The organism is Streptomyces sp. NPDC031265, assembly GCF_055570295.1.
This window is the reverse complement of sequence record NZ_JBVIHM010000015.1, coordinates 114,603-172,273: the sequence shown is the minus strand read 5'-3', so window position 1 is coordinate 172,273 and position 57,671 is coordinate 114,603. Positions and strand designations below refer to the sequence as shown.

46 protein-coding genes and 1 pseudogene are annotated in these 57,671 nt (G+C 71.4%); 25 read left to right on the top strand and 22 right to left on the bottom strand.

All coding sequences use genetic code 11. From position 1 onward, the window contains the following. Nucleotides 1-257: 257 nt before the first annotated feature. On the bottom strand, nucleotides 258-596 hold the full coding sequence (locus tag ACZ499_RS23405; protein ID WP_468677598.1) for a metal-sensitive transcriptional regulator: 339 nt from the start codon (nucleotides 594-596) through the stop codon (nucleotides 258-260). Between the two features lie 206 nt (nucleotides 597-802). Between ACZ499_RS23405 and ACZ499_RS23400 the strand changes: the two genes are divergently transcribed. Both ACZ499_RS23400 and ACZ499_RS23395 read left to right on the top strand, forming a co-directional pair. Further along, complete coding sequence (locus ACZ499_RS23400; RefSeq protein WP_468677596.1) at nucleotides 803-1,423, top strand: DUF47 domain-containing protein; 621 nt, start codon at nucleotides 803-805, stop codon at nucleotides 1,421-1,423. Between the two features lie 5 nt (nucleotides 1,424-1,428). Beyond that, nucleotides 1,429-2,427, top strand: a complete 999-nt coding sequence (locus tag ACZ499_RS23395) for an inorganic phosphate transporter (protein ID WP_385538407.1) — start codon at nucleotides 1,429-1,431, stop codon at nucleotides 2,425-2,427. 359 nt (nucleotides 2,428-2,786) lie between these two features. Here the strand turns inward: ACZ499_RS23395 and pstB are convergent, their stop codons facing one another. The 8 genes from pstB to mshD form a co-directional block, all read right to left on the bottom strand. Next, nucleotides 2,787-3,563: a phosphate ABC transporter ATP-binding protein PstB gene (pstB, locus tag ACZ499_RS23390; RefSeq protein WP_371653888.1), complete on the bottom strand. Its 777-nt coding sequence runs from the start codon at nucleotides 3,561-3,563 to the stop codon at nucleotides 2,787-2,789. Between the two features lie 52 nt (nucleotides 3,564-3,615). Further along, nucleotides 3,616-4,692, bottom strand: coding sequence for a phosphate ABC transporter permease PstA (gene pstA / locus ACZ499_RS23385; protein WP_468677595.1), 1,077 nt, complete (start codon nucleotides 4,690-4,692; stop codon nucleotides 3,616-3,618). Further along, nucleotides 4,692-5,687, bottom strand: a complete 996-nt coding sequence (gene pstC, locus ACZ499_RS23380) for a phosphate ABC transporter permease subunit PstC (RefSeq protein ID WP_468677593.1) — start codon at nucleotides 5,685-5,687, stop codon at nucleotides 4,692-4,694. The genes pstA and pstC overlap by 1 nt, the downstream gene beginning before the upstream one ends. 144 nt (nucleotides 5,688-5,831) lie before the next feature. Further along, nucleotides 5,832-6,974, bottom strand: coding sequence for a phosphate ABC transporter substrate-binding protein PstS (pstS, locus tag ACZ499_RS23375; protein WP_468677590.1), 1,143 nt, complete (start codon nucleotides 6,972-6,974; stop codon nucleotides 5,832-5,834). A gap of 270 nt (nucleotides 6,975-7,244) precedes the next feature. Next, nucleotides 7,245-7,667, bottom strand: a complete 423-nt coding sequence (locus ACZ499_RS23370; protein WP_468677589.1) for an NUDIX hydrolase — start codon at nucleotides 7,665-7,667, stop codon at nucleotides 7,245-7,247. Next, on the bottom strand, nucleotides 7,664-8,683 hold the full coding sequence (locus ACZ499_RS23365) for a CHAD domain-containing protein (protein ID WP_468677587.1): 1,020 nt from the start codon (nucleotides 8,681-8,683) through the stop codon (nucleotides 7,664-7,666). Before ACZ499_RS23365 ends, ACZ499_RS23370 begins: the two co-directional genes overlap by 4 nt. Beyond that, nucleotides 8,670-10,919 carry an RNA degradosome polyphosphate kinase gene (locus ACZ499_RS23360; protein ID WP_468677584.1) on the bottom strand — a complete coding sequence of 750 codons (2,250 nt, stop codon included), beginning with the start codon at nucleotides 10,917-10,919 and terminating at the stop codon, nucleotides 8,670-8,672. Before ACZ499_RS23360 ends, ACZ499_RS23365 begins: the two co-directional genes overlap by 14 nt. A 358-nt stretch (nucleotides 10,920-11,277) precedes the next feature. Further along, the gene (gene mshD, locus ACZ499_RS23355) at nucleotides 11,278-12,216 is read right to left on the bottom strand and encodes a mycothiol synthase (protein ID WP_468677582.1); all 939 of its coding nucleotides are present in this window, start codon (nucleotides 12,214-12,216) and stop codon (nucleotides 11,278-11,280) included. Between the two features lie 196 nt (nucleotides 12,217-12,412). Between mshD and ACZ499_RS23350 the strand changes: the two genes are divergently transcribed. Further along, nucleotides 12,413-14,254, top strand: coding sequence for a bifunctional metallophosphatase/5'-nucleotidase (locus ACZ499_RS23350; RefSeq protein WP_468677580.1), 1,842 nt, complete (start codon nucleotides 12,413-12,415; stop codon nucleotides 14,252-14,254). Between the two features lie 186 nt (nucleotides 14,255-14,440). On the opposite strand, the gene ACZ499_RS23345 is transcribed toward ACZ499_RS23350, so the two are convergent. The 3 genes from ACZ499_RS23345 to ACZ499_RS23335 form a co-directional block, all read right to left on the bottom strand. Further along, entirely contained in the window at nucleotides 14,441-15,877 is a 1,437-nt protein-coding gene (locus ACZ499_RS23345) for a sensor histidine kinase (protein WP_468413095.1), read from the bottom strand. Further along, nucleotides 15,874-16,608 (bottom strand): response regulator transcription factor, encoded by a 735-nt coding sequence (locus tag ACZ499_RS23340; RefSeq protein WP_385538437.1) that lies wholly within the window; start codon nucleotides 16,606-16,608, stop codon nucleotides 15,874-15,876. Before ACZ499_RS23340 ends, ACZ499_RS23345 begins: the two co-directional genes overlap by 4 nt. Before the next feature lie 102 nt (nucleotides 16,609-16,710). After that, nucleotides 16,711-17,859: a S1C family serine protease gene (locus tag ACZ499_RS23335; RefSeq protein WP_468677578.1), complete on the bottom strand. Its 1,149-nt coding sequence runs from the start codon at nucleotides 17,857-17,859 to the stop codon at nucleotides 16,711-16,713. 907 nt (nucleotides 17,860-18,766) lie between these two features. Here ACZ499_RS23335 and ACZ499_RS23330 point away from each other — a divergent pair. Continuing rightward, entirely contained in the window at nucleotides 18,767-19,645 is an 879-nt protein-coding gene (locus ACZ499_RS23330; RefSeq protein WP_468677576.1) for an NUDIX hydrolase, read from the top strand. An 82-nt stretch (nucleotides 19,646-19,727) separates the two neighbouring features. Beyond that, nucleotides 19,728-20,558, top strand: a complete 831-nt coding sequence (locus ACZ499_RS23325) for an MBL fold metallo-hydrolase (protein ID WP_468413101.1) — start codon at nucleotides 19,728-19,730, stop codon at nucleotides 20,556-20,558. Between the two features lie 191 nt (nucleotides 20,559-20,749). Here the strand turns inward: ACZ499_RS23325 and ACZ499_RS23320 are convergent, their stop codons facing one another. Beyond that, nucleotides 20,750-21,424 carry a Crp/Fnr family transcriptional regulator gene (locus tag ACZ499_RS23320; protein WP_017947815.1) on the bottom strand — a complete coding sequence of 225 codons (675 nt, stop codon included), beginning with the start codon at nucleotides 21,422-21,424 and terminating at the stop codon, nucleotides 20,750-20,752. 251 nt (nucleotides 21,425-21,675) lie between these two features. On the opposite strand from ACZ499_RS23320, the gene nth reads away from it, so the two are divergent. From nth to ACZ499_RS23300, 4 genes are all read left to right on the top strand, one after another. Continuing rightward, complete coding sequence (gene nth, locus ACZ499_RS23315; RefSeq protein WP_468677573.1) at nucleotides 21,676-22,776, top strand: endonuclease III; 1,101 nt, start codon at nucleotides 21,676-21,678, stop codon at nucleotides 22,774-22,776. Nucleotides 22,777-22,849: 73 nt separating this feature from the next. Then, nucleotides 22,850-23,647 carry an NUDIX hydrolase gene (locus ACZ499_RS23310; protein ID WP_468677570.1) on the top strand — a complete coding sequence of 266 codons (798 nt, stop codon included), beginning with the start codon at nucleotides 22,850-22,852 and terminating at the stop codon, nucleotides 23,645-23,647. Nucleotides 23,648-23,659: 12 nt separating this feature from the next. After that, nucleotides 23,660-24,883, top strand: a complete 1,224-nt coding sequence (locus ACZ499_RS23305; RefSeq protein WP_468677568.1) for a MarP family serine protease — start codon at nucleotides 23,660-23,662, stop codon at nucleotides 24,881-24,883. A 48-nt stretch (nucleotides 24,884-24,931) separates the two neighbouring features. Continuing rightward, nucleotides 24,932-26,272, top strand: a complete 1,341-nt coding sequence (locus ACZ499_RS23300; RefSeq protein ID WP_468677566.1) for a 6-phospho-beta-glucosidase — start codon at nucleotides 24,932-24,934, stop codon at nucleotides 26,270-26,272. Between the two features lie 33 nt (nucleotides 26,273-26,305). Here the strand turns inward: ACZ499_RS23300 and ACZ499_RS23295 are convergent, their stop codons facing one another. The 6 genes from ACZ499_RS23295 to ACZ499_RS23270 all read right to left on the bottom strand — a co-directional run bounded on the left by ACZ499_RS23295 (nucleotide 26,306) and on the right by ACZ499_RS23270 (nucleotide 34,735). After that, nucleotides 26,306-26,485 carry a hypothetical protein gene (locus ACZ499_RS23295; RefSeq protein ID WP_079126084.1) on the bottom strand — a complete coding sequence of 60 codons (180 nt, stop codon included), beginning with the start codon at nucleotides 26,483-26,485 and terminating at the stop codon, nucleotides 26,306-26,308. Nucleotides 26,486-26,624: 139 nt separating this feature from the next. Beyond that, nucleotides 26,625-27,581 carry an alpha/beta fold hydrolase gene (locus ACZ499_RS23290; protein ID WP_468677561.1) on the bottom strand — a complete coding sequence of 319 codons (957 nt, stop codon included), beginning with the start codon at nucleotides 27,579-27,581 and terminating at the stop codon, nucleotides 26,625-26,627. Further along, entirely contained in the window at nucleotides 27,578-28,036 is a 459-nt protein-coding gene (locus tag ACZ499_RS23285; RefSeq protein ID WP_385538466.1) for a phage holin family protein, read from the bottom strand. Before ACZ499_RS23285 ends, ACZ499_RS23290 begins: the two co-directional genes overlap by 4 nt. Before the next feature lie 75 nt (nucleotides 28,037-28,111). After that, entirely contained in the window at nucleotides 28,112-29,527 is a 1,416-nt protein-coding gene (gene nhaA, locus ACZ499_RS23280; protein WP_468677557.1) for a Na+/H+ antiporter NhaA, read from the bottom strand. Nucleotides 29,528-30,257: 730 nt separating this feature from the next. After that, on the bottom strand, nucleotides 30,258-32,213 hold the full coding sequence (gene acs, locus ACZ499_RS23275) for an acetate--CoA ligase (RefSeq protein ID WP_468677556.1): 1,956 nt from the start codon (nucleotides 32,211-32,213) through the stop codon (nucleotides 30,258-30,260). Nucleotides 32,214-32,416: 203 nt separating this feature from the next. After that, on the bottom strand, nucleotides 32,417-34,735 hold the full coding sequence (locus tag ACZ499_RS23270; RefSeq protein ID WP_468677554.1) for a bifunctional SulP family inorganic anion transporter/carbonic anhydrase: 2,319 nt from the start codon (nucleotides 34,733-34,735) through the stop codon (nucleotides 32,417-32,419). 298 nt (nucleotides 34,736-35,033) lie between these two features. Between ACZ499_RS23270 and ACZ499_RS23265 the strand changes: the two genes are divergently transcribed. Further along, nucleotides 35,034-36,317 (top strand): polysaccharide deacetylase family protein, encoded by a 1,284-nt coding sequence (locus ACZ499_RS23265; RefSeq protein ID WP_468677552.1) that lies wholly within the window; start codon nucleotides 35,034-35,036, stop codon nucleotides 36,315-36,317. A gap of 27 nt (nucleotides 36,318-36,344) precedes the next feature. Here the strand turns inward: ACZ499_RS23265 and ACZ499_RS23260 are convergent, their stop codons facing one another. Beyond that, nucleotides 36,345-37,331, bottom strand: a complete 987-nt coding sequence (locus ACZ499_RS23260) for an ATP-binding protein (RefSeq protein WP_468677551.1) — start codon at nucleotides 37,329-37,331, stop codon at nucleotides 36,345-36,347. A 102-nt stretch (nucleotides 37,332-37,433) separates the two neighbouring features. On the opposite strand from ACZ499_RS23260, the gene ACZ499_RS23255 reads away from it, so the two are divergent. After that, a complete protein-coding gene (locus ACZ499_RS23255; RefSeq protein WP_468677549.1) occupies nucleotides 37,434-38,261 on the top strand; it encodes a Fic family protein in 828 nt (275 codons plus the stop codon). 404 nt (nucleotides 38,262-38,665) lie between these two features. Here ACZ499_RS23255 and ACZ499_RS23250 read toward each other — a convergent pair whose 3' ends face one another. Then, entirely contained in the window at nucleotides 38,666-39,502 is an 837-nt protein-coding gene (locus ACZ499_RS23250) for an HAD family hydrolase (protein WP_385538486.1), read from the bottom strand. Nucleotides 39,503-39,960: 458 nt separating this feature from the next. On the opposite strand from ACZ499_RS23250, the gene ssd reads away from it, so the two are divergent. From ssd to ACZ499_RS23215, 7 genes and pseudogenes are all read left to right on the top strand, one after another. After that, nucleotides 39,961-41,052 (top strand): septum site-determining protein Ssd, encoded by a 1,092-nt coding sequence (gene ssd / locus ACZ499_RS23245; RefSeq protein WP_468677548.1) that lies wholly within the window; start codon nucleotides 39,961-39,963, stop codon nucleotides 41,050-41,052. Nucleotides 41,053-41,132: 80 nt separating this feature from the next. After that, complete coding sequence (locus tag ACZ499_RS23240) at nucleotides 41,133-42,326, top strand: TadA family conjugal transfer-associated ATPase (RefSeq protein WP_385538528.1); 1,194 nt, start codon at nucleotides 41,133-41,135, stop codon at nucleotides 42,324-42,326. Nucleotides 42,327-42,358: 32 nt separating this feature from the next. Beyond that, nucleotides 42,359-43,201 (top strand): type II secretion system F family protein, encoded by an 843-nt coding sequence (locus ACZ499_RS23235; RefSeq protein ID WP_468677633.1) that lies wholly within the window; start codon nucleotides 42,359-42,361, stop codon nucleotides 43,199-43,201. A 68-nt stretch (nucleotides 43,202-43,269) separates the two neighbouring features. After that, the gene (locus ACZ499_RS23230) at nucleotides 43,270-44,133 is read left to right on the top strand and encodes a type II secretion system F family protein (protein ID WP_468677546.1); all 864 of its coding nucleotides are present in this window, start codon (nucleotides 43,270-43,272) and stop codon (nucleotides 44,131-44,133) included. 155 nt (nucleotides 44,134-44,288) lie between these two features. Beyond that, nucleotides 44,289-44,426 carry a DUF4244 domain-containing protein gene (locus ACZ499_RS23225; RefSeq protein ID WP_385823540.1) on the top strand — a complete coding sequence of 46 codons (138 nt, stop codon included), beginning with the start codon at nucleotides 44,289-44,291 and terminating at the stop codon, nucleotides 44,424-44,426. Nucleotides 44,427-44,517: 91 nt separating this feature from the next. After that, nucleotides 44,518-44,895, top strand: coding sequence for a TadE family type IV pilus minor pilin (locus ACZ499_RS23220; protein WP_385823542.1), 378 nt, complete (start codon nucleotides 44,518-44,520; stop codon nucleotides 44,893-44,895). Continuing rightward, nucleotides 44,892-45,191, top strand: a pseudogene (locus ACZ499_RS23215) (Rv3654c family TadE-like protein); the annotation flags it as partial. The gene ACZ499_RS23220 and the pseudogene ACZ499_RS23215, both read left to right, overlap by 4 nt. Nucleotides 45,192-45,231: 40 nt before the next feature. Here the strand turns inward: ACZ499_RS23215 and ACZ499_RS23210 are convergent. Then, entirely contained in the window at nucleotides 45,232-47,817 is a 2,586-nt protein-coding gene (locus tag ACZ499_RS23210) for a DEAD/DEAH box helicase (RefSeq protein WP_468677544.1), read from the bottom strand. Nucleotides 47,818-47,896: 79 nt separating this feature from the next. Here ACZ499_RS23210 and ACZ499_RS23205 point away from each other — a divergent pair, with 79 nt between their 5' ends. The 7 genes from ACZ499_RS23205 (at nucleotide 47,897) to topA (ending at nucleotide 57,550) form a co-directional block, all read left to right on the top strand. Next, nucleotides 47,897-48,250 (top strand): STAS domain-containing protein, encoded by a 354-nt coding sequence (locus ACZ499_RS23205; RefSeq protein ID WP_053728100.1) that lies wholly within the window; start codon nucleotides 47,897-47,899, stop codon nucleotides 48,248-48,250. 85 nt (nucleotides 48,251-48,335) lie between these two features. Further along, nucleotides 48,336-48,779 carry an ATP-binding protein gene (locus tag ACZ499_RS23200; protein WP_385538507.1) on the top strand — a complete coding sequence of 148 codons (444 nt, stop codon included), beginning with the start codon at nucleotides 48,336-48,338 and terminating at the stop codon, nucleotides 48,777-48,779. Nucleotides 48,780-49,029: 250 nt separating this feature from the next. Continuing rightward, a complete protein-coding gene (locus tag ACZ499_RS23195) occupies nucleotides 49,030-51,423 on the top strand; it encodes a sodium-translocating pyrophosphatase (RefSeq protein WP_468677541.1) in 2,394 nt (797 codons plus the stop codon). A 189-nt stretch (nucleotides 51,424-51,612) separates the two neighbouring features. Further along, the gene (locus tag ACZ499_RS23190; RefSeq protein WP_468677539.1) at nucleotides 51,613-52,347 is read left to right on the top strand and encodes a small secreted protein; all 735 of its coding nucleotides are present in this window, start codon (nucleotides 51,613-51,615) and stop codon (nucleotides 52,345-52,347) included. A gap of 112 nt (nucleotides 52,348-52,459) precedes the next feature. Beyond that, a complete protein-coding gene (locus ACZ499_RS23185) occupies nucleotides 52,460-53,983 on the top strand; it encodes a DUF7059 domain-containing protein (RefSeq protein ID WP_468677537.1) in 1,524 nt (507 codons plus the stop codon). A 300-nt stretch (nucleotides 53,984-54,283) separates the two neighbouring features. After that, on the top strand, nucleotides 54,284-54,499 hold the full coding sequence (locus ACZ499_RS23180; RefSeq protein ID WP_468677536.1) for a hypothetical protein: 216 nt from the start codon (nucleotides 54,284-54,286) through the stop codon (nucleotides 54,497-54,499). A gap of 249 nt (nucleotides 54,500-54,748) precedes the next feature. Next, entirely contained in the window at nucleotides 54,749-57,550 is a 2,802-nt protein-coding gene (topA, locus tag ACZ499_RS23175; RefSeq protein WP_468677535.1) for a type I DNA topoisomerase, read from the top strand. Nucleotides 57,551-57,671: the final 121 nt, after the last annotated feature.

Below are 57,671 nucleotides of genomic sequence, written 5' to 3'. Positions count from 1 at the left end.
GGCGGGGCCGCGGTCAAAGCGGGGTGCGCAGCCCGGCGGGACGGGCGCGCCGCTCTGCCCACCCTCCCCCAAGCTCTTAAGGAGCAGGGGGACCCCCAGCCCCAGCGGCACGCATGCCCACAGCGGCGGCGGTGCATCAGCATCTGGTTGGCGTCGACATCGATCCAGCGGCACGCATGCCCACAGCGGCGGCGGAGGGGGAGCGTACAGCGGCGGCGAGGCGGCCGGCGGGCTGCGGGGCGCAGCCCCGCAGCCCCCTACGTGCGCAGCAAGCGTGCGATCGCCTTCGTCGCCTCTTCCACCTTCGCGTCGATCTCCCCGCCCCCCTTCACCGCCGCGTCCGCCACGCAGTGGCGCAGGTGTTCTTCCAGGAGCTGGAGGGCGAAGGACTGGAGGGCCTTGGTGGATGCGGAGACCTGGGTGAGTATGTCGATGCAGTAGACGTCCTCGTCCACCAGGCGCTGGAGCCCGCGGATCTGGCCCTCGATGCGGCGCAGCCGCTTGAGGTGCTCGGCCTTCTGCTTGTGGTAGCCGTGCACCGTGTGCGGCTGGTCCGTGAGGACGGTGTCCGGCTCGGCGGGCTCGGTGGTCGTCATCGCGTCCTCCCGTTGTGCGAAGAGGGGGTGGATACCCCTCGTGGGTATAGGGTAACGAGCCCTGCGAAAGCGGGCCCGGAAACGGGCCGGGGGCCCGTGCTGATCACTGTGCCTGATGGGCGACACTGAAGTACGCCGGTTAGCCGTGGCCGGATGATGCGCCTAGCATCAGCCTGACCGAATCCAGAGCACCCCGAGGACCCCACGTGCGCTTTCGTCTGACCCCCAGGGAGACGAGCTTCTACGACATGTTCTCCGCATCCGCGGACAACATCGTCACGGGCTCGAAGCTCCTCATGGAACTGCTCGGAGCGGACTCCGCGACCCGGGCCGAGATCGCGGAGCGCATGCGGGCAGCGGAGCACGCGGGGGACGATGCCACCCACGCGATCTTCCACCAGCTGAACTCCTCCTTCATCACGCCGTTCGACCGCGAGGACATCTACAACCTCGCCTCGTGCCTCGACGACATCATGGACTTCATGGAGGAGGCCGTCGACCTCGTCGTCCTCTACAACGTCGAGGAACTGCCCAAGGGTGTCGAGCAGCAGATCGAGGTGCTGGCCCGGGCAGCCGAGCTGACCGCGGAGGCCATGCCGAACCTGCGGACGATGTCCAACCTCACCGAGTACTGGATCGAGGTCAACCGTCTGGAGAACCAGGCCGACCAGATCCACCGCAAGCTGCTCGCCCATCTCTTCAACGGCAAGTACGACGCCATTGAGGTGCTCAAGCTCAAGCAGATCGTGGACGTACTCGAAGAGGCGGCCGACGCCTTCGAGCACGTGGCGAACACGGTGGAGACCATCGCCGTCAAGGAGTCCTGAGCTTCGTGGACACCTTTGCACTGGTCGTGACCATCGCGGTCGCGCTCGGATTCACATACACGAACGGGTTCCACGACTCGGCGAACGCCATCGCCACCTCCGTCTCGACGCGGGCGCTGACCCCGCGCGCGGCGCTGGCGATGGCCGCCGTGATGAACCTGGCCGGTGCCTTCCTCGGCAGTGGCGTCGCCAAGACCGTCAGTGAAGGCCTGATCGCCACCCCCGAGGGCAACAAGGGGATGGGGATCCTGTTCGCCGCGTTGGTCGGGGCGATCATCTGGAACCTGGTGACCTGGTACTTCGGGCTGCCGTCCTCGTCCTCGCACGCCCTGTTCGGCGGCATGGTCGGCGCGGCGCTCGCGGGCGGCACGACGGTCCACTGGAACGGTGTGCTCGACAAGGTCGTCATCCCGATGTTCATCTCGCCCGTGGTCGGCCTCGTCGTCGGCTATCTGGTGATGTGCGCGATCCTGTGGATGTTCCGCAAGGCCAACCCGCACAAGGCGAAGCGCGGCTTCCGTATCGCCCAGACCGTCTCGGCGGCCGGCATGGCGCTCGGCCACGGCCTCCAGGACGCGCAGAAGACGATGGGCATCGTGGTGATGGCCCTGGTCATCGCCGATGTGCAGTCCGCGGGCGACGAGATCCCGATCTGGGTGAAGATCGCGTGCGCGGCGATGCTGTCGCTCGGTACGTACGCGGGTGGGTGGCGCATCATGCGGACGCTCGGGCGCAAGATCATCGAGCTGGATCCGCCGCAGGGGTTCGCGGCGGAGACCACTGGTGCGTCGATCATGTTCGGCTCGGCGTTCCTGTTCCACGCGCCGATCTCCACGACGCATGTGATCACTTCGGCGATCATGGGTGTGGGGGCGACCAAGCGGGTCAACGCTGTGCGTTGGGGCGTCGCGAAGAACATCATCCTGGGGTGGTTCATCACGATGCCGGCGGCTGCGATCGTCGCGGCGGCGAGCTATTTCGTGGTGCGGGTCTTCTTCGGCTGAGCCGTTCTCGGGGGCTCGGGGCTTTGGCCCCGGGCCCCTTTTTTCGTCTGCCGCGGGCCGTCCGTGGTTGGTCGCGCAGTTCCCCGCGGGGCCCTCCGGGGTGGGTGTGGGATTCTTCCGCGGGCCGGTGGGGGCTGGTCGCGCAGTTCCCCGCGCCCTTGGGTACCCCGGGGGATCCGGGGCCCGAAAGTGCTGCGCAGGCCCCCGCGCCCCTGGGTGCCCCGGGCGGCCCGGGCCGAAAGCGCTGCGCGATTCGTCGGGCGCCCCTCACACGTAGAGCGGGCCCGCCCCCTGACACCAGGAGGCGGGCCCTTCGTCTTGCGGTGGCACCGCCATGCAGCACCGCAGACGCTGGGGGTCTATCCGAAGCGGCCCGAGATGTAGTCCTCGGTCGCCTGGACGGACGGGTTGGAGAAGATCCGCGCGGTCTCGTCGATCTCGACGAGGCGGCCGGGCTGGCCGACGGCCGCCAGGTTGAAGAAGGCCGTACGGTCCGAGACGCGCGCCGCCTGCTGCATGTTGTGCGTCACGATGACGATCGTGAAGCGCTCCTTCAGCTCGCCGATCAGGTCCTCGATGGCGAGGGTGGAGATCGGGTCGAGCGCGGAGCACGGCTCGTCCATCAGCAGGACGTCCGGCTCGACCGCGATCGCGCGGGCGATGCACAGACGCTGCTGCTGGCCGCCGGACAGGCCCGAGCCGGGCTTGTTCAGGCGGTCCTTGACCTCGTTCCAGAGGTTCGCGCCCTTGAGGGACTTCTCGACGACGTCCGCCAGCTGGTTCTTCTTGTACGAGCCGTTCAGCCGCAGCCCGGCCGCCACGTTGTCGAAGATCGACATGGTGGGGAACGGGTTCGGGCGCTGGAAGACCATGCCCACCGTACGGCGCACGGCGACCGGGTCGACGTCCTTGCCGTACAGGTTCTCGTCGTCCAGGAGCACCTTGCCCTCGACGCGGCCACCGGGGGTGACCTCGTGCATCCGGTTCAGGGTGCGCAGGAACGTGGACTTGCCGCAGCCGGACGGGCCGATGAAGGCGGTCACGGAGCGGGGCTCCACGGTCATCGAGATGTCCTCGATCGCTTTGTGGGAGCCGTAGTACGCGGTCAGGCCGCTGACGTCGATTCGCTTGGCCATGGGATCACTGCTTCTTTCGAGCGTGCGAGAAAGGGTCGCTGATGTGGCCGCGTCAGCGACCGGTCCTGGGGGCCTTCCAGCGGGCGATGCCGCGGGCCACCAGATTGAGGATCATGACGAAGGCGATCAGTACCAGGGCCGCGGCCCAGCCGCGGTCGTACGACGCGTCGCTGCCGACCCGGTACTGCTCCCAGATGTAGAAGGGGAGCGAGGACTGGGCCCCGTCGAAGGGGTTGGTGTTGATCAGCTGGCTGCCGAAGACGAGCAGCATGATCGGGGCGGTCTCACCGGCGATACGGGCGATGGCGAGCATGACGCCCGTGGTGATGCCGCCGATCGCGGTCGGCAGGACCACCTTCAGGATCGTGCGCCACTTCGGCACGCCGAGGGCGAGGGAGGCCTCGCGCAGCTCGTTCGGGACGAGCTTGAGCATCTCCTCGGTGGAGCGGACCACGACCGGCACCATCAGGATCGACAGCGCCAGCGAGCCCATGAAGCCGGACGGCTTGAGCTCGAACATCAGCATCAGGGTCAGGATGAACAGGCCCGCGACGATCGACGGGATGCCCGTCATGACGTCGACGAAGAAGGTCACGGCCTTTGCGAGCGCGCCCTTGCCGTACTCCACCAGGTAGACCGCGGTCAGCAGGCCGAGCGGGGCGGAGATCAGGGTGGCGATGCCGACCTGCTCCAGGGTGCCGATCAGCGCGTGGTAGACGCCGCCGCCGGGCTCGAAGCCGGTGACGCCGTTCATCGAGTGCGAGAGGAAGTCCCCGTTCAGGGCCTTGCTGCCGCGCTTGACCGTCGTCCACAGCAGGGAGACCAGCGGGACGAGGGCGAGGATGAAGCACACCCAGACGAGGCTGGTGGCGACGCGGTCCTTGGCCTGGCGCTTGTTCTCGACGACCGAGGTGACCACGTACGAGATGAGGACGAACAGGATCGCGGACAGCAGGCCCCACTGGACCTTGCTGTGGAGGTCCGCGACGAGTCCGATGCCGCAGCCGAGCGCGAGGCCGGCGGCGCCGAAGGCGGCCCCGGCCCAGCGGGGCAGGCCCCGGCGGCTCAGGCTGCCCTTGCGCGGCGCGGAGGGGGCGGGGCGGGTGTCCTGGACTGTTGCGTTCGACATCAGGCGTTCGCCCCCGAGTACTCCTTGCGGCGCGCGATGATCAGGCGGGCCGCGCCGTTGACCAGCAGGGTGAGGACGAAGAGCACCAGGCCGGAGGCGATCAGGGCGTCCCGGCCGAGCTGGTCGGCCTCGTCGAACTTCGCCGCGATGTTCTGGGCGAAGGTGCCGCCACCCGGGTTGAGGAGGTGGAGGGAGATCAGATAGCTGGGGGAGAGGACCGTGGCGACGGCCATCGTCTCGCCGAGCGCGCGCCCGAGGCCGAGCATCGAGGCGGAGATGATGCCGGAGCGGCCGAAGGGCAGCACCGACATCCGGATGACCTCCCAGCGGGTGGCGCCCAGCGCCAGCGCGGCTTCTTCGTTCATCCGCGGGACCTGGAGGAAGACTTCGCGGCTCACGCTGGTCACGATCGGCAGGATCATGATCGCGAGCAGGATGCCGACGGTGAAGAGCGAGCGGGCGACGCCGACCTCGGTCTTCTCGAAGACGTACGTCCAGCCCAGGTACTCGTCGAGCCAGGAGTTCAGGCCTTCGAGGTAGGGCACGAGGATGAGGGCGCCCCAGATGCCGTAGATGATCGACGGGACCGCGGCGAGCAGGTCGACGACGTAGGCGAGGGGTGCGGCCAGCTTGCGCGGCGCGTAGTGCGAGATGAACAGCGCGATGCCGACAGCGATCGGAACCGCGATGACCATCGCGATGATCGAGCTGACGACCGTGCCGAAGAGCAGGACGGCGATGCCGAAGACCGGCTTCTGCGCGGCGGGGTCCCAGTCGAAGGTGGTGAGGAAGTTGCCCTCGTCCTTCGAGATGGCCATCCCGGCGCGGACGCTCAGGAAGACGGCGATCGACGCCATCAGGACGAGCAGGAAGATGCCGGATCCCCGGGAGAGGCCGAGGAAGACCTTGTCGCCCGCGCGGCCGGTGGACTTCCGGCGCAGGGCGGGGGCCGGAGCCGCCGGTGGCGGCGGAGGGTTCGTGGTTATGGAAGCCATTGATCTTTCCGGTCTGTGGGCGGGGACGGCAGGTGTCCCCTGGCGGCGGTGCACCGGATGGTGGGGGCGGGGGCCGGATCGGGACCCCCGCCCCGGAGGCCTCCGGACGACCGCTTCAGCGGTCGTCCGTCGGCCCGACAGGTGTTACTGGAGGCCGGCGACGGTCTCGCGGACCTTGGCGTTGATCTCGGCCGGGATCGGCGCGTAGCCGGCGTCCGACAGGATCTTCTGGCCCTCGTCACCGGCGGTGTAGGTCAGGAAGGACTTGACCGTGCCGAGGGTGTCGGCCTTGTTGCCCTTGTCGCAGGCGATCTCGTACGTGACGAGGACGAGCGGGTAGGCGCCGTCGGCCTTGGTGGTGTAGTCGAGGCCCAGGGCCAGGTCCTTGCCGGTGCCCTTGATCTTGGCGGCGGCGATCGCCTTGGAGGCGTTCTCCGGGGTGGCCTTGACCGGGGCGGCGGCGCCCGTGTTGAGGTCCACGGTCTTGATGGACTGCGCGGTGGCGTACGAGAGCTCGAAGTAGCCGATCGCGCCGTCCGTCTGCTTGACCTGCGCGGCGACGTCGGAGGAGCCGGCCGCGGCCTGGCCGCCCGGGGCCGGCCACTTCTTCTCGGGCGCGTACGGCCAGTCGGCCTTGGCGGTGGCGCCGAGGTACTTGCCGAGGTTCTGGGTGGTGCCGGAGTCCTGCGAGCGGTGGAAGGCCTGGATCGCCTTGTCCGGGAGCTTGGCGGACGGGTTCAGCTTGGCGATCGCCTCGTCGTTCCAGTTCTTGATCTTGCTGTTGAAGATCTTGGCGACGGTCGGGGCGTCCAGGACCAGGCTGTCGACACCCTCCAGGTGGTAGCCGATCGCGATCGGGCCGCCGACCATCGGGAGGTTGATGCCCTGGCCGCCGCCGGTGCAGACGTTCTTGGAGTTGGCGACCTCCTCCGGCTTCAGCGCGGAGTCGGAGCCGGCGAAGCCGACCTGGGACTGGTTGAAGGCGATGATGCCCTCGCCGGACGAGGAGCCCTTGTAGTTGATCTCCACACCCTTGCAGGCCGCCATGTAGTTCTTGACCCAGAGGTCCATGGCGTTCTTCTGCGCGGAGGAGCCGGAGGCCAGGAGCTGGCCCTTGGCGCCGTCGCACTTGATGTTCGACGCGGCGCTCGTCTTGCCGGTGCCGCCGGTGGAGCTCGAACCCTTGTCGTTGTCGTCGCTGCCGCACGCCGTGAGGGCCAGGGCGCTGGACACGGCGATGACGCCGAGAGCGGTGGCGCGGAGCCGGTTCTTGCGCTGAAGCTTCACTTTCGGGTGTTCCTTCCAGAAGCCGCCGGTGTCCGTTCGTTGTACGGCGGCGTGCGAGGAGATGTCCGGTCGGGCGGGTCGCCCCGCACCGTGTAAGGCCGAAATTAGGCAGAACAGGTGAAGCCGCCGACGGAGGAGAGTGAACGGAAGGTGAACCGTGTCGGACAGTGCGGTGCCGACCGTTACCGGTTTGTGTTCAGCGGGCCGTGCGGGTGAACGGCACCCCGCCGGAGGGTGTACCCGGGGTGTCGCGCAGGGCCCGGCTTCCCGTCAGGTCCGGTGCCGTGCGTCCAGCAGTGCGTCGACCAGCTGCCGGTCGCGGGGCTGGGTGAGCCGGTGGCGGGCGGCCGCCGGGGCCAGCCACAGCACCCGGTCGACCTCGTCGCCGGGTACGAAACGCCCCTCGCCCGCCTCGGCGGCCCAGTAGTCGACCACCTTGGGGCGGCCCTGCGTGTCGACGTAGTACGCGGTGGGCAGCCGGGCACCTGGTACACAGGTGTGTCCAGTCTCCTCCAGGACCTCCCGGACCGCCCCCGCGAGCGGCTCCTCGTCCGGCTTGAGCTTGCCCTTCGGGTGCGACCAGTCGTCGTACTTCGGCCGATGGACCAGGCAGATCTCAAGGCCGCCGTCGCCCCAGGGGGAGCGCCGCCACAGGACGCAGCCCGCCGCCAGCACCCGCCCGTCCCGGTTCACGGCGCGGTCACCGTCGGCGCGCTCACCTGCGCCGTCACCGCCGCCATCGGCTGCCAGATCTGCTGGAAGGCGAACCGGGCCGCCTCCACCTCGTGGCGCTGATCGGCGTGGAGCACCCCGAGGGCGTACGCCGTCGCCGGGGCGATCCTCGGGGTGCGGGCTGCGGCCGCGGCGGCTGCGGCCGCCGCGGCGGCGTCCCGGTGCCGGTCGAGCGCCCGCCCGGCCCGCAGCAGCCGGTCGTCGTCCTCGTGCGGCAGGCCGGTGCGCAGCACCTCCTGGGCGTACCGGTGCAGCCGCAGCAGCAGCCGCACCTGGTGCCAGGGGGCGTCCTGCGCCTCGCCGGGCTGGGCCAGGGCCTCCGCGTTGTACGGATGGGCCGCGCGGGCCAGCGGCAGCGCCGCCACCGCCTCCGCGAGCCGCTGCTCGGCGGCCTGGGCGGCCGGCGGCAGCACCTCCACCGCGTACGCGGCCGCCGAGCTGGACAGCGGCACCTCGCTGGCGAGCAGCGCCACCGCGTCGGCCACCGCGTGGAACCGGGAGGAGCCCAGCGCCTGCAGGGCCGCCGAGTGCGCCCGGGTGCGGGCCAGCGTCAGCTGGCGGTCGAGGAGCGCCCCCGCCCGTGCCGCGCCCACCGCCAGCGCCCCGGCCGCCGACTCACCGCGCGGCGCGGGCACCTGCTGGCTGCCGGAGAGCCGCTGGAGGCCGTCGAGCAGCCGGGCGAGCCGGGCCGCGCAGGAGTGCTCCCCGGCCAGCGTGGCCGAGAGCCAGGCCAGTTCCGTACGCAGCGGTTCGGCCCAGGACGGGTCGAGCAGCGGGCGGAAGGTGTGCAGCGTGCCGCTGATGCGGCGGGCGGCGCGCCGCAGCGCCCGCGCGGCCTCCTCGGTGCCGTTGTTGTCGGGCCCCGCCTCTCGGTGGAGGCGGAGGCTGCGCAGGAATTCCCCCGCCTGCGCGTGGAGATACGGGGACAGGACGTCCCCCGCGGTCTCCGGTCCAGGGGATTTCTCATGGCGTAGCACGCCGGCGCCTCCGGGCGTCTATCAGCATCTCCTGTACGTGGCGCAGCGGCTGTCCGTCGGCGTCGGCGGCGTGCCGGGTCCACTCCCCGCCCGGGCCCAGGTGCCAGGAGGAGGTGGTGTCCGACATGCCGGTCTCCAGGAGCCGGGTGATAGCCGCGCGGTGGGCCGGGTCGATGACCCGGACCAGCGCCTCGATGCGGCGGTCGAGGTTGCGGTGCATCATGTCGGCGCTGCCCAGCCAGACCTCGGGCTCGCCGCCGTTGCCGAACGAGAAGACCCGGGAGTGCTCCAGGAAGCGCCCGAGTATCGACCGCACCCGGATGTTCTCGGACAGCCCGGCGACCCCGGGGCGCGCCGCGCAGATGCCGCGCACCCAGATGTCGACCGGCACCCCGGCCTGCGAGGCCCGGTAGCAGGCGTCGATCACGGCCTCGTCGACCATCGAGTTGACCTTGATGCGTACGTAGGCGGGGCGCCCGGCACGGTGGTGGGCCGTCTCCTTGTTGATGCGCGAGACCAGGCCGTCCCGCAGGGACTTGGGCGCGACGAGGAGACGGCGGTAGGTCTCGCGGCGCGAGTAGCCGGACAGCCGGTTGAAGAGGTCCGAGAGGTCGGCGCCGACCTGCGGGTCGGCGGTGAGCAGCCCCAGGTCCTCGTACAGCCGGGCCGTCTTGGGGTGGTAGTTGCCGGTGCCGACGTGCGAGTAGCGGCGCAGGGTCTCGCCCTCCTGGCGCACCACGAGCGACAGCTTGCAGTGCGTCTTCAGGCCGACCAGGCCGTACACCACGTGGCAGCCCGACTCCTCCAGCTTGCGGGCCCACTTGATGTTGGCCTGCTCGTCGAAGCGCGCCTTGATCTCGACCAGGACGAGGACCTGTTTGCCGGACTCGGCGGCGTCTATGAGCGCGTCCACGATCGGCGAGTCGCCCGACGTCCGGTAGAGCGTCTGCTTGATGGCGAGCACGTCCGGGTCGCCGGCCGCCTGCTCCAGGAACGCCTGGACCGAGGTGGAGAACGAGTCGTACGGATGGTGCAGCAGCACGTCCCGCTCGCGCAGCGCGGCGAAGATGTCCGGCGCCGACGCCGACTCGACCTCCGCGAGGTCGCGATGGGTTCCGGCCACGAACTTGGGGAACTTCAGCTCCGGCCGGTCCAGGGCCGCGATGCCGAAGAGGCCGGTGAGGTCGAGCGGGCCGGGCAGCGGATACACCTCGGCATCGCTGATCTTCAGCTCGCGCACCAGCAGGTCCAGGACGTACGGGTCGATCGACTCCTCGACCTCCAGGCGCACCGGCGGCCCGAAGCGGCGCCGCATGAGCTCCTTCTCCAGCGCCTGGAGGAGGTTCTCGGCGTCGTCCTCCTCCACCTCCAGGTCCTCGTTCCGGGTCACCCGGAACATGTGGTGGGCCAGCACCTCCATGCCCGGGAAGAGCTCTTCGAGGTGCGCCGCGATGACGTCCTCCAGCGGCACGTACCGCTGCGGCGAGGCCTCCAGGAACCGCGAGAGCAGCGGCGGCACCTTGACCCGGGCGAAGTGGCGGTGGCCGCTGACCGGATTGCGCACGACCACGGCGAGGTTGAGCGAGAGCCCCGAGATGTACGGGAAGGGGTGCGCGGGGTCCACGGCCAGCGGGGTCAGCACCGGGAAGATCTGCTGGCGGAAGAGCGTGAAGAGCCGCGCCTGCTCCTTCTCGGTCAGATCGGGCCAGCGGATCAGATGGATCGACTCGTCGGCCAGCGCCGGGGCCACGTCCTGCTGGTAGCAGGCGGCGTGCCGGGCCATGAGCTCGCGCGAGCGGGTCCAGATCAGGTCCAGGACCTCGCGGGGCTGGAGCCCGGAGGCGGAGCGGGTGGCGACGCCGGTGGCGATACGGCGCTTCAGGCCGGCCACCCGGACCATGAAGAACTCGTCCAGGTTGGAGGCGAAGATCGCCAGGAAGTTAGCCCGTTCGAGGAGGGGCGTGGCCGGGTCCTCGGCGAGCTCCAGGACGCGCTCGTTGAACGCGAGCCAGCTGCGCTCGCGGTCCAGGAAGCGCCCGGAGGGCAGCTCGTCCTCCCCGGGCGCGTCCTCGCGGTCGCGCTCGTACCCTTCGTACCCGTCCAGATCCGCGTCGATGTCCGGTTCCAGGTCCGAGACGGCGGCCGCGAGGGTGTGCGGCCGGTGCGCGGCTATGGAACCGACCGACGGCTGGGAGGCGGGCTGGAGGTGGACCTCGGCGCTGGGCTGCTGGCTCATAAACCCATTCTTCCGCGCCGAGCCGCTGTCAGGCGCGTCGGAGAGCCAGTCGGAGCGGGCAGGCGTGAGCGCCTTGGGGCGGGCGGCGGTCCCGTTCCGGGAGGGTGGCACCTCGGGCTGCATTGAGTGAGCGTCGCAAGCGTATCTGAATGCCCGGTAACGAGGACATGACGTGCGGGAATCGGCAGCCCGTCACGGGCGCCCCTTCAGGGGCGCGGGGCGGTGACACTGTACGGCTCCGCCGCGATGGGGGGGTCCCCCCTGTTCGAGCGAAGCCGAGAACTTGGGGGAGCGACCAGCCAAGCACGGTCCGCACCCGAAAGACAGCGCCTCCGACGCTCACGCTCCCAGAACGGCGTCAGGACTCCGTGCGGTACATGAGATCCACTTCGTGGACGGCGAACCCCAGCCGCTCGTACACGGTCACCGCCGCCGTGTTGTCCGCGTCGACGTACAGCATCGCGGTCGGCACCCCCTCGGACGCGAGGTGGCGCAGGCCCGTCGCGGTGAGCGCCTTGCCGAGGCCGCCGCCCTGCGCGTCCGGGCGGATCCCCACCACGTACACCTCCCCGATCCTCTCCGCGGCGTGCACCTTCGTCCAGTGGAAGCCCACGATCCGGCCGTCGCGCTCGGCGAGGAAGAAGCCCTTCGGGTCGAACCAGGGCTCCGCCTTGCGGTCGTCGAGGTCGCGCTGGGTGAGTCCGCCCTGCTCGGGGTGGTGGGCGAAGGCCGCTGCGTTCACGTCCAGCCACTGAGCGTCGTCCTCGCCGGGCACGAAGGTCCGTACGCTCACGCCCGGCGGGTACACCGGCTCGGCGATGTCCGGCGGGCTCAACGGCCGACGCATCTGCCGCAGTTCGCGGAACAGGGTGAGGCCCAGGACCTGGGCGAGGTGGCGGGCGGCGGAGTGCCCGCCGTGCGCCCACACCCGCAGCCGCTTGCCGGAGGCGCCGAGCAGCGCCGAACCGAGCGCCCGGCCGTGGCCGCGGCCGCGGTGGGCGGGGTGGATGACGAGCTCAGCGGCCGGTGCCTCGACGGGGTCGGTGTCCTCCAGCTGGGCGTACCCGATCAGTTGGGACCCCTCGGACGTGATGACCGTGAGCAGGAAATGGCGGACTCCGGGCCGTCGGCCGCCCCGCAGCTGGAGCCGCCCCTGCTCGGACACGGCCTGCTGCCCGTCGGCCCCGGCGGCCTCGGCGAGCAGCGCGAGGACCTCCTGGGCCTGGGGGTGGGCCAGCTCGTCGAGGGTCTGGATCTCACGTCCGGAGGGGCCGGGTGCGGCGGGGTCAGTCGTCATGTGTACGAGCGTACGGCGGCCGGGGGCAAAACCTGACGTACCGCCAAACGGCAACCATCCCGTAACCCCACCCCCCTGTCGCGCTACGCGCGTTGACTCTAGGCTTCCGACCGCGGCGGCCCGACCCTCGGGTTTCGGCCACGCCCACCACGCTTCACGACACGCTTCACGACCAGCTGAATCATTTAGGGGAGAGATGACAGCGACACCCCAGAAGCACCACGGCGGCCGCGCGGGCCGCCGGGTCCTGGCGGCCGCCGCCGGGCTCACCACGCTCGGCGCGCTCATCGCCGCGATGCCCGCGGCCGACGCCCACGACAAGGGCCACGGGCACCCGAAGCCCTCGCGGACGGTGGACGTCCAGCTCCTCTCCTTCAACGACCTGCACGGCAATCTGGAGCCGCCGGCCGGTTCGGCCGGGGCCGTGAACGAGAAGCAGGCCGACGGGACCGTGAAGTCCATACCGGCCGGCGGTGTCGAGTACCTGGCGTCCTCGCTGCGCACCGCGCGCCAGGGCCACCCGTACTCGATCACCGCCGCCGGCGGCGACATGGTCGGTGCCAGCCCGCTCCTGTCCGGCCTCTTCCACGACGAGCCGACCATCGAGGCGCTCAACAAGATCGACCTCGATGTGACGGCCGTGGGCAACCACGAGTTCGACGAGGGCGCGGTCGAGCTGGCCCGGATGCAGAACGGCGGCTGTCACCCGGTCGAGGGCTGCTACGAGAAGGGCAAGAAGTTCCGCGGCGCCGACTTCCCGTATCTGGCCGCCAATGTGACCAGCGAGAAGACCGGCAAGCCGATCCTCAAGCCGTACACGGTCTGGAAGAAGAACGGCGTCAAGATCGGCTTCATCGGTGTGACCCTGGAGGGCACCCCGGACGTCGTGACCGCCTCCGGCGTCAAGGGCCTGAAGTTCCACGACGAGATCGAGACGATCAACAAGTACGCCAAGGAGCTCGACCGGCAGGGCGTGAAGTCCATCGTCGCCCTGATCCACGAGGGCGGGATGCCGGCGACCAACGCGTACAACTACGACTGCGACTCGGCCGGTCCCGGCAGCGGTCTGTCCGGCCCGATCGTCGACATCGCCAAGGGCATCACGCCCAAGGTGGACGCGCTGGTCACCGGTCACACCCACCAGGCCTACGCCTGCACCATCCCCGACCCTGCGGGCAACCCGCGCATGGTCACCTCGGCGGCCTCCTACGGCAAGCTCTTCACCGAGACCACGCTCACCTACGACAAGCGGACCAAGGACATCGTCCGGACCGCCGTGAAGTCGCCGAAGTCGGTGAACCGCATCGTCAGCCGTGACCAGGCCAAGGCGAAGGACATCACCGATCTGATCACCCGCTGGAACAAGCTCGCCGCGCCGATCGCGAGCCGCCCGCAGGGCTACATCTCCGCCGACATCAACGGCCGCGGCTCCGAGGCGCCCGAGAAGCCGCTCGGCGACCTGATCGCGGACGCGCAGCTCGCCGGGCTCTCCCCGGTCGACAAGGGCGGCGCCCAGCTCGCCTTCATGAACCCGGGCGGCATCCGCTCCGACCTCGTCCACAAGGCGAGCGGCAGCGAGGGCGACGGGGTGGTCACCTACGGCGAGGCGTTCACCGTCCAGCCGTTCACCAACATGATGAACGTCGTCGACCTGACCGGCGCCCAAATCATCCAGGGCCTCCAGCAGCAGGTCAGCGGCGGCAACACGGCCACGCCGAAGATCCTCCAGGTCTCCAAGGGCTTCACCTACACCCTCGACATGACCAGGACCGGCGCGGACCGCGTCCTCGTCGACACGGTCAAGCTGAACGGTGTCGCCCTCGACCCGGCGAAGACCTACCGCGTCGCCATGAACGAGTTCCTCGCGGGCGGCGGCGACGGCTTCGCGGCTCTCGGCCAGGGCAAGAACAAGCTGGTCGGCGCGTCCGACCTGGACGTCTTCGATGCCTACCTGGCCGCGAACTCGTCCGCGTCCGCACCGCTCGCGCCGCCGGCCGGGGGCCGGATCACGGTCATCGGCAAGGTGGCGGGCGACTAGTCGCCTCTGTACCTGGGTGGGGCGCCGGAGTGTTTCCGGCGCCCCACTTCCCGTTGAGGGGCGCGGGGCTGTGACATCTGCGGCTCCGCCGCGACGGGGCCCCCGTTCGAGCGAAGCCGAGAACTTGGGGGAGCGACCAGCCCCCACCGGCCCGCAGCCGAACGAAGGACGCGTTCAGCGGCGCGCTCACGCGTCCGGGGCGTCCGGCGGCGGGGTGGGGGCGCCCGGCAGGCGAATCGTGGCAACCGTGCCGGTGCCGTCCGCCGCCGCGCCGAGCGCAATCGTGCCGCCCGCGTGCTGGACCGTACGGGCCACGATGGACAGGCCGAGCCCCGAGCCCGGCAGCGAGCGGGCCGAGGGCGAGCGCCAGAACCGCTCGAAGACGTGCGGCAGTTCATCGGCGGGGATGCCGGGGCCCTGGTCGCGCACGGTCAGGGCGCCCCGGTCGAGCATGACCTCGATGGTGCCGTGCGGCGGGCTGAACTTCACCGCGTTGTCCAGCACATTGACGATCGCCCGCTCCAGGGCCGCGGGCTCCGCCCGTACGTACCAGGGGGCCAGCTGCGCCCTGATCTCCAGCTCCGGCCCGCGCAGCCGGGCGCGGTCGAGCGCGACCCTGGCGATGTCGTGGAAGGCGACGACCTCCAGCGGACCCTCGCGGACCGCGTCGGGCCGGGACAGCTCCTGCAAGTCCCCGATCAGCGCGGCGAGTTCGGTCATCTGGGCCTTCACGGACGCCATCAGCGCCTTGCGGTCGGCGGGCGGGATGGCCCGCCCGGTCTCCTCGCTCCTCGCCAGCAGCTCGATGTTCGTACGGAGCGAGGTGAGCGGGGTGCGCAGCTCGTGCCCCGCGTCCGCGATCAGCTGCGACTGGCGGTCACGGGAGGAGGCAAGAGCGGCGGTCATCGCGTTGAAGGACCGCGAGAGCCGGGCGATCTCGTCCTCGCCCTCGACCGGGATGCGGACGGTGAGGTCCTCGGTGCGGGCCACGTGCTCGACCGTCCCGGTCAGCTGGTCCACGGGGCGGAGGCCCGTACGCGCGACCCAGAGCCCGGCGGCGCCCGCGCCGATGACCCCTATGCCGGAGACGACCAGCAGGACGATCGCCAGTTTGTTGAGCGGCGTCGTCACGTCGGACATCGGCACCGCGATCGAGACGGCGACCCGGCCCTGCGGGCCGAGGCCGCTGATGTGCGCCGCCTGGGTGTAGACGCGGCGTTCCACCCCGGCGCTGTCGGTCGTCGTGTGCAGGGCGTTGGCGCGCGGCCCGTTCGCGACCGCCACGTCCGCGTGCTCCACCTGGAGCTGCGCGGACCTGGGGTTGGCGCACACCGAGGCGTCCGGGAAGACCACCTGGGTCAGCGGGGTGTTGCCCGGCAGCCGGATCGGCTCGGGGTTGGGGCTGCGGCAGGTCCGGATCAGGACGGTGGCGTACTCCGCGCTGGCCGAGCTCGCCGCCTGGTTGCGCAGCCGGTTGTCGAGCTGGCTGGTGAGCACCCCCTGGGTGATGAACCAGCACGAGGCGGCCACCGCGGCCACGGCCACCGTCACCGCCGTGGCGACGAGCAGTGCGAGGCGGGATCTGAGCGGCAGCTCGCGGAACCACCGGAGCGCTCTTCTCACTCCGCGCCGCCCGATCGCAGGGCGTACCCCACCCCCCGCACGGTGTGCACCACGCGCGCCTCGCCGCCCGCCTCGGTCTTGCGGCGCAGATACATGACGTACACGTCGAGGGAGTTGGACGACGGCTCGAAGTCGAAGCCCCAGACCGCCTTGAGGATCTGCTCGCGGGTCAGCACCTGCCGGGGGTGGGCCAGGAACATCTCCAGGAGCGTGAACTCCGTACGGGTCAGCTCCACCACCCGCTCGCCCCGCGTCACCTCACGGGTCGCCAGGTCCATCCGCAGATCACCGAAGGTGAGGATGTTGTCGTCGTGCTGCTCGCCGCCCGCGGGACCGGCGTACGAGCTGCGGCGCAGCAGCGCGCGGATCCGGGCGAACAGCTCGTCCAGCTCGAACGGCTTGACCAGGTAGTCGTCCGCGCCCGCGTCGAGCCCGGTGACGCGGTCGCCGACCGTGTCGCGCGCGGTGAGCATCAGGACGGGGGTGGTGGACCCGGCGCCGCGCAGCCGCCGGGCGGCGGTGAGCCCGTCCATCCGGGGCATCTGGATGTCGAGGACGATCAGATCGGGCCGGTACGCCTCCGCCTTGGCCAGCGCGTCCAGACCGTCGACGGCGACCTCCGTCCCGTACCCCTCGAAGGCGAGGCTGCGCTGGAGCGCCTCCCGCACGGCGGGCTCGTCGTCGACGATCAGGATGCGCTGGGTGTCGTCCTCGGCGGGTGCGGGGCTCATCGGTCTCGGGTCTTCCTCGGGGTGTGGTCCGGCGGTGGTCGGGCGTGGTCCGGGTCGGGTGCTGTCCAGCGTCGCATGCCGCGCCTGCACCTGCCGTGAGGATCAGCTGTTGCTGCTGTTGCCGTTGTCGTCGCTGCCGCTGTTGCCGCTGCCGGAGCGGAGGGAGTCGAGGTCGGCCTTGACGGTGTTGATCGGGATGGCGAAGCCGAGCCCGACACTGCCCGCCGAGGACGAGGAGGACTGGCTGGCGGAACTGGGGCTGTACATCGCGGAGTTGATGCCGACGATGTTGCCGTTCATGTCGATCAGCGCGCCGCCGGAGTTGCCCGGGTTGAGAGAGGCGTCGGTCTGAATGGCCTTGTACGTGGTCTTCGACGAGCCGGTGTCGCCGTTGAACTGCTGACCGCCGAACTCGAACGGCCAGCCGCCGCGCCCGCCACCCTGCTGCCCCTGCCCCTGCCCCTGCCCCTGGCCCTGGCCCTGGCCCTGCTCCTTGGCGACGGTGACGTCACGCTTGAGGGCGGAGACGATGCCGCTGGTGACGGTGCCGGTCAGGCCTTCGGGAGAGCCGATGGCGACGACCTGGTCGCCGACCTTGAGATTGTCGGAGTTGCCGAGACTGGCGGGCTTGAGCCCGCTCGCGCCCTGCACCTTGATGAGCGCGAGGTCCTTGTCGGGGTCGGTGCCGACGACGCTCGCGGTGTACGTCTTGCCGTCGCTGGTCCGCACCTTGACCTGGTCGGCGCCGGCGATGACGTGGTTGTTCGTGACGATCTCACCGCCGGAGGTGATGATCACCCCGGATCCGGTGGACTCCCCGGAGGTGGAGGTCGCGCTGATCTCCACGATGCTGGGCGAGACAGCCTGGGCCACGCCCGCGACGGTGCCGGTGGTGTTCCTGGAGGCGTTCGTCCCCGCGACGCCGGGCGCGCTGGCGCTGGTGTCGCCGCCGGCCCACCGCTCCACGAGCGTGGCGGTCCCGCCTCCCACGGCCGCGGCGGCGAGCGCGACGGCGGCGAGCAGGCCGACGGAGCGGCGGGCGCGGCGGTGGGTGGGGGCCCCGCCGAGGGCGGCGGGGTGCCCGGGGTCACCCGGGATGCCCCCGCCCCCGTTGCCGTTCGCCGGCCAGATGGTGGTCCCGGGCCCGGCGTGCACGGGCTGGCTCGGCTCGTACGGGGGCGGCGGGGGGAAGGCCCCGGACGCCTGCGGATACGGCTGCGGCTGCTTCGGCTGCTGCTCGGGGAAGGTCATGTGCATTACCTTCCCGGCGCTGGATGAGAGCCGTCTGAGGACGGGGTGAGAAGCCCGGCAGAAGGGTGTTTGCCCGAAATAAAGAGGGGCGCTGTGGCGGGGCGGATTCCCCCACCCCGCCCGTTCCCTTAACCCTCCGGGGGTGGGTGGGGGTGAGGGGTGGTTCCCCGGGCGCCGGGCGGGGCTGCGCCCCTGCACCCGTTTGCGGGAGGCTCCGCCCCTGGGCCCCTGGGCCCCTGGCGCCCCCTGCGCCCCCTGCGCCCCCTGCGCCCCCTGCGGGGCCTGCGCCCCCTGCGCCCCCTGCGGGGCCTGCGCCCCCTGCGCCCCTGCACCCCGCCACGGGGGCTCCGACCCCACCACGAAGGTGCTCCGACCCCGATACCCCCGCTGTCGCTCCGCCTACCCCGCTGGGGCGCTGCCCCTGCCGGGGCTCCGCCCCCCAACCCGCCCCCGACCCCGCCTTCGGGGCTCCGCTGGGGCTGCACCCCGACCCCGCCTTCGGGGCTCCGCTGGGGCTGCACCCCGGCGCCGCCTTCGGGGCTCCGCCCCGGACCCCGCTCCTCAAACGCCGGAGGGGCTGAATGCCCGGTCCCGGCTCCTCGCACGCCGCAGGTGCTGAATCTCCCGCCGCCGGTGCCTCACATCGTGGCCGCCCCCCATCCCCCTAAGGGGCGCGGGGAACGGCGCGACCAGCCACGCACAGCCCGCAGACGAACACCGGGCCAAAAATGGGGCGCGGGGAACGGCGCGACCAGCCCCCACCAACCCGCAGACAAACGGGGGCCGGGGCGAAGCCCCGGGACGGGGACGACCGGTACCGGCCAGTGCCGGGGAAGGGGGACGGGGCAGCCCCGGCGCGGAGGCGCGCGGCCTCGAACATGCGCGCGTCAGGGGATAGCCTCCGGCCATGCCCAATGGTCAGTGGTACCCGCCGGAATGGCCCGACCGCATCCGCGCCCTCGCCCACGGTGAACTCACCCCCGTGCAGCCCCGGCGAGCCGCGACCGTCATGTTGCTGCGGGGCGAGGACGAGCCCGGCGGGCTCGCCGTGCACATGCTGCGCCGCCGCACCTCCATGGCCTTCGCCGGCGGCGCCTACGCCTACCCCGGCGGCGGCGTGGACCCCCGGGACGACGCCCGGCGGATCGGGTGGGCCGGGCCCACCCGCGAGACCTGGGCGGCCCGCCTGGGCGTGGGCGCGGACGACGCCCAGGCCATCGTCTGCGCGGCCGTCCGCGAGACGTACGAGGAGGCCGGAGTCCTCCTCGCCGGGCCGGACGCCGACAGCGTCGTGGGTGACACCACCGGCGACGACTGGGAGGCCGACCGCCACGCCCTCGTCACCCGCGACCTCTCCTTCGCCGAGTTCCTCGACCGCCGTGGCCTGGTCCTGCGCTCGGACCTGCTCGGCGCGTGGGCCCGCTGGATCACCCCCGAGTTCGAACCGAAGCGGTACGACACCTGGTTCTTCGTCGCCGCGCTCCCCGAGGGCCAGCGCACCCGCAACGCCTCCACCGAGGCCGACCGGACGGTGTGGATCCGGCCTGCCGAGGCCACGGCCGGGTACGACGGGGGCGAGCTGCTCATGATGCCCCCGACCGTCTCGACCCTGCGCGCCCTCCTCCCGTACGCCACCCCCGCCGACGCCCTCGCCGCCTCGGCGGCCCGCGACCTCACCCCCGTACTGGCGCGGGCGAGCCTCGGCGACGACGGTGAGATCGTGTTGAGCTGGCCCGGGCACGACGAGTTCACCAAGCGCGTGCGTACCGGCGGCGGGACGCCGTGACCGCGGCAGCGCCCAGCCCTATGCCTATGCCTATGCCTATGCCGACGCTCCCGTCCCCGTCCCTCACGGAAGGTGCCCCCGCGTGACCGAAGCCGCGGCCCTCCCCGGCCAGCCCCGCGGCGGGGTGCTCTCCGGCCCCGCCACGACCCGTACCGTCAACGTCCTCGCGCCCAACGCCTCCGCGATGACCCTCGACGGCACCAACACCTGGATCGTCGCCGAGCCCGACTCCGACCTCGCCGTCGTTATCGACCCCGGACCGCTCGACGACGCCCACCTGCGGAACGTGGTCGCCACCACCGAGCGGATGGGCAAGCGGGTCGCCCTCACCCTGCTCACCCACGGCCATCCCGACCACGCTGAGGGCGCGGCGCGCTTCGCGGAGCTGACGCGCACGCACGTACGCGCGCTGGACCCGGCGTTGCGCCTCGGGGACGAGGGGCTCGGCGCCGGCGACGTGATCACCACGGGCGGGCTCGAAATGTGGGTGGTGCCGACCCCCGGCCACACCGCCGACTCCCTCTGCTTCCATCTCCCCGCCGACCGGGCCGTGTTGACGGGGGACACGGTCCTCGGACGCGGCACCACCGTCGTGGCGCACCCCGACGGCCGCCTCGGTGACTACCTCGACTCACTGCGGCGGCTGCGCTCGCTCACGGTCGACGACGGCGTCCACACCGTGCTGCCCGGGCACGGTCCGGTCCTCGACGACGCGCAGGGCGCCATCGAGTTCTACCTCGCCCACCGCGCCCACCGGCTGGCCCAGGTGGAGACGGCGGTGGAGAACGGCTTCACCACGGCGGCAGACGTGGTGGGCCGCGTCTACGCGGACGTCGACCGCTCGCTGTGGCCCGCGGCCGAGCTCTCCGTACGCGCGCAGCTGGAGTATCTGAGCGAGCACGGGTTGATCTGACCGCGAGAGCCGACCGGGCCGCCCGAGCCGACCGCGTTGCTCGTAACTTGCCTTTTGCCACGGTGCACTTGTCAAGGAACGGCGGCGTGTCTGCCACGTATCCACAGACTAGGACCGACCACTGACAACGGGGCCCGCCTCCCGAGGGAGACGGGCCCCGTCACGTACGAACGCGCAGGTGAACGGCCGTGTCAGCGCGAGCGCTTGGCGAGCCGCTCGACGTCGAGCAGGATCACCGCACGGGCCTCAAGACGCAGCCAGCCGCGCTGCGCGAAGTCGGCCAGAGCCTTGTTCACCGTCTCGCGGGAGGCGCCGACCAGCTGGGCCAGCTCTTCCTGCGTCAGGTCGTGCACGACGTGGATGCCCTCCTCCGACTGCACGCCGAAGCGGCGCGACAGGTCGAGGAGCGCGCGGGCGACGCGGCCCGGGACGTCGGAGAAGACCAGGTCGGACATCTGGTCGTTGGTCTTGCGCAGTCGGCGGGCGACGGCGCGCAGCAGGGCCGTGGCCACCTCGGGCCGGGCGTTCAGCCAGGGCTGGAGGTCGCCGTGGCCGAGGCCGAGCAGCTTGACCTCGGTGAGCGCGGTCGCGGTGGCGGTGCGCGGGCCCGGGTCGAAGAGGGACAGCTCGCCGATGAGCTCGCCGGGGCCGAGGACCGCCAGCATGTTCTCGCGGCCGTCGGGGGAAGTGCGGTGGAGCTTGACCTTGCCCTCGGTGACCACGTAGAGGCGGTCGCCGGGGTCGCCCTCGTGGAAGAGGGCGTCGCCGCGGGCGAGCGTCACCTCACTCATCGAGGCGCGGAGCTCCGCGGCCTGCTCATCATCGAGCGCCGCGAAGAGCGGGGCGCGCCGCAGAACGTCGTCCACGAGTTCTCTCCTTGTCGACCGGTTCAGGGGACCGTGTTCCCCTTTTTACCGGACGGGGTAAACAGTGCGATCAATCACAAGGATGACGCACCGGCGCGCCGGACTGTGCGGCAGGGGGCCGATTGGGGTGGTGATTCGCTGTGGCCGGGGCGGATGTCAGTGCGTGGCTTTAGGCTGGCCGGGTGTCCAATTCGCCGGTGAGAGCGCAGGCCAGGGGGGCCACAAGAGTGTCGGCAGGCAGTGATTCCGCTGTGGGCGAACAGCCCGCGAGTAAACCGAAAAAAGCCGCGAAAGAATCAAAATCGGCCAATCGGGCCGCGTCGGTGCCACAGCCCGCCCCGGGCGCGTCGGCCACCCCGAGCGCGCCCGCGAAGGGGCCGGCCGAGGGAGAGGGAACCGCGGCCAAGGAGGCCCCGGCAAGGAAGGCCGCGCCCAAGAAGGCGGTCAAGAAGGCCGTGGCCAAGAAGACCGTGCCCGTGAAGACCGCCGCCAAGAAGACCGTGCCCGTGAAGACCGCCGCCACGAAGGCCCCGGCGAAGCCCGTGAAGACCGCCGCCACGAAGGCCCCGGCGAAGCCCGCCGCCAAGCCCGAGTCCCACCTCTCCATGGTCCGGCGCGCGCGGCGGATCAACCGGGAGCTGGCGGACGTGTATCCGTACGCCCACCCGGAGCTCGACTTCCGCAACCCCTTCGAGCTGCTGGTCGCGACCGTCCTGTCCGCGCAGACCACCGACCTGCGGGTCAACCAGACCACCCCCGCGCTGTTCGCCGCGTATCCGACCCCCGAGGACCTGGCCGCGGCCGACCCGGAGGCGGTCGAGCAGCTGATCCGGCCGACCGGGTTCTTCCGCGCCAAGACCAAGTCGATCATGGGGCTCGCCGCCGCCCTCCGCGACGACTTCGGGGGCAATGTCCCGGGCCGCCTCGACGACCTGGTGAAGCTCCCCGGCGTCGGGCGCAAGACGGCGAACGTGGTGCTCGGCAACGCCTTCGGCGTTCCCGGCATCACCGTCGACACGCACTTCGGCCGTCTGGTCCGCCGTTGGAAGTGGACGGACGAGGAGGACCCGGTCAGGGTCGAGGCCGTCGTCGCCGAGATCTTCCCGAAGAGCGAGTGGACGATGCTCTCGCACCGCGTCGTCTTCCACGGCCGCCGCATCTGCCACGCCCGCAAGCCCGCCTGCGGTGCCTGCCCCATCGCCCCGCTCTGCCCGGCGTACGGGGAGGGCGAGACGGACCCGGAGAAGGCGAAGAAGCTCCTGAAGTACGAGAAGGGCGGCTTCCCGGGCCAGCGGCTCTCCCCGCCCCCGGACTACCCGGGGCAGCCCGCCCCGCCGCTGGGGGCGGGATGACGGATCGCGGATGACCGGACGGAACGAACGCGACCGGCCCGGACGTTGTGACCGGTGGACGACGGGGGTGCCCATGACGCACGCGAGTGACACCAGCAAGGCGAGTGACACCAGCAGGACGTACGAGAGGTATGAGGGCGGCACGGGCGGCGCAGCCCCGCCCGACGGCCACCAGGGCCACGACGGCGGCTCCCAGGGCCTCCACAGCCCCGTCGTGAGCCGTGACGGGCTGCCCGAGTGGCTCGACCCCGTCGCGCGCGCGGCCGACCGGATCGAGCCGCTCCAGCTCAGCCGGTTCCTGCCGCCCGAAAGCGGCGCCGGGCGCCAGTCCGCCGTGCTGATCCTCTTCGGTGACGGCCCGGCCGGGCCCGAGCTGCTGCTCATGGAGCGCGCCAGCCAGCTGCGCTCGCACGGCGGCCAGCCCTCCTTCCCGGGCGGCGCCCTCGACCCCGAGGACGGCGACCCGCAGACCACCGGCCCGCTGCGCGCCGCCCTGCGCGAGGCCGAGGAGGAGACCGGCCTGGACCCCGAAGGGGTACAGATCTTCGGCGTGCTGCCCCGGCTCTACATCCCGGTGAGCGGCTTCGTGGTGACCCCCGTCCTGGGCTGGTGGCGCGAGCCGACCGCGGTGCGGGCGGTGGACGCGGCCGAGACCGCCCGGGTCTTCACGGTCCCCGTGGCGGATCTCACGGACCCGGCCAACCGGGCCACCGCGGTCCACCCGCGGGGCCACGCAGGCCCGGCCTTTCTGGTCGAATCCGCCCTCGTCTGGGGCTTCACGGCCGGTGTGATCGACCGGTTGCTGCACTTCGCGGGCTGGGAGCGCCCCTGGGATCGCACCAGGCGGGTCCCGCTCGACTGGCACGCGTGACAGGGTGGGCCCGTGAACGTGCTGGACATCCTGTTGCTGGTCGCCGCCGTGTGGTTCGCGATCGTCGGCTACCGCCAGGGCTTCGTCGTCGGCATCCTGTCGGTGATCGGCTTCCTCGGCGGTGGTCTCGTCGCCGTGTATCTGCTGCCGGTCATCTGGGACCAACTGACCGACAAGCGGGACGTGTCGACCACCGCCGCGATCATCGCGGTCGTCGTCGTGATCGTCTGCGCCTCCGTGGGCCAGGCCTTCACCACGCACCTGGGCAACAAACTGCGCCAGCACATCACCTGGTCGCCCGCGCGCGCCCTGGACGCCACGGGCGGCGCGCTGGTCAACGTCGTGGCGATGCTCCTGGTCGCCTGGCTGATCGGCACCGCGCTCTCCCCACTGGCAGACCCCCAGGACTCGTCGGGCCGGGGGAACGCGCTGGGACGGGCGGTCAACGACTCCCAGATCCTGCGCGGCGTCGACAAGGCGATGCCCAAGCAGGCGTACACCTGGTTCTCGGACTTCTCCTCCATGCTGGCGCAGAACGGGCTGCCGCAGGTCTTCGCCCCGTTCACCAACGAGTCGATCACCAAGGTCCCGCCCCCCGACCAGGCGCTGGCGACCAGCCCCGTCGCGGCGCAGGCCAAGCGCTCGATCGTCAAGGTCACCGGCACCGCGCCGAGCTGCGGCAAGCGTCTTGAGGGCACCGGTTTCGTCTTCGCCGAGCGCCGCGTGATGACCAACGCCCACGTAGTGGGCGGTGTGGAGGACCCGAAGATCCAGATCGGCGGCCAGGGGCGGACGTACGACGCGACGGTGGTGCTCTACGACTGGCGCCGCGACATCGCGGTCCTGGACGTGCCCGACCTGAAGGCCCCGGTGCTGCACTTCTCCTCCCAGGCGGCGCACAGCGGCAGCGGCGCGATCGTCGCGGGCTTCCCCGAGGACCAGCCGTACGACGTGCGCGCCGCGCGCGTCCGCGGCCGGATCACCCCGCCGGGCCCGGACATCTACCACCGCTCCACGGTCACCCGCGAGGTCTACTCGCTGTTCACCACGGTCCGCCCGGGCAACTCCGGCGGCCCCCTCCTCACCCCCGACGGCAGGGTCTACGGAGTGGTCTTCGCCAAGTCCCTCGACGACCCGAACACCGGATACGCGCTGACGGCCGGCGAGATCCGCGAGGACATCCAGCTGGGCCGCACTGCCAACCAGCAGGTCGACAGCCAGCAGTGCGCCCTCTGACCGCCACGTTGCCGCCCCGCTGAACCCCGACTCCCCGAAGAGGCCGGAATGCGACTGACGATCCTCGGCGGCGGCGGCTTCCGCGTGCCGCTCGTGTACGGCGCCCTGCTGCGCGACCACGCACCCGGCCGGGTCACCGAGGTCACGCTGTACGACGTGGACGCGGCCAGGCTCGCCGCCATCGCCAAGGTCCTGGCCGACCAGGCCCGCGACCTCGCGGACGCGCCCGCCGTACGGGCCACCACCGACCTCGACGAGGCCCTGCGCGGCGCCGACTTCGTCTTCTCCGCGATCCGCGTCGGGGGCCTGACGGGCCGGGCGGCCGACGAGCGGATCGCGCTCGACGAGGGCGTTCTGGGCCAGGAGACGGTCGGCGCGGGCGGCGTCGCGTACGGACTGCGGACCGTGCCCGTGGCGGAGGCGATCGCCCGCCGGATCAAGGCGGTCGCCCCCGGTGCCTGGGTCATCAACTTCACCAACCCGGCCGGTCTCGTCACCGAGGCCATGGCCCGCCACCTGGGCGAACGCGTGATCGGCATCTGCGATTCGCCGGTCGGCCTGGCCCGCCGCGTGGCCCGTACGGTCGGCGCCGACCCCGACGCCGTACGGCTGGACTACGCGGGCCTGAACCACCTGGGCTGGCTGCACGGCCTCTACGAGGGCGAGGAGAACGTGCTGCCGCGCCTGTTCGCCGACGACGCGCTGCTGACCTCGTTCGAGGAGGGCAAGCTCTTCGGCGCCGACTGGCTGCGCTCGCTGGGCTCGGTGCCCAACGAGTATCTGCACTACTACTACTTCAACCGCGAGGCCGTGGCCGCGTACCGGCAGGCGGAACTCACGCGCGGCGCCTTCCTCCTGGACCAGCAGGCGCGCTTCTACGCGACCGTGGCGGGCGGCGAGCAGGCGTGGGACGCCTGGGACCGCACCCGCGCCGAGCGCGAGGCGACGTACATGTCCGAGAACCGGGAGGTCTCGGGCGCGGGCGAGCGCGCCGCCGACGACCTGGAGTCGGGCGGGTACGAGAACGTCGCCCTCGCGCTGATGCGGGCGATCGCGCGCGACGAACCGGCGACGCTCATCCTCAACGTGCGCAACGGCGCCTCGCTGCACGCCCTCGACGCCGAGGCGGTCGTCGAGATCCCGTGCCACGTCGACGCGTCAGGCCCGCGCCCGCTGCCCGTGACCCAGCTGACGGGCCATGAGGCGGGCCTGGTCAGCGCGGTGAAGGCGGTCGAGCGGTGTGTCCTGGAGGCCGCCGATGCCGGCTCGGTGCGGGAGGCGGTGAAGGCCTTCGCCCTGCACCCGCTGGTCGACTCCGTCCAGGTCGCCCGACGGCTCCTGGACGGCTACCGGAGTGCCCACCCGGGCCTCGCGTATCTGCGCCCGTAATCGCATACGTACGTCGTCCACGAGCGGCTCGTACTACGTACGCGAATGGCGCAGCCGCGCCGAGACCCAGCGGGCCCGGCGGCGGAGGATACGCGGAATACCGAGTTGGGGATCATGGCCCTGACCTTGCGGGCCGCCCCTCTCGTGCGAAATCGGCGCGGTGGCCGAGCGGCGGTTGCGTGCTGCGTCACCGTAGTCGTGCGTCCAGCCCATACCCCGACGTCTGCCCGGGCCCCAAGGTCGGTAACCGCGTCTCGGGCGGCCAATTGGCCTATGCGCCGGGCATTTGGCTGTTCGTCAGACAAGCGTTCCCGTCCGCTTGCCGGACGGGGCGGGCGGCCTACCGGCCTGCCTACCGGTCGGGCTCGGGATCCTTCAGCCAGTTCACCAGCTCCGCCGAGAACGCGGCCGGGTCCTCCTCGTGGGGGAAGTGCCCCAGACCGTCGAACAGCCGCCAGCGGTACGGCGCTTCGACGTACTCGCCGGAGCCCGCCGCGCTGCGGGTGCGCATCACCGGGTCGAGCGACCCGTGCAGATGCAGCGTCGGTACCCGTACCGGCCGCTTCATCCGGCGGTTGAACTGGATGCCGTCGGGCCGGGCCATCGACCGCACCATCCAGCGGTACGGCTCGATCGAGCAGTGCGCGGTCGACGGGATGGTCATCGCCCGCCGGTAGATCTCCACGGCCTCGTCCTCCGGCGCCAGCGGACCCGACCACTCCCGCACCAGCCGCCCCACCAGCGCCGCTTCGTCCGCGACGAGCTGACGCTCCGGGACCCACGGCCGCTGGAAGCCCCAGATGTACGAACCGGCCCGCGACTGCGAGGGGTCGGAGAGCATCGCGGAGCGCCAGCGCCGGGGGTGCGGCATCGAGGAGACGACCAGCCGGCGCACCAGCTTGGGCCGCATCACGGCCGCCGTCCACGCGAGATAGCCGCCCAGATCATGGCCGACCAGCGCCGCGTCGGGCTCGCCGAGCGACCGTACGATCCCGGTGATGTCCAGCGCGAGGTTGGCCGGGTCGTAGCCCCGGGGCGTGCGGTCGCTGCCGCCGACGCCCCGCAGGTCCATCGCGACCGCCCGGAAACCGGCGTCGGCGAGCGCGGTCAGCTGGTGCCGCCACGTCCACCAGAACTGCGGAAAGCCGTGGAGCAGCAACACCAGCGGACCGTCACCCAGCTCCGCGATGTGGAAGCGCGCACCATTGGCCGCTACGTCCCTATGTGTCCAGGGACCATCGATGCGGACAGGGCTGCCATTGCCGCCAGGGCTGCCCGTGGCGCCGGTACCGGTATCAGGTGCGGTCATGCAGACGAGCGTGCCACAGCCGGGGCCTGGTCCGTCACCGGGCGGGGATGCGGCTTGACCCCCCCGAGCACGGCGGCGGTCTGCTTGGCCGAGGCGATGGACTTCTCCGGCGGCTTGACCTTCTTGAACTTGGCCACGGCCAGCAGCCCGAGCAGGGCCGCGAGCAGCAGGAACGCTCCGCCCACGATCAGGAACGACCAGGCGAGGCCCAGTCCCAGGTTGTGGATCCCGTACGCCGCCGCGAAACTCAGCACCGGCAGCGAGAACAGGACGAGCACTCCCGCGGTACTGATGGCGATGCCACCGATCGCGCCGCGCTTGACGTCCTGGCGCAGCTCCGCCTTGGCGAGCGCGATCTCGTCGTGCACCAGCGCGGACATCTCGGCGGTCGCCGAGGCGACCAGTTGGCCGAGGCTGCGGTCGGCTCCGGCGGCGGTGTTGCTGGGGTCGCTCATTCGCTGACTCCCTCTTCTCTTCTCCGGTCCCGTCATCTCCCGGCCCAGATGTCCTTCTCCGGCCCAGATGTCAGATCATGCCGGACGGCCGCCCTCGTCGCTCCCCGCCCCCGCCAGTTGCGCGAGGCGGCGGTGCTCGGCGGCCTTCGTCTCGTAGATGGCGGCCATCCGCAAGTGGTAGGCCGGATTGTGCTGTTCGTACACATCCGGGATGCCGTCGTGGTCCTCGTCGCGCTCCTCCTCCTCGACGAGCGCCTGGTACCGGCGTACGCGCAGCTTCAGCAGGACCGTGGCGCACACGGCCGCGATCAGCGAGCCCACCAGCACGGCGGCCTTGATCTCGTCCGCAAGCGCGCCCTCGCCGTCGAAGGCCAGCTCGCCGATGAGCAGCGAGACGGTGAAGCCGATCCCGGCGAGTGCGGCGACGGCGAAGACGTCCGGCCACGCCAGGTCGTCGTTGAGCTCCGCCCTGGTGAACCGGGCGGCGCACCAGGTGCCGCCGAAGATGCCGACCGCCTTGCCGACCACCAGGCCGAGCACCACGCCGAGCGTCTCGGGCCGGGTGAAGACGTCCGCGAGCGCCCCGCCGCTGACGCCGACCCCGGCCGACATCAGCGCGAAGAGCGGCACGGCGAGGCCGGCGGACAGCGGCCGCACCAGGTGCTCGATGTGCTCGCCGGGAGAGTGCTCCTCGCCCTCCCGGCGGGTGCAGCGCAGCATCAGGCCCATGGCGACGCCCGCGATGGTGGAGTGGACGCCGCTGTTGTACATCAGCCCCCAGATGACCAGGGCGAGCGGTACGTACACGTACCAGCCGCGCACGCCCTTGCGCAGCAGCAGCCAGAAGACCGCGAGGCCGACGACGGAGCCGCCGAGAGCCGCGAAGTCGATTTCTTTGGTGAAGAACACGGCGATGATGAGAATGGCGAACAGATCGTCGACGACGGCGAGCGTCAGCAGGAACGCGCGCAGGGCGGACGGCAGCGAGGTCCCGATGACCGCGAGCACGGCCAGCGCGAAGGCGATGTCGGTGGCCGTCGGCACGGCCCACCCGTCCATCGCGCCGCCGCCGACGGTGTTGACCAGCGCGTATACGAGCGCGGGCACGGCCATGCCGCAGAGCGCGGCGATCACCGGCAGTGCGGCGGCCTTGGGATCACGCAGCTCGCCGGCCACGAGCTCGCGCTTGAGCTCGATCCCGGCGACGAAGAAGAAGACCGCGAGGAGCCCGTCGGCGGCCCAGTGCTGCAGCGAGAGGTCGAGCCCGAGGGCCTCGATCCCGACATGGAACCCACGCACATCGGCGTAGCTGCCACCAAGGGTGTTGGCCCAGATCAACGCCACGATCGCGGCCACGAGCAGCAGCACACCGCCGACGGTCTCGGCACGCAGCGCGTCCGCGACGAAGTTCCTCTCGGACAACGAGAGCCGCCCGAGAATCTTCCGGCTTTTGCTCTTGCTGCTGTCCTTGCGGGTTACGGGCGCGGCCACGGACGACCTCCGGTCGGTTCGGCGGGCATGACAAAGCACGTTGCCGACCAGACTTCCCGGCGCACCTGGGTCCCTCTTGTCGCGCCGTTGACGCGAGTGCCGCGACTGACGCGATCCTTACTTTACCTAACTCTTTACCCGGGCGCGGGGGGATGATTCCGGTGATCGTCACTTTATGCGCAAGTGGGGCGGGGGGCGCGGGGGCCCGGTGTTTGTCTGCGGGTCGTCTGTGGTTGCTCGCGCAGTTCCTCGCGCCCCTCAAGGCAGAACGGGGCCCGGCCACATTTCAGCCCCTCCGGCGTGCGAGGAACGGGGCCCGCACATGCAGCCCCTCCGGCGTTTTGGGGGCGGGCAGGGGCCGCAGGCCCCGCCCTTCAGGGGCGCGGGGAACTGCGCGCCCAGCCACAGGCGGCCTGTAGACGGACAGGATCCGGGGGCGGAGCCCCGAAGCGGGGTGCAGGGCGAAGCCCCAGTGGCCCACCCACCCTGGGCACCGGGCCTGTCCGGGGTGGAGCCCCAGTTGCCCCCACCCCTGTCACCGGGGTCCGGGGCGGAGCCCCGAGGGGTGCAGGGGCGCAGCCCCGCCACGGGGTCCGGGGGCGTAGCCCCCGGGAAACCACCTCCACCCCCACCCACCCCCGGAGGGTTCAGGGAAGGGGCGGGGTGGGGGAGAACCGTCGGAGGCCCAGCCACGCACACCGCGCAGCCGGGCCCCCGACCTCCACCCCGCTCAGTCCTCGCTGGACGCGCCAGGCAGCTTCGTCTGGATTAGATCCATCACCGACGAGTCCGTCAGCGTCGTGACATCCCCCAGCTCCCGGTTCTCGGCAACATCCCGCAGCAACCGCCGCATGATCTTCCCCGACCGCGTCTTCGGCAGCTCCGCCACCGGCAGCACCCGCTTCGGCTTGGCGATCGGCCCCAGCGTGGTGCCGACATGCGCCCGCAGCTCCTCCACCAGCCCGTCCGACTCCGGCGCCGAACCCCGCAGGATCACGAACGCGACGATCGCCTGCCCGGTCGTCTCGTCGGCCGCGCCGACCACCGCCGCCTCGGCCACCGACGGGTGCGACACCAGCGCCGACTCGACCTCGGTCGTCGAGATGTTGTGCCCGGACACGAGCATCACGTCATCGACGCGGCCGAGCAGCCAGATGTCCCCGTCCTCGTCCTTCTTCGCCCCGTCACCGGCGAAGTACTTGCCCTCGAACCGCGACCAGTACGTGTCGATGAACCGCTGGTCATCGCCCCAGATGGTGCGCAGCATCGACGGCCACGGCTCGGTGAGGACGAGGTACCCGCCGCCCCCGTTCGGCACCTCGTGCGCCTCGTCGTCGACGACGGTCGCCGCGATGCCGGGCAGCGCACGCTGCGCGGAGCCCGGCTTGGTCTCGGTGACGCCCGGCAGCGGCGAGATCATCATCGCCCCGGTCTCCGTCTGCCACCACGTGTCCACGATCGGGCACTTGTCCGCCCCGATGTGCTTGCGGTACCACATCCACGCCTCGGGGTTGATGGGTTCGCCCACCGAGCCGAGCACCCGCAGCGACGACAGGTCGAACTTCGCGGGGATGTCGTCGCCCCACTTCATGAACGTACGGATCGCCGTCGGCGCCGTGTAGAGGATCGTCACCCCGTACTTCTGGACGATCTCCCAGAACCGCCCCTGGTGCGGGGTGTCCGGCGTGCCCTCGTACATGACCTGCGTCGCGCCGTTGGCCAGCGGCCCGTACACGATGTACGAGTGGCCGGTCACCCAGCCGATGTCGGCGGTGCACCAGTACACATCGGTCTCGGGCTTGAGGTCGAAGACCGCGTGGTGCGTGTATGCGGCCTGCGTCAGATAGCCGCCGGAGGTGTGCAGGATGCCCTTCGGCTTCCCCGTCGTCCCCGAGGTGTACAGGATGAACAGCGGGTGCTCGGCGTCGAACGCCTGCGGGGTGTGCTCGGCGGACTGACGGCCGACGATGTCGTCCCACCAGACGTCCCGGCCCTCGGTGAAGGCGGTCTCCTGGCCTGTACGCCGCACTACCAGCACGTGCTCGACCTGCGGGCACTTCGCCACGGCCTCGTCGATCGCGGGCTTCAGCGCGGACGGCTTGCCGCGCCGGTACCCGCCGTCCGCCGTGATGACCAGCTTCGCGTCGGCGTCCTGGATACGGGAGGCGACGGCGTCGGCGGAGAAGCCGCCGAACACCACCGAGTGCGCCGCGCCGATCCGCGCGCAGGCGAGCATCGCGACGGCCGCCTCGGGGATCATCGGCATGTACACCGCGACCCGGTCGCCGGCCCGGACACCGAGCTCGGTAAGGGCGTTGGCGGCCCGGGAGACCTCGTCCTTCAGCTCCGCGTAGGTGAGCGCGCGGCTGTCGCCGGGCTCGCCCTCGAAGTGAATGGCGACCCGGTCGCCGTTCCCGGCTTCGACGTGCCGGTCCACGCAGTTGTACGCCACGTTGAGCTGCCCGTCGGCGAACCACTTCGCGAACGGTGGGTTCGACCAGTCGAGCGTCTCGGTCGGTGCGGTGGCCCAGGTGAGGCGCCGGGCCTGCTCGGCCCAGAAGCCCAGCCTGTCCGCCTTGGCCTGCTCGTACGCCTCCGCCGTCACGTTGGCGTCGGCAGCCAGCTCGGCAGGAGGAGCGAACCGGCGCTCCTCCTTCAAGAGGTTGGCCAGGCTTTCGTTGCTCACGACATCTCCCTTTCCCAGGGCGTCCTATGTGCCTATGTGTCCCGGGCCATAGCTCATCAGGCCAATCGCCGGGTGACAAGGGTCTCCCGAAAATTGGTTTAGACCTATAGGGGATCCGGGGCATCGGCGTGTCATCAGACGGTCTCACGGACACGGTCCGCCCTGGGTTCAGGCATACGCGGAAGGCGCGGCGCCACACGACGTCAGATCGGGGACGCCTCAAGGGCCGTCGGCCCCACCCCCTCGAACACCTCCTCGCAGTCGTCGGACGCCAGCAAGTACGCCTGGGCCTCGCCCACATGGAAGTACATCCCGTGCAGCGCCAGCGTGCCCTCGGCCAGCCGCCGGGCCACCGACTCATGGCTCCGCAGATGGTCCAGCTGCTGCACCACATTGGTGAGGCAGAGCTGCTCGACGGCGTCGGCGGGCAGCCGCCCGGCGATCCGCGCCCAGGAGTACTTGCGGCTCGCCATCCGCTCCAGGCTGGGCGCCCCGTGCCGCAGCCACCGCCGCAGGGGCGTCTGCGGGCCGTCCGGCTTGCCGTTCAGCAGCGCCTGCATCGCCCCGCAGCCGGAGTGTCCGCAGACCGTGATGGATTCGACCCGCAGCACCTCGACCGCGTACTCGATCGCCGCCGCCACCGAGTCGTCGCCGCACTCCGCGCCCGGCGGGGGAACCAGATTGCCGACGTTGCGCACGGTGAACAGATCGCCCGGGCCGCTCGACGTGATCATGCTGGTGACCAGCCGGGAGTCCGCGCAGGTGAGGAAGAGCTGGGACGGCTGCTGCCCTTCGCGCGCCAGCCGCGCCAGCTCGTCCCGCACCAGCGGCGCGGTGTTGCGCTGGAACGAGCTCAGCCCGCTGGCCAGTTGGTGCCCGTGCCGCCTGGGCGCCGGCGCCTTGTCGTGGCAGTGGTGGTTGCGCCAGGGGGTCCAGGGCCGGCAGCAGCTCTGCGAGCTGGATGCGGGCTCGGTGATCCGTCCGTCGGACCGGCCGGTGACCCTCACCTCGCCACCGCGCGCGGTGTGCGTGTCCTGCCAGCCCTGCAGTGCCTCGTACGCCGCATGGTCCATGAACGAGCCGTCCAACTCCACGACGGCGCTGGCCCCTTGGGGTACCTGGTTCAGCATCCGGGTCAGCCGGGGCACGGCGAGGAACGTCAACTGCCCGCGCGCCCGCACCAGGTACGACAGGTCGTCCTGGCGCTGCACCGTGATCCGGGTGTGCGCCACCCGGCGCAGCGCGACCGCGACGGCCACGGCGACCCCGATGACCACGCCCTGGAGCACCCCGAACAGGAGCACCCCGGCCACCGTCGCCACGTACACCATGAACTCGCGGTGCTTGTGGACTTTCCGGATGTGGGCGTAGGACACCATCTGGATGCCGACCATCATCACCAGCGCGGCCAGCGCCGCCAGCGGGATCCACTCCAGGACGGCCACGAGAAGCCCGGCGGCGAGCAGCACCCACACCCCGTGCAGCACGGTGGAGGCGCGGCCGGTCGCCCCGGCCCGTACGTTGGCGCTGCCGCGCACCGCGCCGCCGGAGACCGGCATTCCGCCGAGCAGCCCGGAGACGGCGTTGGCGATGCCCTGACCGCGCAACTCCCGGTCGAGGTCGGCCCGGGCGGGTGCGGTGCCCCCCGGCCGCTCGGCGGCCAGCTTGTCCACGGCCACGGCGGAAAGCAGCGACTCCAGGCTGGCCACCAGCGTCACCGTGAGCACGGCGGCGGCCAGCCCGGCCACCGGCCCGTGCGGCAGCTCCGGCAGCACATGGGCGTCCCAGGAAGGCAGGTCGACCCGGGCGATGTGGGGCGCGGCCACGGCGGCCACACCGGTGGCGATCACTACACAGGCGAGCGCGGCCGGAATGCGGCGCAGCGCCTTTCCGACGCGTCCCGGGAGGCGGGGCCACGTCATGAGCACGGCGATCGTGAGCGCCCCGACTAGGGGGGCGGCAGGGCCGACCTTGGCCAACTGGCCCGGAAGAGCCTGGGCGTTGTCCACGGCCGAGCTCTGTGGGGAGCCGCCCAGGACGATGTGGAGCTGGGCGAGCGCGATGGCGGCGCCGATGCCGGCGAGGGTGCCGTGCACGATGGCGGGGCTCACGGCGAGCGCGGAGCGCGCGGTCTTCAGCAAGCCGAGTGCGATCTGGAGCAGACCCGCGAGAACGGTGATGGCGCAGGTGGTGCGCCAGCCGTAACTCTGGATCAACTCGGCCGATACCACCGTGAGTCCGGCGGAGGGGCCACTGACAAGGAGTGGTGAGCCGCCGAGCAGCCCGGCGACGATGCCGCCGACACCGGCGGCGATGAGGCTGGCTTCCAGCGGGGCGTCGATGGCGACGGCGAGGCCGAGCGACATCGGGACGGCGAGCAGGAAGACGGTGACGGATGCGGACAGATCGGCTCCGGCGATACGGAAGCGGCGGCCTCCATTCCTGGGGGGCGGGGCGTGCGGGTGCTGGGGGCTGTCGGTGTGAGTGAGGGGCTGGGTGCGGGTGGGGACGCAGGCAGACATATTTCCCGTCTCCTCCGGGGCAGCGCGGTCGCGGATGTGGGGTCGCGGCCGTGGGTCACGGCGTGCAGCGGCGGGATTCTCAACTCTCGGTAAACGAATCGTAATGCAGAGTAAAGGTCAGCGCTCCACATTTAGGGCAAATAGGCCAACGATTCACTCTCAACGGTGAATAAGCAGCTTTTCGTGCGGCCTGTCGCACCCTCTTCCTTCATGCTGCGTGTCACTTTTGCGGCGATTTGATGACATTCAGTGCAAGAGATCTTCGGATCTGCTGATCTGCGAGGAAGAGGGTGGGCGGATGATGGCCGCCACGAAGAGGATCGCCACCGGGGCCGTCGTCGCCGCGCTGATCGCGGGTGTCGCCGGATGTTCGGTGGGCAACGGGACCAAGGCGGCCGCGCCCGGCCCCGGAGCGGTCGGCGCCGCCGCCCCCAAGCAGGCCGTGCGCCTGATCGGCGACGGATCCACCGCGTTCACCGGACTCCAGCCCCATCTGCTGAAGCCGCGCAAGCTGGCGCCCGGTCAGCAGCCGCCGCAGTTCGTGGTGTTCTCCTGGGACGGTGCGGGCGAGGACAGCCAGCAGCTGTTCTCCCACTTCCGCGAGGTGGGCAAGAAGTACAACGCGACGATGACGTACTTCCTCAGCGGCGTGTACATGCTCCCGGAGGAGAAGCGCGAGCGATACACCGCGCCCAAGCATTCTCCGGGCAGCAGTGACATCGGGTTCAACGATCTCAAGGGCATCAAGGACACGGTCACCCAGTTGCGCGGTGCGTGGCAGGAGGGCAACGAGGTCGGCACCCACTTCAACGGCCACTTCTGCGGGAACGACGGCGGCGTCGGCACCTGGTCGGTGGACGAGTGGAAGAGCGAGATCGCGCAGGCCAAGTCGTTCGTGAAGAACTGGAAGTCCAACTCCGGGCTCACGGCGGAGGCGCCGCTTCCGTTCGACTACGACAAGGAGCTCATCGGCGGCCGCACGCCCTGCCTGGAGGGCCGCAAGAACTTCGTGCAGGCGGCCGGCCAGCTCGGCTGGCGCTATGACACCAGCGGCGTCAACGACCAGGTGTGGCCGAAGAAGAACGACAACGGCATCTGGGACCTGTCCATGCAGCTGGTCCCGGTTCCGGGCCGCGCCTTCCAGACGCTGTCCATGGACTACAACTTCTACATGAACCAGTCGGGCGCGGTGACGGGCGAGGCCGGCCAGCACGAGTACTGGGGAAACCAGATGCGCGACGGCCTGCTCCAGGCCTTCGACCGCTCTTACAAGGGCAACCGCGCGCCGCTGATCATCGGCAACCATTTCGAGTCCTGGAACGGCGGCACGTATATGCGGGCCATCGAGGACACGATCAAGACGGTCTGCGTCAAGCGCGAGGTGCACTGCGTGTCATTCCGCCAGCTCGCCGACTGGCTGGACGCGCAGGACCCGTCGACACTCGACAAGTTCCGTCGGCTGAAGGTCGGAGAGGCCCCGAAGGGCGGCTGGACGGCCTTCCTGGCCGCCCAGCCCGCCGTGTCGATCCAGCCGGCCAAGCCGCTCCCGCAGCCCGGCCTCAAGCAGGCCACCGCAGGCTGACGCCTACCGTCGGCCGCGCTCGCGAGGTCAGCTCGGCTGCGGAACCGCGAGTTCCTCCTGCAGTACGAAGACGGGGTCGACCTGGGCCGCCAGGTCGGCGCCCGTCTTCGCGTTCCCCCAGCTCTGCGCGTTCTTCAGATGGAAGTGGACCATCTGGCGGGTATACCGCTCCCAGTCACGCGCCTCGTACGAGTCGTCCGCCGCGTCCTGCAGGGCCTGGAGGGCGAGCCGGTTGTCGGCCTCCAGGAGCTCGAAGCGCGGCGGGCGCCCCTTCTCCATCGCGCGCACCCAGTCGGAGTGGCCGACCGTGACCAGCAGATCCTCGCCGACCTCGGCCCGCAGGAAGTCCAGGTCGTCCTGGCCCTGCACCTTGTTGCCGACGACCTTCAGGGAGACCCCGAAGTCCCGTGCGTACTCCTTGTACTGGCGGTAGACCGACACGCCCTTGCGGGTCGGCTCGGCCACCAGGAACGTCATGTCGAAGCGCGTGAACATGCCGGAGGCGAACGAGTCCGACCCGGCCGTCATGTCGACGACCACGTACTCGTCCGGCCCGTCCACCAGGTGGTTCAGGCACAGCTCCACCGCCCCGACCTTCGAGTGGTAGCAGGCCACGCCCAGGTCGGACTCGTTGAACGTGCCGGTCGCCATCAGCCGGATGTCCCCGTCGTCGAGCACCACCCGCCGCGCGCACGCCTCGTACACCGGATTCGACTCGCGGATCCGCAGCAGCCGTGAGCCCCGGCCCGGCGGGGTCGTCTTGATCATCGTCTCGGCGGAGGCGATCCGGGGGTTGGTGCCGCGCAGATACTCCTTGATCAGCGGCAGCTGAGCGCCCAGCGCGGGCAGCGCGGCGGCCTCCGCCTCGTCGAGCCCGAGCGCGGCCCCCAGATGCTGGTTGATGTCGGCGTCGACCGCGAGTACGGCGGCCTCGTTGGCGGTGAGGTGGCGGATGAAGAGCGAGGACAACGTGGTCTTGCCGCTGCCGCCCTTGCCTACGAAAGCGATCTTCATGTTCACCAACAGTAATCGTGCGACAACGCAATGTAGGGGTGGCGAGTGAAGAAGACCACTCGAAGGTGGGGTGTGGGCCACGGACGCGTAGCCTCGCTACTTATGAGTACGAACGCCTCGTCGGCCCCCGATCCGCTTGTCGCCCTGGGCTCGCTGCCGGGTGTCCCGGACGCCGTGGACTCCGTACGCAAAGCCGTCGACCGGGTCTACGGGCACCGCGTCATGCGGCGGCGCAGCAACGAGATCACTTCGGAGGCGGCGCTGCGCGGGGCGCGCGGCAGCGCGGCGCTCTCCGGCGCCGACTGGGCGCTGGAGGAGGTGCGGCGGCGCAGTGACTTCGGCTCGGAGGCCGAGGCGCGCACGGTCGGCGCGGCCCTGCGGCTGACTGCCGAGGCCGGCCAACTGCTCTCCATCTGGCGGCAGTCGCCGCTGCGGGTGCTCGCCCGGCTGCACCTGGTCGCGGCCGCCGACTCCGCCGACACGGTGGGCCGGCCCCGTCAGCACGGCGAGCCGGTGGACGAGCCGCTGATCGAGCTGGCGCTGCCGGACGCGGACGAGGTGGCGGGCCGCCTGGAAGGGCTCTCCCAGCTGATCATCGCGGGCTCCTCGGCCCCGGCGCTCGTCACGGCCGCGGTGGTGCACGGCGAACTGCTCGCCCTGCGTCCGTTCGGCTCGTACAACGGCCTTGTGGCGCGGGCCGCCGAGCGCATCGTGCTGATCGGCAGTGGTCTCGACCCGAAGTCGATCTGCCCGGCCGAGGTCGGCCATGCGGAGCAAGGGCGCGCGGCGTACGCGGCGGCGCTGGACGGCTACGCCTCGGCGACACCGGAGGGCGTGGCGGCCTGGATCGCCCACTGCGGGCGCTCGATCGAACTCGGTGTACGGGAGTCGACGGCCGTCTGCGAGGCGCTTCAGCGCGGAGCGGCGTAGGCGGCACGGCGCTGGATGCTCGACGGCAGGAGGCCGGAAGGCGGGGCGCCGGAAAAGGGTTGCGGCGGTACCGGATCGGTACCGCCGCTGGCATGTTCACCGTGTTACCAAGCGTCCTCGAATGTTGCCCATCAGGTCGGGATCTTCTGCCCGTCCCTGGTGCGGCTGGCCCGTAATCGACGGGTCGACGTCGCGTGGGTGCTCGATGTCCATGCTCGGTCCGTGGGGCCGTGTTGCGTAGAAGGTGATCCTCTCGGATGTCCCAGGTCTCGCGGGCCGTTGCCTTATTTGTACTCCAGGCTGGGGTGAAGCGGAACCCCTGACTGCACTTCTTTACTTTTAGGTTCAAACAGGGCAGAACGGGCAGCGCTGTTCGGAGGGCCCTCGGGCCCGGTGTCCCTCGGTCAGCTCGCGGCTGCGGCGCGCCGCCGGCTCGCGTACCAGACGAGCCCGGCCGTGGCCGCCGCGGCGCCCACGGCTGCCGCCGCGACCAGTGCCGGACGGGGCGGCATGGAGAGCGCGGGCAGCCGCTGCTTGAGTCGGACAGGCCGGTTGAAGACGAGAACCGGCCAATCTCGGATGGCCGCTTCGCGCCGGAGTGCCCGATCCGGGTTGACCGCGAAGGGGTGGCCCACAGCCTCCAGCATCGGGACGTCGGTCGCCGAGTCGCTGTACGCGTAGCAGCGGGCCAGGTCGTAGCCCTCGGAAGCGGCGAGCTCCTTGACGGCCTCCGCCTTGGTGGGGCCGTAGGCGTAGTACTCGACGTCGCCCGTGAAGCAGCCGTCGGGGCCCACGACCATCCGGGTGGCCACCACGCGGTCCGCCCCGAGCAGCTCGCCGATCGGCTCGACCACCTCGGCGCCCGAGGTCGAGACGATCACGACGTCGCGGCCCGCGGTGTGGTGCTCCTCGATGAGGGAGGCGGCCTCGTCGTAGATGATCGGGTCGATCAGATCGTGGAGCGTCTCGGCGACGATCTCCTTCACCTGCTGGACGTTCCAGCCCTTGCAGAGCGCCGACAGATACTGGCGCATCCGCTCCATCTGATCATGATCAGCGCCGCCCGCGAGGAACACGAACTGTGCGTAGGCCGTACGCAGCACGGCCCTGCGGTTGATGAGTCCCCCTTGATAGAAGGACTTGCTGAACGTGAGAGTCGACGACTTGGCAATGACTGTCTTGTCCAAGTCGAAGAAGGCGGCGGTCCGCGGCAAGGAGTGGTTTTCCACGAAGGCGAGCATAGGCGCCCACCATTCGGCGTACGCTGGGGCGTGTGGGTTTGCCTGAGAAGGCTCTCGGGTACACCATGGAAGTCACGGATCGTTCGCGACCGTGCTAACCCGGTCCGGCTCCTCCCCCCCCGAGTCGGCCGGAAAGACGACCCCCGCTCTCCCCCCCGGCGGGGGTCGTCGCATGTCCGGATGCATTTTCGGGCCTCGCACACGATCCTTCCCCCTCCCTCGGGCCATATCGGCTCCTCCCCTCTGCCTGTCCAGACTCGTCACCGAGCGTAACGGTTCCGGTGCGCTCCGGAAGTCACCGGTATAGGTGAGCGGAATATTCACAACGGGCGAGTTGTCCACAGCTTTTGACCAAGATCCACTTAATTTCCGGAACCGCTCCACCGTGATTCCAGTTCGCGAGATCCGCGGACGCCAGGAATCGCAGTGAGAGGGGGGCGGAGATCGTGGACGGACCCATGGCTTCCGAACGGTCGACGGGTGCTCAGGGGCGGCGCGCGGGGCCGCTGATCGTCACCGAGGACGAGGCGTTGCTCGACGATCTGCTGCGGCTGTGCGCCGCCGCCGGAGCCGAGCCCGAGGTGCACCACTCGGTGCCCGAGCGCCGGTCCGGCTGGGAGAGCGCACCGCTGATCCTCGTCGGGGACGACGCGGCCGCCCGGGTGCGCGGCGCCGCGCGAAGGCGCGGAGTGCTGCTCGTCGGGCGGGACCAGGACGACCCCGGGGTGTGGCAGCGCGCGGTGGAGATCGGCGCCGACCACGTACTGCGGCTGCCCGACGCGGAGCAGTGGCTGGTCGACCGGATCGCGGACGCGGCGGAGGGCGTGGGCCGCCAGGCGCTCACCGTCGGAGTCGTCGGCGGGCGCGGCGGAGCCGGTGCGTCGACGCTGGCCTGCGCCCTGGCGGTGACCGCGGCGAGGGCCGGCCGGCGCACCATGCTCATCGACGGCGACCCCTTGGGAGGCGGCCTCGACGTGCTGCTCGGGGGCGAACAGGCCGAGGGCAGACGATGGCCGGATTTCGCCGCTTCTCGTGGCCGGGTCGCCGGAGGTGCGCTGGAGGAGTCGCTTCCGCATCTGCACGCGCTGCGCGTGCTCAGCTGGGACCGGGGCGACTCGGTGGCGATCCCGGCGGAGGCGATGCGAGCGGTCCTCGCGGCCGCGCGCAGACGCGGCGGTGTCGTGGTCGTCGACCTGCCGAGGCGTGTGGACGACGCGGTGGCGGAGGCACTCGCCCAGCTCGACCTGGGTCTGCTGGTCGTCCCCGCCGAACTGCGGGCGGTCGCGGCGGCCAACAGAGTCGCCTCCTCGGTCGGCATGGTGCTGCGGGATCTGCGAGCGGTGGTGCGCGGTCCGTACGCGGCGGGGCTCGACGAGCAGTGGGTGGCGGCCGCCCTGGGGCTTCCACTGGCCGGTGAACTCCCGGTGGAGTACGGCCTGCTGGAGGCCCAGGAGAAGGGGGCCCCACCGGGCAGCGAAGTGCGCGGCCCTCTCTCCCGCTTCTGCACGGCCTTCTGGGAGCAGGCGCTGATGGGGGGTGCGGTCGCATGAGTACGGGGCAGGTGCGTACGGGTGGCATGAGTGCGGGGCGTGTGGATACGGGGCGCATGAGCGCGGGGACGGGAGCGGGGATGCCTCCGGGCGGTGCGCCGGGTGGGCCGGGTGCGGCCGGGGCGTCGCCGAGGCCGCTGCTCGATGCGGTGCGCCAACAACTCGCGGAGAGCGGGGCAGAGCCGACGCCGGCCCGGGTCGCGGCGGCGCTGCGGGCCCAGGGGCGGCTCCTGGGCGACGCGGAAGTCCTCGGCGGCGCGGAGGAGTTGCGCTCCGAGCTGGTCGGCACGGGCCCGTTGGAGCCGCTGCTCGCCGATCCCGCGGTGACGGACGTCCTGGTGTCGGCCCCGGACCGGGTCTGGGTGGACCGGGGCGCCGGGCTCGAACTCACCGGCGTCCGCTTCAGCGACACGGCCGCGGTACGCCGACTGGCCCAGCGGCTGGCGGCGGTCGCCGGGCGGCGCCTGGACGACGCCCGGCCCTGGGTGGACGCCCGGTTGCCGGACGGGACCCGGATGCACGCGGTGCTGGCGCCGGTCGCGGTCGGGGCGGACTGTCTGTCGCTGCGGGTGGTGCGGCCGAGGGCGTTCTCGCTGGACGAACTGGTCGCGGCCGGGACGGTTCCGCCGGGCGGGGACGGGGTGCTGCGGGCGCTCATCGGCGCCCGGGTCTCGTTCCTGGTGAGCGGTGGCACGGGCACTGGCAAGACGACCCTGCTCTCGACGCTCCTCGGCCTCGTCCCGGAGTGCGAGCGGATCGTCCTGGCCGAGGACTCGGCCGAGTTGAGGCCCGACCATCCCCATGTGGTGCGGCTGGAGTCACGGCCCGCCAACCAGGAGGGCGCGGGCCTGGTGACCCTGCGGGACCTGGTGCGTCAGGCCTTGCGCATGCGGCCGGACCGGCTGGTCGTGGGCGAGGTGCGCGGCGCCGAGGTCACCGACCTGCTGGCCGCGCTCAACACCGGTCACGAGGGCGGTTGCGGCACGGTGCACGCCAATACGGCCGCGGACGTCCCCGCCCGTCTGGAGGCCCTGGGCACGGCGGCCGGGCTCGACCGGGCGGCCCTGCACAGCCAGGTGGCGGCGGCGCTTTCGGTGGTGCTCCATCTCGTACGGGACAGGGCTGGGCGGCGCCGGGTCGCCGAGGTCCGGGTCCTTGAACGGGACGCGGCGGGGCTGGTGGTGGCCGTCCCGGCGCTGCGCTGGGGCATGGGCGGCTTCGTCCAGGAGCGCGGCTGGGAACGGCTGCGGGTGCTGCTCGGGGGTGCGTGGTGACGGCCTGGACGGCGCCGGGCCCGCCCGGGCTGATGACCCCGGCCTCGGCGGCGGCCGTGTGCGCGTTCGCGGCGGCCTGGCTCTCGGTGGGGCGGGAGCAGGGGCTGGGCAGGGCACGGCTGATCGTCGCGGGAGGAGCGGTGGAGCGCGAGGAGCCGCCGTGGGGGCGGCTCTGGAGGCGGTTGCGCGCCAAGGCGCGGCCGGAGTGGCTGTGTCTGCCGGTCGCGGTGATCGTGGCGGTGCTGGCGGGCTCGGTACTGCCGCTGGCCGCCGGGGCGGTGGCGGTGCCGCTGGTGGGGCGGCGGCTGCGGGCCCGTGAGCGGGAGCGGGCGAAGTGGCGCCGGGGCGACGAGGTCGTCACGTGGTGCGGGGCGGTCGCCGGGGAGCTGCGGGCGGGACGCCAGCCCGGCCAGGCGCTGACGCTGGCCACCCGGGACACGGAGGCGCTGGGCAGCGCCGAACCGCGGGTGCTGGCGGCGGCACGGTTCGGCGGCGATGTGCCCGGGGCCCTGCGGGAGGCGGCCCGTGAGCCGGGCGCGGAAGGGCTGGCGGGAGTGGCCGCGTGCTGGCAGGTGGCGGTCGACGGCGGCGCGGGCCTCGCGGCAGGCCTGGAGCGCCTGGAGGCGGCGCTGCGGGCCGAGCGGGACCAACGGGAGGAGCTGAGGGCCCAGTTGACCGGGCCGCGCACAACGGCCGCCCTGCTGGCTCTGCTGCCGGTCCTCGGCCTCCTGCTCGGCACGGCTATGGGCGCCAGCCCCCTGCGCGTGCTGCTGCACACCCCGGCCGGGTTCGGCTGCCTGGCGCTCGCCGGGGCGCTGGAGGCGGCGGGGCTGTACTGGACGGCGCGGATCACCCGGGCGGGGGAAAGGTGGTGAGCGGGCAGCTCGGACTCGGGGGCGCGGGCGAGGAGGTACTCCGAGATGTTTTCCACAGGCTGGGGGTGATGGCGGCGATCGCGGCCCTTGTCCTGTGGACAGGGCTGGAGTTCTCGCGTCGTCGACGGGAGCGGGTGGTGCGGCGGCGGGTCGTGGACCTGCTCGCGGCGGTGGATGTGGGGGCGGAGGCGTGGGTGGTGCCCGCGCGGCGTGATGGGGCGAGGGCCTGGCTGCCGAGCACCCGGTCACCAGGCACCCAGTCGCCAGGCACTTGGCCGCCGGGTACCTGGTCACCGGTCGCCCGGCTGGCGGGCGGTGGCGCGGCGCGCGGGTCGCTCGTACGGGCCTGGGCCGGGCCGTTGGGGGTGCTGGCCGCCGCATACGTGCTGATCGGCGGGGTGTCCGGAGCCGTGGCGGGGCTGGCGGCGGCGTACGGGGCCGGGCGCTGGGCCCGCCGCCGGAAGCCGCAGCGGGCAAGCCCCGGGGCCGAGGCGGTGGACCCGGAGCTGCCGCTCGCGGCCGATCTGCTGGCCGCCTGTCTGTCGGCCGGAGCGGGACCGCGCGAGGCGGCCGGAGCCGTGGGGGAGTCGCTGGACGGCCCGGTCGGGCGGCGGCTGGCCCAGATCGCCGGAGAACTGCGGCTGGGCGGCGAACCGGCCGAGGCGTGGGGGAGGTTGGGGGCGATACCGGGCGCGGCGGGGCTGGCCCGGTGCCTGGAGCGGGCCGCCTCCTCTGGGGCGCCCGCTGCGGGCCCGGTAGGACGGGTGGCCGAGCGCTGCCGAGCCGAGCGGGCACGGACGACGGCCGCCCGGGCCCGGCGGGCGGGCGTACTGATCACGGGGCCGCTGGGGCTCTGCTTCCTGCCCGCGTTCCTGGCCGCCGGAGTGGCGCCGGTGGTGATCGGACTGGCGGGCGGGCTGCTCAAGCACTGATCGGCGGGCCGGCAGTGCGGGCCTCCAGCTCGCCCGAACAGCGCAATGGCTCAACAGCTCAACAGCAGGACTCACAGCAGGACCACATGGGGGTTGGGATGAAGACATGGATGCGGTGCGTCGCACGTCGGGTGCGGATGCACGGAGATGCCGGGATGACGACCAGTGAGTACGCGGTCGGAACGATCGCTGCGTGCGGCTTCGCGGCGGTGCTCTACAAGGTGGTGACGAGCGAGGCCGTTTCGTCGGCGCTTCAGTCGCTGGTGGAGAGGGCGCTCAATGTGCAGTTCTGAGGGCGGCGGTTCCGGGCCGGGCGGCGATCCGTCCGGGCGGGACCGTGGGCCGGGGAGAGGCCGACGGCTGCGCGGTCGGTGGCGTCGGCCCATGGGGCGGGCACTCGGGGCTGACCGGGGCTTTGTGACGGCCGAGGCGGCTGTGGTGATACCAACGCTGGCTGCGTTCGCTCTGGCCCTGCTGTGGGGGCTGATGGCGGCCGCCGCGAAGATCGAGTGCCTGGACGCGGCTCGGGCGGGGGCCCGGGCGGCCGCGCGGTCCGAGGCAGAGCAGTCGGTGCTGGCCGCCGCCCGCTCGGCGGCCCCGGCCGGGGCGCGGGTCGCGCTCCGGCGGGACGGCGACCTGTGGCGCGTGCGCGTGGAGGCTCCTGCCCCGGGGCCCCGCGCCCTGGCCCTGACGCTGAGCGGGGACGCGGCCGCGCTGGCGGAGGACACGGTGGGGGAGCCCATGGTGGGGGAGGAGCGATGAGGCCGAGGGTGCGTGCTGGCCTCGCAGAAGGCCTTCGCGCCCGGGACCGGGGCTCGGCGTCCGCCTGGGTGGCGGTGGCCGCCTCCGCCCTCTGTGTGGTGTTCGCGGCCGTCCTCGCCCTCGGGCAGGTCGTGGCGGCCCGGCACCGGGCGGGCGGTGCGGCGGACATGGCCGCGCTGGCGGCGGCCGACCGGGCGCTGTGGGGGACAGCCGAGGCCTGCGCCGGGGCGGCCCGGGTCGCCGGGGCGCAGGGCGGCGAGGTGGTGCGGTGCACGGTGACCGGGGAGATCGCCGACGTGACCGTACGGGCGAGGTTCGGCCCGTACGCCCCGGAGGTCAGGTCCCGGGCGGGCCCGGCGGCTCCTCCTCCGTACCGCTTCCTGCCGATGCTCCCGGGGCGGGAGCAGCCCCACGGCCCCGGGCCGCGGGGGTCTCAGGCGCCGCCGGGGCTTCCTGGCCCGGCGCCTCCGGCGCCCCTCGCAGCAGTTCCGTGAGGAGGCGGACCGCACCCCGTTTGTGGAGCGGGTCGTTGCCGTTGCCGCACTTGGGGGACTGGACGCAGGACGGGCAGCCCGCCTCGCACTCGCAGGAGGCGATGGCCTCGCGGGTAGCGGTCAGCCACTCCCGCGCGGTGTGGAAGGCGCGCTCCGCGAACCCGGCGCCGCCCGGGTGGCCGTCGTACACGAAGACCGTGGGCAGCAGGGTGTCCGGGTGCAGCGGGACCGAGACGCCGCCGATGTCCCAGCGGTCGCACGTGGCGAAGAGCGGCAGCATGCCGATGGAGGCGTGCTCGGCGGCGTGCAGGGCGCCTCCGAGGATCTCCGGGTTGATCCGGGCGGCGTCGAGCTGGTCCTCGGTGACCGTCCACCACACGGCCCGGGTGCGCAGGGTGCGGGGCGGCAGGTCCAGCTTGGACTCGCCGAGCACCTCGCCGGTGATGAGTTTGCGGCGCAGGAAGGAGACGACCTGGTTGGTGACCTCGACGGAGCCGTAGCAGAGGCGGCCGGCTCCCCAGGCGATCTCGGTGTCGGTTTCGAGTACGGAGATGGAGGTGGTGTCCCGGGCGACGGTCGAATAGGGCGGGCTGGCCTCCTCGACGAGGGCGACAGGGCCGTCGGGGTCGTCCAGGTCCAGACGCTTCACCAGGTACGTACGGCCCTGGTGGAGGTGGACGGCGCCGTCGTGGACGGCGGTGTGGGCGGCGGACGCGTCGACCGTGCCGAGCAGCCGTCCCGTCGACGCCTCGACGATCTGGACCGGGCGGCCTCCCCCGCCCCGGATGTCGGCGAGGTCGGCCGCCCGCTCGCGGCGGGTCCAGTGCCAGCCCGACGCCCGGCGCCGGAGCAGCTTCGCGGCCTCCAGCTGCGGCATCAGCCCGGGGCTCGCCGGGCCGAAGAGCTCAAGGTCGGCCTCGGTGAGCGGCAGCTCGGCGGCGGCGGCGCACAGGTGCGGGGCGAGGACGTAGGGGTTGTCCGGGTCGAGCACGGTCGACTCGACGGGCTGCTGGAACAGCGCCTCGGGGTGGTGGACGAGGTAGGTGTCCAGCGGGTCGTCCCGGGCGACCAGGATCGCCAGCGCGCCCTCGCCCGACCGCCCGGCCCGCCCCGCCTGCTGCCACAGCGAGGCCCGGGTGCCGGGGTAGCCGGAGATGATCACGGCGTCCAGGCCCGACACGTCGATGCCGAGCTCCAGGGCGGAGGTGGCGGCGAGTCCGAGCAGCTCGCCCGAGTGCAGGGCCTGCTCCAGGGCCCGGCGCTCCTCGGGGAGGTAGCCGCCCCGGTAGGCGGCGACGCGGCGGGCGAGGGTGCGGTCCACCTCGGCCAGCCGTTCCTGGGCGATCACGGCGACGAGCTCGGCGCCGCGCCGGGAGCGGACGAAGGCGACCGTGCGGACGCCCTGGACGGCCAGGTCGGTGAGGAGGTCGGCGGTCTCGGCGGTGGCGGTGCGGCGGACGGGGGCGCCCTTCTCGCCGTGGAGGTCGGTGAGCGGCGGCTCCCACAGGGCGAAGACCAGTTCGCCGCGCGGGGAGGCGTCGTCGGCGATCTCGACGACGGGCAGGCCGGTCAGCCGGTGGGCGGCCACGGACGGCTCTGCCGACGTGGCGGAGGCGAGGAGGAAGACGGGGTTCGCACCGTAGCGGGCGCACAGACGGCGCAGGCGTCGCAGGACCTGGGCGACGTGGGAGCCGAAGACGCCCCGGTAGGTGTGGCACTCGTCGATGACGACATAGCGCAGCGCGCGCAGGAAGGAGGACCACCTGGGGTGGGCGGGGAGTATGCCCCGGTGCAGCATGTCCGGATTGGTGAGGACGTAGTTGGCGTACTGGCGCACCCATTCGCGTTCCTCGACCGGTGTGTCGCCGTCGTAGACGGCGGGCCGGATCGCGTTGCCCAGGGGCTGGGCGAGGGCCTTCACCGAGCGGCGCTGGTCGGCCGCCAGGGCCTTGGTGGGGGCCAGGTAGAGGGCGGTGGCGCCGCGTCCGTTCGGGGCCTCGGAGCCGTCCAGGAGCGTGCTGAGGACCGGCGCGAGGTAGGCCAGGGACTTGCCGGAGGCGGTTCCCGTGGCGATCACGACGGACTCGCCGTCCAGGGCGTGCTCGGCGGCGGCCGCCTGGTGCGCCCAGGGGTGCTCGACGCCGGCACGCTGAATGGCGTTGATCACTTCCGGGCGGATGCGGTGCGGCCAGACTGCATGGCGGCCCTCACGTGGGGGCAAGTGCTCCGTATGAGTGATGCGCGCAGCCCGGTCCGCTCCCGAGGCGAGCCGGTGCAGGACCATGCCGGGGTCGGGTCGTTCACCCGTGCCCTTGGCGGGTGTTCTGGGGCGGAGATTCCTGGCCATCGGCACCGAGTGTGTCACTGGCGTGAAGGACAATGGGCCCAAGGCGTCGTGCATGGCTGCTGGTAAGTGATTGAATGCCATCGCGGCTGGCGATCCGTTCTCTGGCTCCGCCGGGGAGACTCAGGGGGCGGCCGCTCGATAGCAAGGTGCTGGAGGATCCGTGGACCTGTCCCTGTCGACTCGCAATGTGTCCGGCCCTGGTGGCGACCGTACGGTCGTCGAGGTCGGTGGCGAGATTGATGTGTATACCGCGCCCAAGCTGCGCGAGCAGTTGGTCGAGTTGGTGAACGACGGCAGCTACCACCTGGTTGTCGACATGGAGGGCGTGGACTTCCTCGACTCCACCGGCCTCGGCGTGCTCGTGGGCGGACTCAAGCGTGTCCGTGCCCATGAGGGCTCCCTGCGGCTGGTCTGCAACCAGGAGCGCATTCTGAAGATCTTCCGGATCACCGGGCTCACCAAGGTGTTCCCGATCCACGGCTCGGTCGACGAAGCCGTCAACGCCACTGACTGACGGCTCCGGAGGAAGGACAGGGGCACCGGGCTCTTCACGGCCCGGGGCCCCTGAGAAGCACGCCCGTACGTCCGAGGGGGATCGCATGGCCACCGTTGAACTCCGCTTCAGCGCCCAGCCCGAACACGTCCGGACGGCCCGCCTGGTGGCGGCCGCCGTGGCGCGCCGAGCCGGGGTGGACGAGGCGGTTCTCGACGAGGTCAGGCTCGCCGTCGGTGAGGCGTGCAGCCGTGCTGTGGGGCTGCACCGTGCGTACGGGGTGACGGCGCCGGTGCGCGTCGCGCTGACCGAGGAGGAGAAGTCGTTCTCCATCGAGGTCGGGGACGAGGTGCCCGGTCCGGGTTCCGGGGGTGCCGCGCCGGGTGTGCGCGGCGCCACGGCCGAGGACGAGCCGGACGACGGCGGAGAGGACGGGATGGGCCTCGCGGTCATCAGCGGCCTCGTCGACGACGTGGAGGTCACTTCGGACGAGTCCGGCGGTGTCATCCGCATGACCTGGCCGATCACCGGGGCGACCGCCGAGCCCTGACCGACCTCTCGACCCTCCGCTGTACAGGCCCTGCTGAGCAGGGCCTTTTTCATTTTTGGCGATTATTCTCTAGATCGTTGATCAGCCGTCAATGCTTTTGCCCCATTACCGCTTTCGGGGGCCTTTTCGTGGCGCGATCATTTGCTGAGTAGCAACTGAAGGTCAATTCCGCTAACCGCGCCCTGTTTTGATCGTGTTCCGCTCCCTACAATCCGTCCACATCTTGGGATCCGAACGTCAAGGAGGACGAATGGCGGGGCTCTTCAACCCACAAGAACTCGATCACCCCACTTCACTCGCGGCCGCGGTACTGACCGACGGCAACCGGCTGATCGTGATCGTCATCGCGGCGGTGGCCATCGCGGCCCTGATCGTCGCCCAGCTGCTGGTCCGCCAGGTTCTGGCGGCCGGCGAGGGCACCGACTCGATGAAGGAGATCGCGGCGGCCGTCCAAGAAGGAGCGAATGCCTATCTGGCCCGGCAGTTGCGCACCCTCGGCGGCTTCGCCGTCGTGGTGTTCTTCCTGCTCTTCCTGCTGCCGGCCGACAACTGGTCGCAGCGCGCGGGAAGGTCGGCCTTCTTCCTGATCGGCGCGCTCTTCTCGGCGACGACCGGTTACATCGGCATGCGACTGGCCGTACGCGCGAATGTGCGCGTGGCGGCCGCTGCCCGCGAGGCGACCCCTGCGGAAGGCGAACCCGAAAAAGATCTCACGGCCGTCTCGCACAAAGCCATGAAGATCGCTTTCCGTACGGGCGGCGTGGTCGGCATGTTCACGGTGGGCCTCGGCCTGCTGGGTGCCTCCTGCGTCGTCCTGGTCTACGCCGCGGACGCCCCCAAGGTGCTGGAGGGCTTCGGCCTCGGCGCCGCGCTGATCGCCATGTTCATGCGTGTCGGCGGCGGCATCTTCACCAAGGCGGCGGACGTCGGCGCCGACCTCGTCGGCAAGGTGGAACAAGGCATTCCGGAGGATGACCCGAGGAACGCCGCCACCATCGCCGACAACGTCGGCGACAACGTCGGCGACTGCGCGGGCATGGCGGCGGACCTCTTCGAGTCCTACGCCGTGACCCTGGTCGCCGCACTGATCCTCGGCAAGGCGGCCTTCGGCGACGCGGGCCTCGCCTTCCCGCTGATCGTCCCGGCGATCGGCGTGGTCACCGCGATGATCGGTATCTTCGCGGTCGCCCCGCGGCGCGCCGACCGCAGCGGGATGTCCGCCATCAACCGGGGCTTCTTCATCTCCGCGCTGATCTCCCTCACCCTGGTGGCGGTGGCGGTCTTCATCTATCTGCCGTCCACGTACGCAGAGTTGGACGGGGTCACCGACGCCTCCATCAAGACGCACGGCGGCGACCCGCGGATCCTGGCGCTGCTCGCGGTGGCCATCGGCATCGTGCTCGCCGCTGTCATCCAGCAGCTGACCGGATACTTCACCGAGACCACCCGGCGTCCCGTCCGCGACATCGGCAAGTCGTCGCTGACGGGCCCCGCGACGGTCGTCCTGGCCGGTATCTCCATCGGTCTGGAGTCCGCCGTCTACACGGCCCTGCTGATCGGTCTGAGCGTCTACGGGGCCTTCCTGCTCGGCGGTACGTCGATCATGCTCGCCCTGTTCGCGGTGGCGCTGGCCGGCACGGGTCTGCTCACCACGGTCGGCGTGATCGTCGCCATGGACACCTTCGGCCCGGTCTCCGACAACGCGCAGGGCATCGCCGAGATGTCCGGCGACGTCCAGGGCGCCGGTGCCCAGGTCCTCACCGACCTGGACGCCGTCGGCAACACCACCAAGGCCATCACCAAGGGCATCGCCATCGCCACCGCGGTCCTCGCGGCGGCGGCGCTCTACGGCTCGTACCGCGACGCCATCGCCACCGCGGTGAACGACGTGGGCGCCAAGTCCAGCGAGATGACCCTCAGCATGGACATCTCACAGCCCAACAACCTCGTGGGCCTGATGCTGGGCGCGGCGGTCGTCTTCCTGTTCTCGGGTCTCGCGATCAACGCGGTGTCCCGGTCGGCGGGCGCGGTGGTCTTCGAGGTGCGGCGGCAGTTCCGCGAGCACCCCGGGATCATGGACTACAGCGAGAAGCCGGAGTACGGCCGAGTCGTCGACATCTGTACGAAGGACGCCCTTCGGGAGCTGGCAACCCCCGGCCTGCTCGCGGTGCTGGCGCCCATCGCGGTCGGCTTCACGTTCGGCGTCGGCGCGCTCGGCTCGTATCTGGCGGGCGCGATCGGCACCGGCACGCTGATGGCCGTCTTCCTCGCCAACTCCGGTGGCGCGTGGGACAACGCCAAGAAGCTGGTCGAGGACGGCAACTTCGGCGGCAAGGGCAGTGAGGCCCATGCCGCCACCGTCATCGGCGACACGGTGGGCGACCCGTTCAAGGACACCGCGGGCCCGGCCATCAACCCGCTCCTGAAGGTGATGAACCTGGTGGCGCTGCTCATCGCGCCCGCAGTGGTCAAGTTCAGTTACGGGGCGGACGCCAGCCCCGCGGTGCGCACGGTCGTGGCGGTGCTGTCCACGGCCGTCATCGTCGGCGCGGTGTACGTCTCCAAGCGGCGCGGAGTGGCGGTGGGCGACGAGGGAAACCACGAGATGTCCGCCAAGTCGCCTGACCCTGCGGTCGTTTCCTAGCAGCAGTACGACAAAGGCGGGCGGGCAGTGCGGATTGACGCACCGTCCGCCCGTCGCTTTGTGGTCGTGAGCCTTCTCTCCCTTGGTGCAAATGGCTCCAAAAGCGAGCAGATCCGGCGTAGGGCACGCGGTTGTCGCCCACTTGGCGTGTATGTTCCGGGGCCGAGAGCCTTGGAAGGGACCGATCCGGTGAACAAGAAGCTTGCGGCCGCACTGTCCGGCGGCGCGGTACTGGTGCTCGCACTGTCGGGTTGCAGCAGCGACGACTCGGACAAGAAGGTGAACGACTGGGCCAAGACCTTCTGCGACCAGGCCCAGCCGCAGATCAAGAAGATCACTGACGCCAACGCCGCCATCGAGAAGCAGACGGCCGATGAGAGCAAGCCGGTTGACGTCCAGAAGACGGACTCGGCTGCCTTCCAGCAGATCTCGGACGCGTACAAGTCGCTTGCCGACAGCCTCAACAAGGCCGGTGTCCCGCCCGTCAAGGACGGCGACAAGACCCAGGAAGAGGCCGCCAAGGAGCTGACGGCGTCCTCCACCTCGTACGCCAATCTCAAGAAGAAGGTCGACGCGCTCGACACCGGCGACCAGGCGAAGTTCGCCGACGGCCTCAAGGGTGTCGCCGACCAGCTGAACACCATCAGCAAGAGCAGCGACGACGCTCTCAAGAAGCTGGAGTCCGGCGACCTCGGCAAGGCGATGCAGAAGCAGCCCGGCTGCCAGAAGCAGACCGCCACCGCGCCCTCCTCGGCGTCGCCCGCCGCCGGCGGCGATGCCTCCAAGCAGACGTCCCCCTCGGGCCCCGCCTCGCAGGGGGCGCAGCCCTCGGAGTCCGCGAAGCCGTCGGAGTCCGGCAAGCCCTCGGAGTCGGTGAAGCCGTCCGACTCGGCCAATCCGTCGTCCTCGGCGAGCGGCGAGTAGCCCCTGCTCCGTAGGGGCCCCGCCGCCGCGCGCGGCCGCCCCTCGCACGGCCCGGACCCATGTGGGTGCCGGGCCGTGGGTGTTTGTCAGTGCCAGCCGCCACAATGGCCGGGTGAGTACGACCAGTGTTTCCGCCAGTCCGCCCGCCGGCCTGCCCGTGCCCGACCGCGCCGCCCGGCTCCGCGACGCCCTGCTCGCGGCCGACTTCACCGCCGACGGCCTGCTCGACCTGCTCGGCGCGCCCGCCTATGCCGCGCTGGCCCGCAGCGAGACCGTGCCCGCCCTGCGGGCCACCCGCGGCGGCTCCCCGCTCGACACGCTCGTACGGCTGTTCCTGCTCCAGCAGCCCGTCGCGTACGAGCGCGCCAGAGCGGCTCTGCCGGGCGACGAGGCCCTGGAGGACGGCTGGCTCACCCGTACGGGCGACGAGGTGCGCGCCGCGGTTGACGTGCGTCCGTACGGCGGCCCGGAGGGACAGGACTGGTTCATCGTCTCCGACCTCGGCTGCGCCGTCGGCGGGGCGAGCGGCGCGAGCGGCCGCGACGAGGGGATGGTCCTGGGGGTCGGCGGCGCGTCCACCACGCTCGCCGGGCTCACCGTCCGCACCCCGGTGGCCTCCGCCCTGGACCTCGGCACCGGCTCCGGCATCCAGGCGCTGCACGCGGCGCAGCACGCGACCCGGGTCACCGCCACCGACCTCAACCCCCGCGCGCTCGCCTTCACCCGCCTCACCCTCGCCCTGTCCGGCGCGCCCGAGGCGGAGCTGCGCGAGGGCTCGCTCTACGAACCGGTGGACTCCGAGACGTACGACCTGATCGTGTCCAACCCGCCGTTCGTCATCTCGCCGGGCGCCCGGCTGACGTACCGGGACGGCGGCATGGGCGGGGACGATCTGTGCCGCACGCTAGTTCAGCAGGCGGGAGCCCGGCTGAACGAAGGGGGATACGCGCAGTTCCTCGCCAACTGGCAGCACGTGGACGGCGAGGAGTGGCAGGAGCGGCTGCGCTCGTGGGTGCCGCGTGGCTGCGACGCCTGGATCGTGCAGCGCGAGGTCCAAGACGTCACCCAGTACGCGGAGCTGTGGCTGCGGGACGCCGGGGACCACCACACCGGCCCCGGGGCCTACGCGGAGCGGTACGAGGCGTGGCTCGACGAGTTCGAGGCGCGCAAGACCAAGGCGATCGGCTTCGGCTGGATCACGCTGCACAAGTCGGGGGCCGAGCAGCCGTCGATCACCGTCGAGGAGTGGCCGCACCCGGTCGAGCAGCCGCTCGGCGAGACCATCCGGGCTCACTTCGCCCGGCAGGAGTATCTGCGTACGCACGACGACGCGGCTCTGCTCACCGACCGGTTCCGGCTCGCCGTGGAGGTGGTGCAGGAGCAGGTCGGGCTGCCGGGCGCCGAGGACCCGGAGCACGTGGTGCTGCGGCAGAACCGGGGCATGCGCCGGGCCACCACGGTGGACACGGTCGGCGCGGGTTTCGCGGGCGTCTGCGACGGCCAGTTGGACGCGGGCCGGATCCTGGACGCCATCGCGCAGCTGATCGGTGAGGACCCGGTCCAGCTGCGCGACCGCACCCCGGAGTCGATCCGGATGCTGGTCGGCCAGGGCTTCCTGGAGCCGGTCGGCGAGTGACCCGTGCGCCCCGGCGCCGCCGCCGGGGGCTGTGCGTGAAGGGACCGCGTACGACAGGTGAGGTAGGGGCGCTCCCGCATGCGGCGGGGGCGGTCCGGCGGGAGATGCCGGGGCCGGGGAGGGAAAACAAGGGGGTGAATTCGGCCAACCCCACCGCACATCCCGCCCCGCTCACCTCACCTGCCCCACCCAGCGCCCTCGCCTCAACACGCCCGTCCTCCCGTCGCTGGGCCGGATGGGGGTGTGGCCGTTCACCTGGAGTTCGCCGGGACTCCTCCCGCGAGTGCCAGGATCCGCGCCATGAACGGGATGGGTGGGGCGGAGGCCGGTCCGGCCGTGTTCGCGGGGACGGTTTTCGTACTGTTCGGGGGCGCGCTGCTGCTGTGGACGGGGGTGCGCGTGCGGCACCGGGCGCCAGTGGCGGACGGGGCGGGGCTCGTGGTCCCGGCGGCGCTGGCCACCTTCTTCGGCGCGGTCTTCCTGTTCGCCGGGGTGTGGTGCTTCACACGCCTGTGAGCCCCGGCGGCCCCGTGGCGCCGCGCCGCGCCGGTCGGGCTCGTGCCCGGGTCTCCGCTGGGACGAAACGCTTTTCAGAACGTTCTGGGACGGTCCAGGCGGCAGACTCGCCTTAAGTCGGGTTACCGTTCGAGTGGCCGCTGCGGGCTTTTGCTGTTTGACACGGGGGCGGGTTGTACCGTCACACTCCGCAGCGACCGTACAGCTCGTACGTGCCACCCGAGTGCCGACCCGGAGAGAAGAGCGAAGTTGTCCCCGACCAGCGAGACCGCAAAGGGCGGCCGCCGCCGACTCGTCATCGTCGAGTCTCCTGCCAAGGCGAAGACGATCAAGGGCTACCTCGGCCCCGGTTATGTCGTCGAGGCGAGTGTCGGGCACATCCGCGACCTGCCGAACGGCGCCGCCGAGGTGCCCGACAAGTACACCGGCGAGGTGCGCCGCCTCGGCGTGGACGTCGAACACGACTTCCAGCCCATCTACGTCGTCAACGCCGACAAGAAGGCCCAGGTCAGGAAGCTCAAGGAGCTTCTGGCCGAGTCCGACGAACTCTTCCTCGCCACCGATGAGGACCGCGAGGGCGAAGCCATCGCGTGGCACCTGCAGGAAGTCCTGAAGCCCAAGGTCCCCGTCCACCGGATGGTCTTCCACGAGATCACCAAGGACGCCATCCAGGACGCCGTCGCCAACCCGCGCGAGCTCAACCAGCGCATGGTCGACGCCCAGGAGACCCGCCGCATCCTCGACCGCCTCTACGGCTACGAGGTCTCGCCGGTCCTGTGGAAGAAGGTCATGCCGAGGCTCTCGGCGGGCCGCGTCCAGTCGGTGGCGACCCGGCTCGTGGTCGAGCGGGAACGCGAGCGCATCGCTTTTCGTTCTGCTGAGTACTGGGACCTGACCGGGACGTTCTCCACCGGCCGGGCGGGCGACGCCTCCGACCCGTCCTCGCTGGTGGCACGGCTCGCGGCGGTCGACGGCCGCCGGGTGGCACAGGGCCGCGACTTCGGTCCCGACGGAAAACTGAAGAGCGACGTCCTCCACCTCGACGAGGCGAACGCCCGAGCGCTGGCGGCCGCCCTCGCCGACTCGGCTTTCGCCGTCCGCTCGGTGGAGTCCAAGCCGTACCGCCGCTCGCCGTACGCCCCGTTCCGTACGACGACCCTCCAGCAGGAGGCCTCCCGCAAGCTCGGCTTCGGGGCCAAGGCCACCATGCAGGTCGCCCAGAAGCTGTACGAGAACGGCTTCATCACCTATATGCGTACGGACTCCACCACGCTCTCCGAGACCGCGGTCTCGGCGGCCCGTGCGCAGGTCACGCAGCTGTACGGTGCCGACTACCTCCCGGAGAAGCCGCGTACGTACGCCGGGAAGGTCAAGAACGCGCAGGAGGCGCACGAGGCGATCCGCCCGTCGGGTGATCGTTTCCGCACTCCGGCGGAGACCGGTCTGACCGGCGACCAGTTCCGGCTCTACGAGCTGATCTGGAAGCGGACGGTCGCGTCCCAGATGAAGGACGCGGTCGGCAACTCCGTCACCGTGAAGATCGCGGGCCGGGCGAGCGACGGGCGGGACGCGGAGTTCACCGCGTCCGGCAAGACGATCACCTTCCACGGCTTCATGAAGGCCTACGTCGAGGGCGCGGACGACCCGAACGCGGAGCTGGACGACCGCGAGCGGCGCCTGCCCCAGGTCGCCGAGGGCGACGCGCTGTCGGCCGAGGAGATCACCGCGGACGGCCACGCGACCAAGCCACCGGCCCGGTACACCGAGGCCTCGCTGGTCAAGGAGCTGGAAGAGCGCGAGATCGGCCGTCCCTCGACGTACGCGTCGATCATCGGCACGATCCTCGACCGCGGCTACGTCTTCAAGAAGGGCACGGCGCTGGTCCCGTCGTTCCTGAGCTTCGCCGTGGTCAACCTGCTGGAGAAGCACTTCGGCCGGCTCGTCGACTACGACTTCACCGCCCGCATGGAGGACGACCTCGACCGCATCGCGCGGGGCGAGGCCAAGTCGGTGCCGTGGCTGAAGCGCTTCTACTTCGGCAAGGGCGAGGCCGGTGCGGCCTCCGACGCCGGGAACGGCGACGGGGACCACCTCGGCGGTCTGAAGGAGCTGGTCACGGACCTCGGCGCGATCGACGCGCGCGAGATCTCCTCGTTCCCCGTGGGGAACGGGATCGTGCTCCGGGTCGGCCGCTACGGGCCGTACATCGAGCGCGGTGAGAAGGACGCCGAGGGCCACCAGCGCGCCGACGTGCAGGAGGACCTGGCGCCCGACGAGCTGACGGTGGAGCACGCGGAGGAGCTGCTGGCCAAGCCGAGCGGTGACTTCGAGCTGGGCATGGACCCGGTGAGCGGCAACCAGATCGTGGCGAAGGACGGCCGGTACGGGCCGTATGTCACCGAGATCCTGCCGGAGGGCACGCCGAAGACGGGCAAGAACGCGGTGAAGCCGCGGACTGCCTCGCTCTTCAAGTCGATGGCCCTGGACACGGTGACGCTCGACGACGCCCTGAAGCTGATGTCGCTGCCGCGCGTGGTGGGCGCCGACGCCGAGGGCGTCGAGATCACCGCGCAGAACGGGCGCTACGGGCCGTACCTGAAGAAGGGCACGGACTCGCGTTCGCTGGAGTCGGAGGACCAGCTCTTCTCCATCACCCTGGAGGAGGCGCTGGCGATCTACGCGCAGCCCAAGGCGCGTGGCCGTGCGGCCGCCAAGCCGCCGCTCAAGGAGCTCGGCACCGACCCGGTCAGTGAGAAGCCGGTCGTGGTGAAGGACGGACGCTTCGGCCCGTACGTCACGGACGGCGAGACCAACGCGACCCTGCGGACCGACGACAGCGTGGAGACGATCACGCCGGAGCGCGGCTACGAGCTGCTCGCCGAGAAGCGCGCCAAGGGCCCCGCCAAGAAGACGGCGAAGAAGGCTCCGGCCAAGAAGGCGCCCGCCAAGAAGACCGCGGCGAAGAAGACCGCCGCCAAGAAGACGGCGGCCACCGCGAAGAAGGCTCCGGCCAAGAAGACGGCCGCGAAGAAGACGGCTGCGGCCGAATAGACGCCGCATAGACGCTGTACGGGCCCGGGGGGGGGGGGGGGGGGGGGGGGGGGGGGGGGGGGGGGGGGGGGAAGGGGGGGGGGGGGGGGGGGGGGGGGGGCGGGTAGCAGAGGCGTGTGGG

What these genes read in the sequence shown, in the direction of transcription:
- ACZ499_RS23250 (WP_385538486.1), bottom strand. Translation starts at nt 39,502, where the DNA reads ATGCTCGCCTTCGTGGAAAACCACTCCTTGCCGCGGACCGCCGCCTTC.
- ACZ499_RS23300 (WP_468677566.1), top strand. Translation starts at nt 24,932, where the DNA reads ATGCGACTGACGATCCTCGGCGGCGGCGGCTTCCGCGTGCCGCTCGTG.
- ACZ499_RS23200 (WP_385538507.1), top strand. Translation starts at nt 48,336, where the DNA reads ATGGCCACCGTTGAACTCCGCTTCAGCGCCCAGCCCGAACACGTCCGG.
- ACZ499_RS23195 (WP_468677541.1), top strand. Translation starts at nt 49,030, where the DNA reads ATGGCGGGGCTCTTCAACCCACAAGAACTCGATCACCCCACTTCACTC.
- ACZ499_RS23360 (WP_468677584.1), bottom strand. Translation starts at nt 10,919, where the DNA reads ATGAGCCAGCAGCCCAGCGCCGAGGTCCACCTCCAGCCCGCCTCCCAG.
- ACZ499_RS23230 (WP_468677546.1), top strand. Translation starts at nt 43,270, where the DNA reads ATGGCGGCGATCGCGGCCCTTGTCCTGTGGACAGGGCTGGAGTTCTCG.
- ACZ499_RS23295 (WP_079126084.1), bottom strand. Translation starts at nt 26,485, where the DNA reads ATGGGCTGGACGCACGACTACGGTGACGCAGCACGCAACCGCCGCTCG.
- ACZ499_RS23240 (WP_385538528.1), top strand. Translation starts at nt 41,133, where the DNA reads ATGCCTCCGGGCGGTGCGCCGGGTGGGCCGGGTGCGGCCGGGGCGTCG.
- ACZ499_RS23210 (WP_468677544.1), bottom strand. Translation starts at nt 47,817, where the DNA reads ATGGCATTCAATCACTTACCAGCAGCCATGCACGACGCCTTGGGCCCA.
- ACZ499_RS23265 (WP_468677552.1), top strand. Translation starts at nt 35,034, where the DNA reads ATGATGGCCGCCACGAAGAGGATCGCCACCGGGGCCGTCGTCGCCGCG.
- ACZ499_RS23220 (WP_385823542.1), top strand. Translation starts at nt 44,518, where the DNA reads ATGGGGCGGGCACTCGGGGCTGACCGGGGCTTTGTGACGGCCGAGGCG.
- pstB (WP_371653888.1), bottom strand. Translation starts at nt 3,563, where the DNA reads ATGGCCAAGCGAATCGACGTCAGCGGCCTGACCGCGTACTACGGCTCC.
- pstC (WP_468677593.1), bottom strand. Translation starts at nt 5,687, where the DNA reads ATGGCTTCCATAACCACGAACCCTCCGCCGCCACCGGCGGCTCCGGCC.
- ACZ499_RS23335 (WP_468677578.1), bottom strand. Translation starts at nt 17,859, where the DNA reads ATGACCTTCCCCGAGCAGCAGCCGAAGCAGCCGCAGCCGTATCCGCAG.
- pstA (WP_468677595.1), bottom strand. Translation starts at nt 4,692, where the DNA reads ATGTCGAACGCAACAGTCCAGGACACCCGCCCCGCCCCCTCCGCGCCG.
- ACZ499_RS23285 (WP_385538466.1), bottom strand. Translation starts at nt 28,036, where the DNA reads ATGAGCGACCCCAGCAACACCGCCGCCGGAGCCGACCGCAGCCTCGGC.
- ACZ499_RS23405 (WP_468677598.1), bottom strand. Translation starts at nt 596, where the DNA reads ATGACGACCACCGAGCCCGCCGAGCCGGACACCGTCCTCACGGACCAG.
- ACZ499_RS23340 (WP_385538437.1), bottom strand. Translation starts at nt 16,608, where the DNA reads ATGAGCCCCGCACCCGCCGAGGACGACACCCAGCGCATCCTGATCGTC.
- ACZ499_RS23255 (WP_468677549.1), top strand. Translation starts at nt 37,434, where the DNA reads ATGAGTACGAACGCCTCGTCGGCCCCCGATCCGCTTGTCGCCCTGGGC.
- ACZ499_RS23260 (WP_468677551.1), bottom strand. Translation starts at nt 37,331, where the DNA reads ATGAAGATCGCTTTCGTAGGCAAGGGCGGCAGCGGCAAGACCACGTTG.
- ACZ499_RS23310 (WP_468677570.1), top strand. Translation starts at nt 22,850, where the DNA reads ATGACGCACGCGAGTGACACCAGCAAGGCGAGTGACACCAGCAGGACG.
- ACZ499_RS23235 (WP_468677633.1), top strand. Translation starts at nt 42,359, where the DNA reads ATGACCCCGGCCTCGGCGGCGGCCGTGTGCGCGTTCGCGGCGGCCTGG.
- ACZ499_RS23290 (WP_468677561.1), bottom strand. Translation starts at nt 27,581, where the DNA reads ATGACCGCACCTGATACCGGTACCGGCGCCACGGGCAGCCCTGGCGGC.
- ACZ499_RS23180 (WP_468677536.1), top strand. Translation starts at nt 54,284, where the DNA reads ATGAACGGGATGGGTGGGGCGGAGGCCGGTCCGGCCGTGTTCGCGGGG.
- ssd (WP_468677548.1), top strand. Translation starts at nt 39,961, where the DNA reads ATGGCTTCCGAACGGTCGACGGGTGCTCAGGGGCGGCGCGCGGGGCCG.
- ACZ499_RS23350 (WP_468677580.1), top strand. Translation starts at nt 12,413, where the DNA reads ATGACAGCGACACCCCAGAAGCACCACGGCGGCCGCGCGGGCCGCCGG.
- ACZ499_RS23270 (WP_468677554.1), bottom strand. Translation starts at nt 34,735, where the DNA reads ATGTCTGCCTGCGTCCCCACCCGCACCCAGCCCCTCACTCACACCGAC.
- ACZ499_RS23225 (WP_385823540.1), top strand. Translation starts at nt 44,289, where the DNA reads ATGACGACCAGTGAGTACGCGGTCGGAACGATCGCTGCGTGCGGCTTC.
- ACZ499_RS23330 (WP_468677576.1), top strand. Translation starts at nt 18,767, where the DNA reads ATGCCCAATGGTCAGTGGTACCCGCCGGAATGGCCCGACCGCATCCGC.
- mshD (WP_468677582.1), bottom strand. Translation starts at nt 12,216, where the DNA reads ATGACGACTGACCCCGCCGCACCCGGCCCCTCCGGACGTGAGATCCAG.